The organism is Chryseobacterium sp. YR221 (assembly GCF_900176315.1).
Classification (GTDB): domain Bacteria; phylum Bacteroidota; class Bacteroidia; order Flavobacteriales; family Weeksellaceae; genus Chryseobacterium; species Chryseobacterium rhizosphaerae.
On sequence record NZ_FWXM01000004.1, the window covers coordinates 1 to 57,099 of the forward strand.

Annotated in this window: 60 protein-coding genes and 2 tRNA genes (1 of these 62 only partly in view); 37 read left to right on the forward strand and 25 right to left on the reverse strand. The window is 36.9% G+C overall.

The features are described 5' to 3' along the window. The 12 genes from B8967_RS12370 to B8967_RS12425 form a co-directional block, all read left to right on the forward strand. Positions 1–4,403, forward strand: a 4,403-nt coding sequence (locus tag B8967_RS12370) for a non-ribosomal peptide synthetase (protein WP_143330517.1), incomplete at its 5' end; no start/stop codon positions are given. A gap of 62 nt (positions 4,404–4,465) precedes the next feature. Next, positions 4,466–5,185: a thioesterase II family protein gene (locus tag B8967_RS12375; RefSeq protein WP_084086315.1), complete on the forward strand. Its 720-nt coding sequence runs from the start codon at positions 4,466–4,468 to the stop codon at positions 5,183–5,185. A 43-nt stretch (positions 5,186–5,228) separates the two neighbouring features. Next, on the forward strand, positions 5,229–6,443 hold the full coding sequence (locus tag B8967_RS12380; RefSeq protein ID WP_084086316.1) for a TCR/Tet family MFS transporter: 1,215 nt from the start codon (positions 5,229–5,231) through the stop codon (positions 6,441–6,443). Between the two features lie 45 nt (positions 6,444–6,488). Beyond that, positions 6,489–7,412, forward strand: a complete 924-nt coding sequence (locus tag B8967_RS12385; RefSeq protein WP_084086317.1) for an AraC family transcriptional regulator — start codon at positions 6,489–6,491, stop codon at positions 7,410–7,412. 91 nt (positions 7,413–7,503) lie between these two features. Next, a complete protein-coding gene (locus tag B8967_RS12390) occupies positions 7,504–9,750 on the forward strand; it encodes a TonB-dependent receptor (RefSeq protein ID WP_047485028.1) in 2,247 nt (748 codons plus the stop codon). Positions 9,751–9,798: 48 nt separating this feature from the next. Then, positions 9,799–10,458, forward strand: a complete 660-nt coding sequence (locus B8967_RS12395) for a hypothetical protein (RefSeq protein WP_047484396.1) — start codon at positions 9,799–9,801, stop codon at positions 10,456–10,458. 176 nt (positions 10,459–10,634) lie between these two features. Next, positions 10,635–11,966, forward strand: a complete 1,332-nt coding sequence (locus B8967_RS12400; protein ID WP_084086318.1) for a 2TM domain-containing protein — start codon at positions 10,635–10,637, stop codon at positions 11,964–11,966. After that, positions 11,953–12,264, forward strand: coding sequence for a 2TM domain-containing protein (locus B8967_RS12405; RefSeq protein ID WP_084086319.1), 312 nt, complete (start codon positions 11,953–11,955; stop codon positions 12,262–12,264). Before B8967_RS12400 ends, B8967_RS12405 begins: the two co-directional genes overlap by 14 nt. Positions 12,265–12,308: 44 nt before the next feature. Next, positions 12,309–12,878: a methyltransferase family protein gene (locus B8967_RS12410; protein ID WP_084086320.1), complete on the forward strand. Its 570-nt coding sequence runs from the start codon at positions 12,309–12,311 to the stop codon at positions 12,876–12,878. A 340-nt stretch (positions 12,879–13,218) separates the two neighbouring features. Then, complete coding sequence (locus B8967_RS12415; RefSeq protein WP_084086321.1) at positions 13,219–13,515, forward strand: 2TM domain-containing protein; 297 nt, start codon at positions 13,219–13,221, stop codon at positions 13,513–13,515. 24 nt (positions 13,516–13,539) lie between these two features. Then, a complete protein-coding gene (locus tag B8967_RS12420) occupies positions 13,540–13,815 on the forward strand; it encodes a 2TM domain-containing protein (protein ID WP_084086322.1) in 276 nt (91 codons plus the stop codon). Positions 13,816–13,874: 59 nt separating this feature from the next. Then, positions 13,875–14,618 carry a LytR/AlgR family response regulator transcription factor gene (locus B8967_RS12425; RefSeq protein ID WP_081988886.1) on the forward strand — a complete coding sequence of 248 codons (744 nt, stop codon included), beginning with the start codon at positions 13,875–13,877 and terminating at the stop codon, positions 14,616–14,618. A 219-nt stretch (positions 14,619–14,837) separates the two neighbouring features. Here the strand turns inward: B8967_RS12425 and B8967_RS12430 are convergent, their stop codons facing one another. Then, on the reverse strand, positions 14,838–16,064 hold the full coding sequence (locus B8967_RS12430; protein ID WP_084086323.1) for a DUF6051 family protein: 1,227 nt from the start codon (positions 16,062–16,064) through the stop codon (positions 14,838–14,840). Positions 16,065–16,237: 173 nt separating this feature from the next. After that, positions 16,238–17,134: a hypothetical protein gene (locus tag B8967_RS12435; RefSeq protein WP_084086324.1), complete on the reverse strand. Its 897-nt coding sequence runs from the start codon at positions 17,132–17,134 to the stop codon at positions 16,238–16,240. A 146-nt stretch (positions 17,135–17,280) separates the two neighbouring features. Here B8967_RS12435 and B8967_RS12440 point away from each other — a divergent pair, with 146 nt between their 5' ends. Next, the gene (locus B8967_RS12440) at positions 17,281–18,003 is read left to right on the forward strand and encodes a glycine-rich domain-containing protein (protein ID WP_084086325.1); all 723 of its coding nucleotides are present in this window, start codon (positions 17,281–17,283) and stop codon (positions 18,001–18,003) included. A 24-nt stretch (positions 18,004–18,027) separates the two neighbouring features. Then, entirely contained in the window at positions 18,028–18,378 is a 351-nt protein-coding gene (locus B8967_RS12445; protein ID WP_084086326.1) for a DUF2207 domain-containing protein, read from the forward strand. A gap of 61 nt (positions 18,379–18,439) precedes the next feature. Here the strand turns inward: B8967_RS12445 and B8967_RS12450 are convergent, their stop codons facing one another. Then, positions 18,440–18,649: a hypothetical protein gene (locus tag B8967_RS12450; RefSeq protein ID WP_084086617.1), complete on the reverse strand. Its 210-nt coding sequence runs from the start codon at positions 18,647–18,649 to the stop codon at positions 18,440–18,442. Positions 18,650–18,800: 151 nt separating this feature from the next. Continuing rightward, a complete protein-coding gene (mnmA, locus tag B8967_RS12455; protein ID WP_047484415.1) occupies positions 18,801–19,988 on the reverse strand; it encodes a tRNA 2-thiouridine(34) synthase MnmA in 1,188 nt (395 codons plus the stop codon). Positions 19,989–20,200: 212 nt separating this feature from the next. On the opposite strand from mnmA, the gene B8967_RS12460 reads away from it, so the two are divergent. Further along, positions 20,201–20,728, forward strand: coding sequence for a hypothetical protein (locus B8967_RS12460; protein ID WP_052188446.1), 528 nt, complete (start codon positions 20,201–20,203; stop codon positions 20,726–20,728). A 162-nt stretch (positions 20,729–20,890) separates the two neighbouring features. Here B8967_RS12460 and B8967_RS12465 read toward each other — a convergent pair whose 3' ends face one another. Further along, positions 20,891–23,431, reverse strand: a complete 2,541-nt coding sequence (locus B8967_RS12465; RefSeq protein ID WP_047485035.1) for an ATP-dependent Clp protease ATP-binding subunit — start codon at positions 23,429–23,431, stop codon at positions 20,891–20,893. A gap of 151 nt (positions 23,432–23,582) precedes the next feature. Between B8967_RS12465 and B8967_RS12470 the strand changes: the two genes are divergently transcribed. The 5 genes from B8967_RS12470 (at position 23,583) to B8967_RS12490 (ending at position 27,324) form a co-directional block, all read left to right on the forward strand. Beyond that, positions 23,583–23,807, forward strand: a complete 225-nt coding sequence (locus B8967_RS12470; RefSeq protein ID WP_084086327.1) for a uroporphyrinogen decarboxylase — start codon at positions 23,583–23,585, stop codon at positions 23,805–23,807. Then, positions 23,807–24,901: a glycosyltransferase gene (locus B8967_RS12475; RefSeq protein WP_084086328.1), complete on the forward strand. Its 1,095-nt coding sequence runs from the start codon at positions 23,807–23,809 to the stop codon at positions 24,899–24,901. Before B8967_RS12470 ends, B8967_RS12475 begins: the two co-directional genes overlap by 1 nt. 146 nt (positions 24,902–25,047) lie before the next feature. Further along, on the forward strand, positions 25,048–25,467 hold the full coding sequence (locus B8967_RS12480; RefSeq protein WP_047484421.1) for a SufE family protein: 420 nt from the start codon (positions 25,048–25,050) through the stop codon (positions 25,465–25,467). 2 nt (positions 25,468–25,469) lie between these two features. Continuing rightward, positions 25,470–26,435 carry a glycosyltransferase family 9 protein gene (locus B8967_RS12485; RefSeq protein ID WP_228406159.1) on the forward strand — a complete coding sequence of 322 codons (966 nt, stop codon included), beginning with the start codon at positions 25,470–25,472 and terminating at the stop codon, positions 26,433–26,435. Between the two features lie 4 nt (positions 26,436–26,439). Continuing rightward, complete coding sequence (locus B8967_RS12490) at positions 26,440–27,324, forward strand: glycosyltransferase family 2 protein (RefSeq protein ID WP_084086329.1); 885 nt, start codon at positions 26,440–26,442, stop codon at positions 27,322–27,324. Between the two features lie 50 nt (positions 27,325–27,374). On the opposite strand, the gene B8967_RS12495 is transcribed toward B8967_RS12490, so the two are convergent. The 3 genes from B8967_RS12495 to B8967_RS12505 all read right to left on the reverse strand — a co-directional run bounded on the left by B8967_RS12495 (position 27,375) and on the right by B8967_RS12505 (position 28,845). Beyond that, positions 27,375–27,449, reverse strand: a tRNA-Val gene (locus B8967_RS12495). A gap of 34 nt (positions 27,450–27,483) precedes the next feature. Further along, positions 27,484–27,558: transfer RNA gene (locus B8967_RS12500), tRNA-Val, on the reverse strand. A 42-nt stretch (positions 27,559–27,600) separates the two neighbouring features. After that, entirely contained in the window at positions 27,601–28,845 is a 1,245-nt protein-coding gene (locus B8967_RS12505) for a bifunctional folylpolyglutamate synthase/dihydrofolate synthase (protein ID WP_084086330.1), read from the reverse strand. A gap of 184 nt (positions 28,846–29,029) precedes the next feature. On the opposite strand from B8967_RS12505, the gene B8967_RS12510 reads away from it, so the two are divergent. Genes B8967_RS12510 through B8967_RS12530 form a run of 5 tightly spaced genes read left to right on the forward strand, consistent with a single transcriptional unit; the run spans position 29,030 to position 33,244 of the window. After that, entirely contained in the window at positions 29,030–30,370 is a 1,341-nt protein-coding gene (locus tag B8967_RS12510) for a TolC family protein (protein WP_084086331.1), read from the forward strand. 1 nt (position 30,371) lies between these two features. Continuing rightward, positions 30,372–30,962 (forward strand): SprT-like domain-containing protein, encoded by a 591-nt coding sequence (locus B8967_RS12515; protein WP_047484430.1) that lies wholly within the window; start codon positions 30,372–30,374, stop codon positions 30,960–30,962. 2 nt (positions 30,963–30,964) lie between these two features. Continuing rightward, on the forward strand, positions 30,965–32,047 hold the full coding sequence (locus B8967_RS12520; protein WP_047484432.1) for a mannose-1-phosphate guanylyltransferase: 1,083 nt from the start codon (positions 30,965–30,967) through the stop codon (positions 32,045–32,047). A gap of 32 nt (positions 32,048–32,079) precedes the next feature. Next, a complete protein-coding gene (locus B8967_RS12525) occupies positions 32,080–32,742 on the forward strand; it encodes a hypothetical protein (RefSeq protein WP_084086332.1) in 663 nt (220 codons plus the stop codon). Then, a complete protein-coding gene (locus B8967_RS12530; RefSeq protein ID WP_047484435.1) occupies positions 32,711–33,244 on the forward strand; it encodes a GNAT family N-acetyltransferase in 534 nt (177 codons plus the stop codon). The genes B8967_RS12525 and B8967_RS12530 overlap by 32 nt, the downstream gene beginning before the upstream one ends. A 65-nt stretch (positions 33,245–33,309) precedes the next feature. On the opposite strand, the gene bcp is transcribed toward B8967_RS12530, so the two are convergent. Next, positions 33,310–33,759: a thioredoxin-dependent thiol peroxidase gene (gene bcp, locus B8967_RS12535; protein ID WP_084086333.1), complete on the reverse strand. Its 450-nt coding sequence runs from the start codon at positions 33,757–33,759 to the stop codon at positions 33,310–33,312. A 33-nt stretch (positions 33,760–33,792) separates the two neighbouring features. Between bcp and B8967_RS12540 the strand changes: the two genes are divergently transcribed. Then, positions 33,793–34,413: an endonuclease III domain-containing protein gene (locus B8967_RS12540; RefSeq protein WP_047484439.1), complete on the forward strand. Its 621-nt coding sequence runs from the start codon at positions 33,793–33,795 to the stop codon at positions 34,411–34,413. Positions 34,414–34,578: 165 nt separating this feature from the next. Here the strand turns inward: B8967_RS12540 and B8967_RS12545 are convergent, their stop codons facing one another. Together B8967_RS12545 and B8967_RS12550 are read right to left on the reverse strand one after the other, a co-directional pair. After that, positions 34,579–35,025, reverse strand: a complete 447-nt coding sequence (locus B8967_RS12545) for a DinB family protein (protein ID WP_084086334.1) — start codon at positions 35,023–35,025, stop codon at positions 34,579–34,581. 92 nt (positions 35,026–35,117) lie between these two features. Then, positions 35,118–36,914 (reverse strand): DUF885 domain-containing protein, encoded by a 1,797-nt coding sequence (locus B8967_RS12550; protein ID WP_047484443.1) that lies wholly within the window; start codon positions 36,912–36,914, stop codon positions 35,118–35,120. A 167-nt stretch (positions 36,915–37,081) separates the two neighbouring features. On the opposite strand from B8967_RS12550, the gene B8967_RS12555 reads away from it, so the two are divergent. The 4 genes from B8967_RS12555 (at position 37,082) to B8967_RS12570 (ending at position 39,814) form a co-directional block, all read left to right on the forward strand. Further along, the gene (locus B8967_RS12555; RefSeq protein ID WP_047484445.1) at positions 37,082–37,543 is read left to right on the forward strand and encodes a hypothetical protein; all 462 of its coding nucleotides are present in this window, start codon (positions 37,082–37,084) and stop codon (positions 37,541–37,543) included. Between the two features lie 174 nt (positions 37,544–37,717). Further along, entirely contained in the window at positions 37,718–38,422 is a 705-nt protein-coding gene (locus tag B8967_RS12560; RefSeq protein WP_047484447.1) for a MotA/TolQ/ExbB proton channel family protein, read from the forward strand. A gap of 92 nt (positions 38,423–38,514) precedes the next feature. Beyond that, complete coding sequence (locus B8967_RS12565) at positions 38,515–38,913, forward strand: ExbD/TolR family protein (RefSeq protein ID WP_084086335.1); 399 nt, start codon at positions 38,515–38,517, stop codon at positions 38,911–38,913. A 16-nt stretch (positions 38,914–38,929) separates the two neighbouring features. Then, positions 38,930–39,814 carry a hypothetical protein gene (locus B8967_RS12570; RefSeq protein WP_047484451.1) on the forward strand — a complete coding sequence of 295 codons (885 nt, stop codon included), beginning with the start codon at positions 38,930–38,932 and terminating at the stop codon, positions 39,812–39,814. Between the two features lie 15 nt (positions 39,815–39,829). Here B8967_RS12570 and B8967_RS12575 read toward each other — a convergent pair whose 3' ends face one another. From B8967_RS12575 to B8967_RS12620, 9 genes are all read right to left on the reverse strand, one after another. Further along, positions 39,830–40,222, reverse strand: coding sequence for a hypothetical protein (locus B8967_RS12575; RefSeq protein WP_047484453.1), 393 nt, complete (start codon positions 40,220–40,222; stop codon positions 39,830–39,832). 122 nt (positions 40,223–40,344) lie between these two features. Beyond that, on the reverse strand, positions 40,345–41,748 hold the full coding sequence (locus B8967_RS12580; RefSeq protein ID WP_047484455.1) for a nucleoside recognition domain-containing protein: 1,404 nt from the start codon (positions 41,746–41,748) through the stop codon (positions 40,345–40,347). A gap of 340 nt (positions 41,749–42,088) precedes the next feature. Beyond that, positions 42,089–42,598: a DUF6973 domain-containing protein gene (locus B8967_RS12590; protein ID WP_084086336.1), complete on the reverse strand. Its 510-nt coding sequence runs from the start codon at positions 42,596–42,598 to the stop codon at positions 42,089–42,091. Positions 42,599–42,652: 54 nt separating this feature from the next. After that, positions 42,653–43,507: an acetyl-CoA carboxylase, carboxyltransferase subunit beta gene (gene accD / locus B8967_RS12595; protein ID WP_047484461.1), complete on the reverse strand. Its 855-nt coding sequence runs from the start codon at positions 43,505–43,507 to the stop codon at positions 42,653–42,655. Positions 43,508–43,603: 96 nt separating this feature from the next. Further along, positions 43,604–44,674, reverse strand: a complete 1,071-nt coding sequence (gene fbaA / locus B8967_RS12600; protein WP_047484463.1) for a class II fructose-bisphosphate aldolase — start codon at positions 44,672–44,674, stop codon at positions 43,604–43,606. A 71-nt stretch (positions 44,675–44,745) separates the two neighbouring features. Beyond that, a complete protein-coding gene (locus B8967_RS12605; protein ID WP_047484464.1) occupies positions 44,746–45,612 on the reverse strand; it encodes an NAD kinase in 867 nt (288 codons plus the stop codon). A 1-nt stretch (position 45,613) separates the two neighbouring features. Then, positions 45,614–46,267 (reverse strand): CBS domain-containing protein, encoded by a 654-nt coding sequence (locus B8967_RS12610; protein ID WP_047484466.1) that lies wholly within the window; start codon positions 46,265–46,267, stop codon positions 45,614–45,616. A gap of 187 nt (positions 46,268–46,454) precedes the next feature. After that, complete coding sequence (locus B8967_RS12615) at positions 46,455–46,985, reverse strand: RNA methyltransferase (RefSeq protein WP_084086337.1); 531 nt, start codon at positions 46,983–46,985, stop codon at positions 46,455–46,457. Between the two features lie 5 nt (positions 46,986–46,990). Next, positions 46,991–47,611 (reverse strand): toxin-antitoxin system YwqK family antitoxin, encoded by a 621-nt coding sequence (locus B8967_RS12620; protein ID WP_228406162.1) that lies wholly within the window; start codon positions 47,609–47,611, stop codon positions 46,991–46,993. Positions 47,612–47,666: 55 nt separating this feature from the next. On the opposite strand from B8967_RS12620, the gene B8967_RS12625 reads away from it, so the two are divergent. Further along, on the forward strand, positions 47,667–48,266 hold the full coding sequence (locus tag B8967_RS12625) for a hypothetical protein (RefSeq protein WP_084086338.1): 600 nt from the start codon (positions 47,667–47,669) through the stop codon (positions 48,264–48,266). 12 nt (positions 48,267–48,278) lie between these two features. Here the strand turns inward: B8967_RS12625 and B8967_RS12630 are convergent, their stop codons facing one another. After that, positions 48,279–49,193, reverse strand: a complete 915-nt coding sequence (locus tag B8967_RS12630) for a bestrophin family protein (RefSeq protein ID WP_241508028.1) — start codon at positions 49,191–49,193, stop codon at positions 48,279–48,281. A gap of 147 nt (positions 49,194–49,340) precedes the next feature. Here B8967_RS12630 and B8967_RS12635 point away from each other — a divergent pair, with 147 nt between their 5' ends. Further along, the gene (locus B8967_RS12635) at positions 49,341–50,219 is read left to right on the forward strand and encodes a cupin-like domain-containing protein (RefSeq protein WP_084086339.1); all 879 of its coding nucleotides are present in this window, start codon (positions 49,341–49,343) and stop codon (positions 50,217–50,219) included. 102 nt (positions 50,220–50,321) lie between these two features. Here B8967_RS12635 and B8967_RS12640 read toward each other — a convergent pair whose 3' ends face one another. Next, positions 50,322–50,852 carry a GNAT family N-acetyltransferase gene (locus B8967_RS12640; protein WP_084086340.1) on the reverse strand — a complete coding sequence of 177 codons (531 nt, stop codon included), beginning with the start codon at positions 50,850–50,852 and terminating at the stop codon, positions 50,322–50,324. 123 nt (positions 50,853–50,975) lie between these two features. Between B8967_RS12640 and mutS the strand changes: the two genes are divergently transcribed. Further along, a complete protein-coding gene (gene mutS, locus B8967_RS12645; RefSeq protein ID WP_047484477.1) occupies positions 50,976–53,564 on the forward strand; it encodes a DNA mismatch repair protein MutS in 2,589 nt (862 codons plus the stop codon). Positions 53,565–53,596: 32 nt separating this feature from the next. Here mutS and B8967_RS22500 read toward each other — a convergent pair whose 3' ends face one another. The 3 genes from B8967_RS22500 to B8967_RS12650 all read right to left on the reverse strand — a co-directional run bounded on the left by B8967_RS22500 (position 53,597) and on the right by B8967_RS12650 (position 54,937). Next, complete coding sequence (locus tag B8967_RS22500) at positions 53,597–53,755, reverse strand: hypothetical protein (protein ID WP_156125990.1); 159 nt, start codon at positions 53,753–53,755, stop codon at positions 53,597–53,599. Between the two features lie 56 nt (positions 53,756–53,811). Further along, positions 53,812–53,973: a hypothetical protein gene (locus B8967_RS22505; protein ID WP_156125992.1), complete on the reverse strand. Its 162-nt coding sequence runs from the start codon at positions 53,971–53,973 to the stop codon at positions 53,812–53,814. Positions 53,974–54,088: 115 nt separating this feature from the next. Next, entirely contained in the window at positions 54,089–54,937 is an 849-nt protein-coding gene (locus B8967_RS12650) for a hypothetical protein (RefSeq protein WP_047484479.1), read from the reverse strand. Between the two features lie 248 nt (positions 54,938–55,185). Here B8967_RS12650 and B8967_RS12655 point away from each other — a divergent pair, with 248 nt between their 5' ends. The 4 genes from B8967_RS12655 to B8967_RS12670 all read left to right on the forward strand — a co-directional run. Continuing rightward, a complete protein-coding gene (locus B8967_RS12655) occupies positions 55,186–55,458 on the forward strand; it encodes a hypothetical protein (protein ID WP_084086341.1) in 273 nt (90 codons plus the stop codon). 142 nt (positions 55,459–55,600) lie between these two features. Next, the gene (locus B8967_RS12660) at positions 55,601–56,089 is read left to right on the forward strand and encodes a TlpA family protein disulfide reductase (protein ID WP_084086342.1); all 489 of its coding nucleotides are present in this window, start codon (positions 55,601–55,603) and stop codon (positions 56,087–56,089) included. A 10-nt stretch (positions 56,090–56,099) separates the two neighbouring features. Continuing rightward, entirely contained in the window at positions 56,100–56,753 is a 654-nt protein-coding gene (locus B8967_RS12665; RefSeq protein ID WP_084086343.1) for a thioredoxin family protein, read from the forward strand. 100 nt (positions 56,754–56,853) lie between these two features. Next, positions 56,854–57,099, forward strand: the 5' portion of a protein-coding gene (locus tag B8967_RS12670) for a ribosomal maturation YjgA family protein (RefSeq protein WP_084086344.1). The gene runs 138 nt beyond the window's last position; the window shows 246 of its 384 coding nt (coding positions 1–246); the start codon lies at positions 56,854–56,856; its stop codon lies off the right edge, out of view.

Consider the following 57,099-nt stretch of genomic DNA (forward strand, 5'->3'; position numbering starts at 1 on the left):
ATCCTGAAGTAAAACAGTCTGTGGTATTGGCCAAAGAGAACAATGCGGGGATGAAATACCTTGCCGGATATTATGTATCAGCCGGAGAGCTGGATAATGAACTCCTTACTGAGTATTTATCCTCCTCTTTACCGGAATATATGGTGCCGAGTGTCTTTGTTCATCTCACCTCTTTACCATTGACCATCAATGGTAAGCTAGACAGAAAACAGCTTCCTGAACCTGATTTCAATGGAGACAGAGAATATGTAGCCGTAGAAAATGAGTTACAGAGAACACTATCCCGAATTTACGGTGAAGTGCTGGGACTTGCCCCTGAAAACATCAGTATCCATGATGACTTCTTCCGATTAGGAGGAAACAGTATCATGGCGATTAAGTTAGCTGGTAAGATCAAGCAGGAACTTGGTATACAGGTGAAAGTGGCTAAGGTACTTACTCATAAGACTATAGTTTCTCTGGCCAATGTATTAAGTGGAGAAGATCATAATGATGAACAGATAACCATAACCCCGATAGCAATATCATCGCCTGAAGAGCAGCGTTTATCTTTTGCACAGGAAAGACTTTGGTTTATAGAAGCGTATGAAGGAGGAAGCAGTGCGTATAATATTCCAATGACTGTTATTCTGAATCAGAAAACGGATGTTTCCGTTCTGTGTAAAGCTCTTGAAGCGGTAGTAATGCGTCATGAAGTGCTCCGCACATTGATCAAAACGAATGAAGATGGAATAGGGTATCAGATAGTTACAGATTTTATTCCTGAATTTAAAATAACAGAAGTAGAGACGAGAGAAGAATTGGATCAGCACATAAACAAATGTGCCAATAAAGTCTTCCGTCTGGATTCAGAAATTCCTGTAGAGATCAATATCTTCAGCTTCAAGGGGCAGCAGTATCTGTCTGTTGTGATTCATCATATTGCTTTTGACGGATGGTCTACAGAGGTCTTTTTAAAGGAACTGAGCAGTCTCTATCATACATTATCATTAGGAATAGCTTCTACACTTCCTGAATTGAAGATTCAATATAAAGATTTTGCATTATGGCAGCGTAATTATCTTTCAGGTAAACGTTTGGATAGTCAGATTGAGTATTGGAAGGTTAAATTCGATGATTATCAAAGTCTGGATTTACCAACGGATTTCCATAGACCTGCAGACATCTCTTATGAAGGAGAAACAATTAATGTTGATATATCAGGAGAAATATCCGAAGGGATCAGAGGGATCTCCAGAAACCTTGGAGTAAGTGTATACAGTGTCATGCTGAGTGGATATTATCTGATGCTTTCAGCCTATTCCGGTCAGGAAGATATTGTAGTGGGAAGCCCTATTGCCAACCGTCATTATGCCGGTCTTGAAGATATCATCGGTTTCTTTGTAAACACCCTGGCTTTGAGAGAGAAAATTGATTCAGAGCAAAAGGTAAAAGACTTTATCCTTCAGGTGGCAGGTTCGGTGACGGAAGCACAATCTCATCAGGATCTTCCATTCGAGAAGCTTGTGGAAGAATTAGGAGTAGAACAGGATACATCCAGACACCCTGTCTTCCAGGTAATGTTTGGACTGCAGAATTTTGGTGGCGGAGATTCAACTGCTAAGGAAGATGAAGTCTTATTCTATTCTTTTGATGGTGAAGTTGACTATCAGGCTGCAAAGTTTGATCTGACGACAATGGTGAATGATGGTCCGGAAGCGATACAGATGACCTTCAACTATGCAACCTCTCTGTTTAGAAAAGAAACAATTGTCCGTATGGCAGATTCTTATCAATTCCTTCTGAACCAGATGGTAAAATCAGGAACAGGGAATACAAGAATTAATGAGCTTTCTCTGATCGCGGAGAAGGAAAGCAAACAGATCGTAGACGTTTGGAATAATACCCAGAAAGGATATCAGGATAAGTTTACGATTCATCAGCTTTTTGAAAATCAGGTTGAAATGACTCCTGACACTACGGCTTTAGTCTATCAGAATATAAGATTATCCTATCGTGAACTGAATGAAAGAGCCAATCGTTTGGCCAATCACCTTATCAATGAATATCATCTTCAGCCGGATGATTTGGTACCTCTATGTCTTGAGCGTTCTGAAGATATAATTATTGCAATCCTTGCTGTGATGAAAGCAGGAGCGGCATATGTTCCTATGGATCCATCATATCCGGCAGAGCGATTTAATCATATTGTAAAAGATACTGAGGCCAGAGTGGTTCTTACCCAGAAAAATGGAGTCAATACATTAATAGAATCTTCTTTAGGAAAAGCAGAGTTGATTGTACTGGATAGCGAAAAGGTTATAGAAAAGCTTGATCAGTCAAACTCTGGCAATCCTGCTGCCAAGGTAAGCCCTGCCAATCTGGCTTATGTGATTTACACCAGTGGAACGACGGGACTTCCTAAGGCAGTAATGATTGAACATTCTGGAGTGATCAACCTTATAGAATCAATGATAAAAGTTCACCGACTTGAAGAATACCAGGAAGTGGGATGTTTTTCAAATTATGTATTCGATGCCTTTGTCTATGAAGCATTTCCGGCATTATGTAACGGGAATACCTTGTGGATGTATAGCAATGACCTTAGAACATCAGTGAACGAACTTAATGACTATATCAAAGAAAATAATATAGAAGTTTCCTTTATACCACCAGCTTTATTGAGGGAGGTTATAGATCATGGAACCAACTTGAAGCTGATTTTTGCCGGAGGGGAAAGTTTCCCTGCCCTGGATAAAAATATTGAGGATATCATCTTGGTAAATGAGTACGGGCCAACCGAAGGAACAGTCTGTACAACACTTCATTATTATAAAGAAGATCGCAATCCATTAAATATCGGGGATCCTATCAACAACATGACGGTTTATGTATTGGATGCCCATTTCCGTCCTGTTCCTGTAGGGGCAGTAGGAGAGCTTTATATAGGGGGAGCGGGTGTTGCCAGAGGTTATTTAAACCAACCTGAGCTGACAGAAGAACGCTTCCTGAACAATCCATTCCAGACGTTAGAACAAAAAGAAAAAGGAAAGAATGGACGGCTATATAAGACCGGTGACTTAGTACGCTGGCTGGCTAATGGTGAATTGGAATATATGGGCAGAAATGACTTCCAGGTGAAGATCCGCGGATATAGAATTGAGCTTGGAGAAATTGAAAACAGGTTACTTCAGTATTCTGGAGTGAAGCAGGCCGTTGTTCTGGCCAAAGAAAACAGAGGAGGAATGAAATATCTTGCCGGATACTATGTTTCTGATCCGGTAATAGACCCCCATATGATTTCTGAATTCTTATCAGAAACACTTCCGGATTACATGATTCCGAATGTGTATATACATCTGGAACGTCTTCCTCTCACTATCAACGGAAAAACAGACAGAAAACGCCTTCCTGAGCCTGAGTTTATCGGAATATCAGAATATGCCGCTCCTGAAAATGATCTGCAACGAAAACTTACCGGTATCTATGGAGAAGTATTGGATCTGGATCCGGAAGGAGTTAGTATTCACGATGATTTCTTCAAATTAGGAGGAAATAGTATCATGGCTATTAAACTGATCAACAGGATACAGCAGCAGCTGGATGTTCAGCTCAAAATTGTAGAATTGTTTAAAGAGAAAACGATAAGTAAACTTTCTAAAACGATAATGAGCTACGGGAAAGAGTATAAGCCTATCGTTGCCTTTAATCAGGAGAATAGCAATCCAAAAATGTTCCTGATACATCCTGGAAACGGAGGTTGTGAAATCTATCAGTCATTGGCAGAACAGTTAAAGGCAGAATATAACTGTTATGGAGTAGATTCCTATAACTTATACAATGAAGAGAAGATTAGTAACTTGAAAGGGCTTGCTCATTATTATCTGGATCATATTGATGACATCCGGAAAGATAATCATCAGGAAGAATATATCCTGTTAGGATGGTCTTTGGGTGGAAATATTGCACTGGAGATTGCCTCAGAGCTTGAGAACAGAGGACATCAGAAAATTACAGTTTATCTGCTGGATACTATTTTCTACGCCTCTGATCAGAAACTGGTAGAATTCCTTTCGTTTCCTACAGATGAAGAGCTGAGTGAGAAACTGAATATTCCTGTTGATGACCGTCAGTTTACAGCCACTAAAAACTTTATGTCAGCTGAGTATACGATTATTAAAGAAAATATTTCAAATAATCTTACTTCAACAAAAGTGGTTTTATTCAAGGCAATGCTTGAGGGAGAAACCTTCAATGAATCATTTAACAGCCATGTACAGGGATCAGCCTATAATAATGTAGATTCCATCATGGAAAACCGTGATTTATTATCTGTTTATCCTATTAATGCATCCCATCAAACGATGCTGGAACAGAAAGAACAGATCATTGACCTAATCCTTAAAACAGCTGCCAGTAATTAAAAAAACATGGGAGATGGTAAGAGACCTCCCATGTTCTAAACTATACACACTAAAGAAAACCTATGAACAGAACAACATCATATAAACCGCAAGTATTTTTATTGCATTACGCAGGCGGAGACAAAAATTCCTTCCGTCAGCTGATTGAAAATTTAGAACCCTTTTTTCAGGTAGTAACCCCTGAACTTCCGGGTAGAGGAGATCGTATGACAGCATCCTTTTTAAAAAATAAACAGGATGCTGTAGCAGATCTGTTGAGTCAGGTAAAAAAAGAACGGAAAAAAGAAGTTCCATATCTCATATACGGCCATAGTATGGGAGCTATTTTAGGACATGAGATTTGTCTTGCAATGGAAGAATCTATGGATGCTCCCGCCTATTTTGTTCCAACAGGATATCCTGGCCCCAAAATAAAAAATAACCCACCTATTGCGGGACTGCCAAGAACAGAGTTCTTTATGGAGGTAAGAAAATTGGGTGGGCTTTCGGATGAAATAATGGAGTTTGAAGAATTACTGGACTTTTTTGAACCCGTACTCAGAGCAGACTTCGGATTGCTGGAGAACAAGGAAAACATTCCTTTTTATGAAAAAATAAAGACTCCCGTTTTTGCTGTAATGGGAAAAAATGAACGATATGCCCTGAACATAAGAAACTGGGCTCATTATACGGAATCCGAATGTGAATGTCAGATCGTAAACGGGAACCATTTTTTTATCAATCAAAACTTCAATTACCTTGCGCAAGTCATTAAAAATCTAATGAATGCAGCGATAGCTTAATTGTAAAATATTCATACTTACTTTAAAAAAACAACCCCTACTTATGCAAAGAAAAAAAGATTACGCATTGGTTTTTATTTTTATCACCATCCTGATTGATATCATTGGAATAGGGATCGTTGCTCCCGTGCTGCCTACCCTTATTTTGAAGCTGTCAAATGGAGATTTAAGTACGACAACACAGTATATAGGGTGGTTTATATCAATATATGCCTTAATGCAGTTTATATTTGCCCCAATCCTGGGGAATCTTAGTGACCGCTTCGGACGAAGACCTGTACTCTTATGGTCTCTATTGGGACTCGGAATAGATTATCTGATTCTTGCATTTGCACCAAACCTTATGTGGTTGTTTGTGGGGCGGATAATAACAGGAATTATGGGATCCAGCATGACTACTGCTACTGCATATGTTTCAGATATCAGTACACCTGAAAAGAAAAGTCAGAATTTCGGAATGATAAGTGCCGTTGCAGGGCTTGGATTAATCATAGGACCTGTGATTGGAGGATTGCTGGGGCAGTATGGTGAACGAATCCCTTTCTATGCCGCCGCCGGGCTGAGTCTTCTTAATTTTATGTATGGCGTTTTTGTATTACCCGAATCTCTTAAAGAAAGCAACAGAAGACCTTTTTCCTGGAAAACTGCCAATCCTATAGGAGCCATCAAAAGCATTAAAAAAGAGATATTGGCCCCTTCACTGATTGTTGCTTTTGTATTCATCGCTTTGGCGGGTCATGCTATGCAGAGCACCTGGAATGTATATGGCATGGAAAAGTTTAACTGGAAGGCGGATATGATAGGATATTCATTAGGGTTTTTTGGCGTTTTAATGGTGATATCCCAGGGGTTGTTTATTGGATTATTTATCAATAAGCTGGGGCAGAAGAAATCAATCATGATTTGCATGTTTATTTACTGCGTCAGTCTGCTATTATTTGGGTTAATAACTAAGTCATGGATGGCTTTTGCCGTCATGGTTCCTTATGCATTAGGAGGGATGGCTACCCCAATACTTCAAAGTGTAATTTCTTCCAAAGTTCCCGATAACAAGCAAGGGCTCCTTCAGGGAGGATTGTCGAGTATTGGCAGCATTACTGCTGTTTTTGGACCTTTGCTAATGACCAATGTATTCGCTTACTTTACCTCTAGCCACAGCCCCGTGATTTTCAGTGGAGCTCCTTTTGTCTTAGCTTCTGTTTTGGCCTCAATTGGGAGTTTTTGTGTGTACGCTGCAATAAAAAACGAAAAATCTTAAAAACAGCAATAAAAGACAACTCCAGATTGTACCACATCAATATCTTTGCAGATCAGTACTTTTGATTTGGAAGAATATAAAAAACGGATCATAAAAGTGATCCACTATATTGACAATCATCTTGACACGGACCTCTCTTTGGAAAAAATAGCAGAGGTCAGTGCCTATTCTCCTTTCCATTTTCACAGAATATTTAAACTTATTACAGGAGAAACACTTCAGAACTATATTATCAGAAAGAAAATAGAAAAGAGTGCTTTCTACCTGGCGGTGCATAAAGAGGCTGAAATTAAAGACATTTATTTCGATCTTGGATTCTCAAGCCATTCGGTTTTTAGTAAAACATTCAAAAAATATTATGGAATTCCTCCATCTGAATTCCGTAAGTCAGCACCTGAAACATTTCACAAGATTTTACAAACACAAAGCAAGAACGGACAAGTTGATACGGTTTTCAGCCAATACATTTGCAGTATTGAAAACCTATTAAATTGGACTACAATGAACTTAAAAATCGAAGTAAAAGAAATGCCGGAAATGAATCTGGCAGCAGTGATGAGTCTTGGGTTAGCCCAGGTAGAGCCCTCTTACAATATTCTGATAGACTGGGCAAAAAAGGAAAACCTGTTTCCGGGAGAAAATGTTAAAATGATTTCTGTGTATCATGATAGCTTTAAAATTACCCCTGCGGATAAAGTCAGAATTCATGCCTGTATGTTATTGGATGAAAAACTGGATAAGGCTCAGGGAGAGATATTTTCTGAAAGTATCGATGCCGGAAAATTTGTTGTTGGAAGAGGAGAAGTAACGCTTCATGACTTTGAACAATGTTGGGTATCCTTGTTTTTATGGATGAATAAACATGGGTATTCCATGAGGAAAACATTCCCTTTTGAAATCTATCATTCCAACTTTAAAGAACATCCCGAAGGAAAAATGATTGTAGATTTCTGTATCCCTATTCACTAATTTTCCATTCAGTAACCAAACTATGCCTTTCAGTAAATTTTTTTTACAAAAAGGCATTTCTTGTAATATTTTTGACCAAGAAATTAGAACCATGAAAATACAAGGACAAAAATTACTATTCCTATTTTTCTTTTTAGCTTTTATAATGGGATATACCCAGGTAAAAGTCTCAGGAAGGGTAGCTTTTAAAAATAAGGGAATAAGTGAGGTAAACGTTACACTCAAAGATACTTATGATGGAGCTACAACGGATGGGCAGGGAAACTTTTCTTTTGAAACCTCCGAAAAAGGAAGCCATATCCTCACCTTTACACATCCAAAATACGAAACCGTTGAAAAATCCATTGTTATTGAAAATCAATCTGTTGCTGTAAATGCAGATCTGAAGGAGCAGATCAGTGAGATTGATGCGGTAGTTGTTTCTGCAGGATCTATAGAAGCAAGTGATAAGAAAAGGGCTACCGCACTGCTTACTCCTATTGATATTTATACCACAGCAGGGGCAGATGGGCAGATATCTTCAGCATTAAACTATCTTCCGGGAGTTCAGAAAGTAGGTGAATCCGGAGGCCTTTTTATCAGGGGAGGGACAGGAACAGAATCCAGGATTTTTATGGATGGAAGCCTGATCAATAATTATTTCTCTAATTCTATCCCCGGAATTGCAGGAAGAGACCAGTTCAATACCTCTCTTTTTAAAGGGAATATATTTTCAAGTGGCGGATATTCTGCTCTTTATGGCCAGGCCCTTTCCGGTGTGCTGATGTTGGAAAGTGTTGATCTTCCGGATCAGAGTTCTTATGATATTGGGATTTCTCCTATTTTTTTGAGTGCCGGATTTCAAAAATTAGGCGCTAAAAAAGACTATTCCTTTGGCGCTTCTGTAGGATATTCAATTTTAAGCCTGATGCAGAAAGCCCTTAATTTCAATACAGATTTTATTGATGCTCCGCATGGACTTAACGGTGACCTGAATTTTAGAGTTAAAACAAAATCAGGAGGCTTTTTTAAGTATTACGGAATGTACAATTCCAATACAATGGGAGTGAGGTCAGAAAGTCTTGAGCCGGAATACGACTTTGGACTGGTAAGACTCAAAGGGAAAAATACCTACCATAACCTATCGTTCAGACAGAAATTTGGAAAATACCTGCTAAATGTAGGAGGCTCGTATTCCTATAATGAATCAGATCTTAATTTTTCTACAGAAACTCAGGAAAGAGAATCAGATAGAACAAAACTGCTGACAGATGGAAATTATATCAATTTTAAAGCAGTACTCGAGAGAAAGATTAATAAGATCAGTGCGGTAAGAGGAGGTTTTGAACTGAATAACACCAATGAAAAACTCAATTTTGAAGAGGTGCAGAAGAATTATAAAGACTTAATTTCTTCAGCTTTTGTAGAAACAGACCTTGGATTCAGTAATGCATTATCTGCAAAAATAGGGGTGAGGGCTGAGCATTCTTCTTTTCTGGGAAAAAGTAATATTGCACCCCGTTTTGCATTAGCCTATCGTCTTGCAAGAGACTGGACAACCTCTTTGGCTTACGGACTTTTTTATCAGAATCCTGAAAGCAAATATATCAATGGCCCGGCAGAATTAGGTTTTCAGAACTCACAACATTTTGTTTTCCAGGTGCAAAGAAGTTCAGAAGGAAGAAGTTTACGCCTTGAAGCTTTCTATAAAAAATATGATCAGCTGATTAAAACATTTAATGTTATCCCGGGAAAAGAACAAAATCAACAGATTCAGACGGCTCTGAATAACGATGGTTACGGATATGCAAAAGGACTGGAACTGTTTTGGAGAGATAACAAAAAGACATTCAAGAATATTGATTACTGGGTTACCTATTCATTCCTGGATTCAAAAAGAGATTTCCTTAATTATCCGGTGAGTTTAAAACCAAATTTTGCAGCAGAACATACCCTTTCAGCCGTTGTTAAAAGATTTATTCCGGAGTGGAAAATGGGAGTGAACCTTTCTTATACCTATGCTAAAGGCCGTCCCTATTACGATATTGCTTCTACGTTTGATAACGGAAAAGCCATTAATTATACCAGAAATGAGGGAAGACTGAAAGATTATAATGCCCTTAATTTCAGCATCAATTACCTTCCGAATCTTGGAAAAAAAGACGCAAAAGCATTTACGGTGCTGGTATTAAGTGTTTCCAATGTTTTAGGATCAAAAAATGTATATGGGTACAATTTTTCTGTGGATGGCTCACGAAGCTCAGCGGTTGTTCCCCCTGTCAATACCTTTGTATTTGTAGGAGCATTTATCAGCTTTGGAGTCGATAAAACAGAAGATGCTATTAATAATAACCTATAAAAGTCTACCTTAGACCAACCATTTAACTAACTTTTAAAAAATAATATAATGAAAAAATACCTTTTAAGCTTTGCTTTAGCTTGTATGAGTTTAACTGCTTTTGCACAGACAGATTATGAAAAAATCATGACTGAAAAAATAGCTAAAATAGAAACCTGTAAAACACCGGAGGATTTTCAGACCCTGGCCAACGATTTTGAGAGAATAGGAAGCAAAGAAAGCTCACAGTGGCTGCCTCCTTATTATGCCGCTTTTTCCCAGATTCAAAAAGGAAGGGTGATGATGAGAAACGGGAATATGCAGGAGCTTGATGGCGTGGCATCACAGGCAGAAAAATTTCTTGGGCTGGCTCAGAGTCTTGCAGGAGCTGATAATGCTGAAATTCATCTGTTGAAGAAAATGGCTAATTCACTAAGAATGATGGTCAACCCTGCGCAACGTTTTATGACCGATGGGGCAAGAGCTTCAGAAGAACTTAATATTGCCGAAAAACTGGATGCTGCTAATCCCAGAATTGCCCTGATTAAAGCCGAAGACATTTATTTTACGCCTGAACAGTATGGCGGAAGCAAAACAAAAGGGCTGGAATTGTTTAAAGAAGCATTGGTCAAATATAATAACTACAAGCTTAAGACCGCACTGGATCCCAATTGGGGAAGATCCGAAGCAGAATACTTTATCAGCCTTCCTGTTGAGAAAACCAAATAAAAACACCAGCAGAAGAGCAGGAAAAGGATGTCTCTAAGGCTTAAAACCGATTAACTCAAAAAACCTTCATCCCATGAAGGTTTTTTTATACCATTCAGGATTAAAAACCGGCCTTTCGGTAAGAAATAATTTTTGATACCTTTAATAAAAACTAATTTTGAGCTAAGAAAACGATCATGAAGCGTAATAATTTTATAACCTTGTTTTGGGTCTCTCTGGCCGTATCCATGTTTTTCTTTTTTGCCTTTACATCAGAAAAGACCATCGAGAATTTCCTGTATACAATCCTTATTTCCATGCTGTATTCTTTCGTATTGGGAGGGGGAAACGGAATGCTTAACAGTTTTCTGAATAAAAGAATTCCCTGGGCAGAAGCAACAACGAAAAGAGCAATTTTAAGTATTGCCTCTATTCTTATCCTGAATTTTGTGCTGGTTTATTTTTGTAATTATGTCAATTTTGTACTGATCCAGAAAGCGGTGACTACAGAAACATTTTTTTCGGAAAAATATAATTTTATCAATTGGTTTACCATAAATGTAGCATTGCTTATCTCTGCCTTTCTTCATGCAAAAGGCTTTATGGAGGAGCTGAAGAAAACATCCCGGAAAGAAGTGGTGGAGCAGAAGCTTATTGCAAAGTCTGCCAATGCACAGTTTGAAAGTTTAAAGAACCAGCTTGACCCTCATTTTCTTTTTAATTCATTGAATGTTCTCAGCTCTCTGATTGATGAAAACCCACAGCAGGCCCAGAAGTTTACCGCCTCAATGTCAAAGATTTACCGCTATGTACTTGAGCAGAAAGACAAAGAACTGGTGACGGTAGAAGATGAAATTGAATTTGCAAAAACCTATTGTAACCTTTTAAAGACAAGATTTGAAGACAGTGTAGATTTTGTCTTCGATGTTGCCAAAGAAGACTATCAGAAATATGTGGTTCCGCTCTCGCTCCAGCTATTATTGGAAAACTGTATCAAACATAATTTTGCTACTTCCTCAAAACCTTTGGTCATCAGAATATTTTCAGATGGAGGAACCCTCTGTATTGAAAATAACCTTCAGGTCAGGGAGCAGATCAAAGAAAGCTCAGGGATAGGACTTTCCAATATCGTACAGCGCTATGCTCTCCTTACCAAAAGGAATGTTTTTATTGAAAAATCAGAAGATTATTTTAAAGTAAAACTTCCGATGCTTTCAGCTAAACCCAATATTGTCAGTGTAAAACCTGATGATGAAATAAAAGCATACAAAAGAGCACAAAAAAGAGTAAAAGAAATCAAAGGATTTTATACCAACCTGATTTCTTATTGCATTATTATTCCCTTTTTAATTTTTATCAATCTCTTTACGGGAAGCCGCAGTCACTGGTTTTGGTTTCCGGCACTGGGATGGGGAATTGGCCTGGCTTCCCATGCGTTTCAGGTCTTTGGTATTGGGGAGTCCTGGCAGGAAAAGAAGATTAGAGAAATTATGAATCAACAAAAAAACAGAAATAATGGAAACATTTGACGAAAATGATATTCAATACCAGCTCGCTAAAAAACAGGTAGACAGATTGAGGGGCTTTTATGGACATCTATTTGCTTATATTGCTGTAAATGTGATGATTGTTGTGTACAATTGTGCTAATCTGAAACCCGGAGAAAGTTATTTTCAGTTTAAAAACTTCTTTACAGCGACATTTTGGGGAATTGGTCTCCTGGCCCATGCGGTAACGGTTTTTATACCCAAGACCAATTTTATGAAAAGATGGGAAGACAAAAAGATCAGAGAACTGATGGAAAAACAAAACTCTAAAGAAGACTGATAAAGGAAATTGTATAAAAAATCTTCATCTTTAAAAACAAACAAATGGACGCATTACAAATCGTATTTACCGTTTCTATGGTGATTTGGTTTCTGAGTGAGTTTTTGTATAAGAACATACTGAAATCCAATAAAGAAGATAAAAAGAATAAGGATAAATCTACCTTGAACATTTTGTGGCTGGCCATTCCTTTCTCGATAGCTTCTTCCATCATGATTTCCCATAGTATCCACCTTTCGATAGCCAAAGGAAACTGGATTCTGTATGCAGGAGAACTGCTTATCCTTACCGGAATATTTTTCAGGTTCATCATCATCAGGTCCCTGGGGAAGTACTTTACCGTAGATGTAACCATAAGACAGGATCATCAGATCAAAAAAGAAGGATTTTACCAATACCTGAGACATCCGTCTTATGCCTTTTCCCTGCTGACCTCTTTGGGATTAGGGTTGTATTTAAATAACTGGATTTCACTGATTTTTGCTTTTATTCCTCCTTTTTTAGCCTTTGCTTACAGAATTAAAATTGAAGAACAGGCTCTTATAGAACAATTTGGAGAAGAATACATCGAATACAGAAAGAAAACAAAGAAACTCATCCCATTTATCTATTAATAAAGATTCCCATCACTTCCCCACGGTTTTTATTTAATCCAAATTTCAATCCTGGATCTTTCTAAAGTATAGCCATTTACAAATCAGTTTTTACACATCAGGGCTTTAGCGGTATGTCATTTTATGGCAGATAAGATCTTTGTGTCTTTACAACAGCAGAATAGGCGAAAACTCTTTGCTGGCTTGCGATTTCTGAAAACAATATATCTGTTAATTCCCGAACTTTTACCATTCGGATAGCATATTCTACCATTCAGTAATATAAAGTTGATTCAGGGCTGTTTTCCTTCATACATTTGAATCAGCAAAAACAAATTACTAACCTTAAAAACAACGTATTATGGAAATTTTATCATCAAGTAAAGAAACACTAGCCTATCAAAAAGCTTCCAAAAGAGTAAAAGAATTAAAAGAATTCTACGGGAACCTTACCTCGTTCTGCCTGGTTATTCCTTTTTTAGGAGCACTGAATCTTTTGACGGCTCCCGGATATTTATGGTTTTTATGGCCAATGCTTGGCTGGGGGATTGGAATTGCCTTCCATGCGGTTAATGTCTTCGGAATCGGAAAAAATTGGGAAGAGAAAAAGATCAGAGAATTAATGGCTGAGGAGAAAGGAAAAACAAAAACATTATAATCATTTTTAAAACAAGTAACAATCATGGATTACAATACAGCATACGAAAGAGTGAATAAGATCAAAAAGTTCTATAAAAGCCTTTTATGGTTTGGTATCATAGCAGGAATCATTCTTCTTAATGACTTTTTGAAAGATCATTTTGCAGGAATTAACATATTCAGCGGACATCTTTTTCTGATAATTTGGGCGATAATTCTTACGATAAAAGCAGTAAAACTATTTGTTTTTGATGCTGAATGGGAGAAAGAGCTGATCGAGAAAGAGCTTGGAAAAAACAAAAAGCCAATAGATTTTTAAAACTGTCTGCTTTTATTTAACTTTATTTCCTAAAAACTGAAATTAAAACGAATAACCTGATGATCAGAACTGTCATTATCGAAGACGAAAAACCAGCTTCCAGAAAACTGGAAAGAATGTTAAGCAATTTTCCTGAAATTGAGGTCGTTGCCAAAATAGAATCTGTGGATGAAGGAGTAGAATGGTTCACGGAAAATGAACATCCCCAGCTGATATTTTCAGACATTGTTTTAGGTGACGGATTGTCTTTCGATATATTTGAAAAAATACCGACCAAAGGTTTTATCATTTATACCACAGCTTTTGATCAGTATACCCTGAAAGCATTTAAATTAAACAGTATAGACTATCTTTTAAAACCTATATTGGAAGAAGACCTTTCGGGAGCTGTGGAGAAATTTAAATCATTTATTCCGGCAGACAATACAACAGGCTCTCAGGATATCAAGCAGCTGATCAAAAAGGAAAAATCTACTCTTTCCAGGGTGTTGGTAAAGATTGGATATAATCTGAAGATTGTGCAGACAGAGGAAATCAGCTGTTTTTTCAGTGAAAACAAAATCGTGTACCTTCAGACACAGGAACGCACTTATCCTTCAGATTTTACATTGGATGAACTGGAAGATATTCTGGAAGAGAAAAAGTTTTTCAGAGTAAACAGGCAGTTTATTATCAATTCTGATTTTATTAAAAACATTCATACCTCACCTTATTACAAAGTGGACCTTGCATTTCAGCCAGACGAAGAAATTACAGTAAGCAGAGATCGCGTCAAAGACTTTAAAGATTGGCTGGTAAGTTAGGATTGGGAAGCCAATGCTTTTAATGTGAGGGAAGCTTAGATTTTTAAAGTGTAATGGAATTAATTTCAAGTGATTACATGAGTTATTCTCACGTAAATATTTAACCCATTAAAACATAACCATGGACCTTATTATTCTATTTTTCAAGTTTTTTCTTGAGATCTTTTATCCTCAAAGCTGAACTCTTTTATCGGCTCCAAACTATGGATTAAGAGGAGCTTATTGCCCGTAAAAATCACTGGCTGATTTTATAAACTCATGAAAACCAGTGGTAACTTCTTTCTTATTTTTATGAGTGAGCGGGAAGGGCACCATATGAGAATACTCAAAAGGAAAATCCTTGATCTCAACTTCCACATCAATATCTCTATAACCTCCCTGCAACGTGTTCAAAGCTTCAATAGGAGGGGCAACATGATCCTGTTCCAGTACATATACCTTTATCTGTGACTGAAGCTCCCGGATTCTGTCTTCCCTTTCTTTTTGAAAATAATTATATCTGAGCATCTTTTTAAACCAGCTTTCCTGTGGATGTAACGCCTCATTTTGGTAGTGCTTTAACCGTTTGTCTGTTTTAAAATCTGAAATTAATAACTCAGTAAAGGCAGACTGGACTTTAATAGCAGACTGAGCATCCATAATATATTTTGAGATCGGAAACATCCTGTCAATCGTCATTCCTCCACAAAAACAAAAAAGCCTGGACTGTGAAAAATAGCCTCCCGGATCAGCCATTTTGATAATCATGGAAAGGAAAGAACCAATAGAATACCCAAATAGGTCTAAGCTGGCATCTGCAGAAATACTATTTATTTTATTGTTTTTAATGTCTTTGATCACTTCGATCATGTCAGAATAAGTCTGTAATCCTGACCAGAAAATTCTTTGCGGATGGGCTTCCAGTCTGGAACTTATTGCCGCATTGACAAAAGAATAATTAGTGTTTTCAGGATATCTTTCTTTCCTGAAGTTGACAATTTCTGTCATATGCTGACGATCACTCCAGATGGGATCAGCACGATTCATATGGAAGGCGATGGGAAACAGGATAATGGCCTTATGCGTTCGTTGAGCAAGCTCGTAGGCCCAGGGTAGATATTTATCCCACTTCTTTTCATTCAGTCCATGGAAAAAAATAATACTTCCTTTCGCTGTTTTCACATCAGCTCTTTTAAGAATATAATATTCAAAATTTTTGTTGCAGTCTATGTCAAAGTCCTTTGTATCTATCGAAGGCTGATCATACACCAAATACGCTTTCTCATTGATTTCCGGCTGGTGATGGTGTTTTACGCATTCTGAATTGGTAGATCCATACAATAATCCTGAGGCTTTTGATAAGAAAGGAATAGATTCTATGGTTACATTTAAATCCCTTATTTCTGTATACCCTTTTTTGGAATCAAAATGACTTTTCAAAACTTCATATAATTCATAATATTCCATAATAAGATAATTAAGGGTTTATAATTAGAACTATTAATGTATGTAATTATTACTGTAATGCACAGATTTTAAGCATTTAAATGTATTCTTGGCATAGGAGAGACGCCTTGTAGCAACTTGAATTTCCGAAGGTAGGAAGGTGGTAATTTTTAAACCTGCAATGTTTTATTCAATTACCTGTAATCTATCCTGTTAGCTTCAGTATCTTCAAGCTGTTTCAATATGGACTCCGGGATCTCATCACTGTCTATCGGAAAACTGATGGAATCCGAAATAAAATTTTTCCGGTCTGCTTTCCTGAAGATTTCAAATAAGGCTATAGGCTCCTGATTAAAACTGATACAGGTGCTGATGAAATGAAGTTCGTGCAGCTTATAGTCCGGATTTTTAAGCTTTTCTTTGATATCTTTTATCCTGGAAACAAAATGCCTCTGACGGATAAAAGTATTGCTGTTCATGATAATAAAAACATAATCCGAATAAGCGGTCACTTTCCCGAAATACTTATGATGGTCACCTCCGCTTCTTTCAATGAAGTATTCTCCCGTGGTTTCGGATTTATAGATCTCCATGGCAGAGCGCCAGATCCTGTCTTCTTTGGCCAGTAAGGGGTTTTCCGGAAGATTTCTGTTGTAAGAATACCAACAGCCTATCAATCGGTCTAAAAGAGCGGTATTCGGGGCTGCATTATTCATATCAATTTTAAGATCATTAAAATTAAAAGCTTCCGTATTGGAATTAATAAAATCTATATAATTTGAGTAACCTAAAACTCTGACAATCAAACTTATCTTTGCCAGATTGGGACGGCTTAAAACAGCGTTTTCGTTGTGGTGATATTTCTTTAATTTATTGATAATCAAGTGTTCATAAAGGTAATTCAACCCTAAGAGATCCGGATCTTTTTTTATCTCTTTTTCAGAATAATCACTGATAATGAGGTCATTAATTTCGGCACTAATGTAAGACCATTCCGTTTTGGTAACATCTTGCCAATGGTTTTTCTTTAAAAATTGCCGGCTTAAGAAGTTCATGAGCTTCTCAAGGTGTAAAATATCTTCTTTTTTCATCTGTTTATTTTCTTTTTAGGTTTCAGATGGAGTTCGAAATTCTGTAAGACTAATTTAAGATTTTTATCGATCCAAATGAGACTATTGGAAGACTTTTATATTTTAAAATCAGTAGATATTTGAGTAGAAAAATTAAAATCAAAACAATGGAAACAAAAATGGTATTACAAGACGAGTCTCTTTGGAGCAGGATCCAGGGATTTTCCTTAGACGCCCCTGATGCCGATTTTCCTTTTTCCAAAAAACTGGCAAAAGAAGAAAACTGGACGGTAGATTTTGCCCGGAAAGCAATTGAAGAATATAAAAAATTTGTATATCTCTGCTGTATACTTCCGAATGGGGCTTCCCCAAGCAAAATAGTAGATAAAGTATGGCATATGCATTTGATTTACACTCAAAATTACTGGGAAGAATTTTGTCCTGATATTTTAAAAAGAAATCTTCATCATCACCCTTCAAAAGGAGGAACAAAGGAGATTACAAAACATCGGGATTGGTTTTCAGAAACCCTGAAAAGCTACAAAGAGATTTTCCAGCTGGACGCCCCCTCCGATATCTGGCTTCAGAAAGGAGAAAAGCAAAATTGGAGGACTTGGTGGAAAAAGCTTCGTTTCATACCGTTACTGGTTATGCTTTCAACACTGTCATCCTGTCTCGGTGAGATTGTCATAACCCTGGGATCCGTGATACTTTCAATCGCTGTCATTTTTATCATCAGCCTCATTGCTACCACATTTCAGGAAAATAAAGCTAAAAACGGCAATGATTCCGGAACCGGTTGTGGAGGAAGCAGCTGTAGCGGGGGAAGCAGTTGTGGAGGAGGAGGTTGCGGAGGCGGTTGTGGTGGCTGCGGAGGATGTGGAGGGTAAGAAATACCAATTAAAACAAGAATTATGAAAAAATACATCATCCATTTAGCTCCGTTTATCATCAGTTTGATATGGCTTGTGGCAGAATGTCAGACTTTTAATCCCATTTTTCTAAAAGGCCCTGAATTTCTAACATTCTACTTAATTCTTTTACTGGGCTTTTATGCTTCCGTTTTTGGACTGAGAGTAGTTCAGGAAACAGTTTCAAAAACCACTTTTTATGGTCTGGCTTTCATTTTTGGTTTAGGGATTTTAAAACTGATCAGGGGAATAATGCTGGATAAGCCGATTGGTTTTTTAGTGATGATCCTGGTTCTTGAATGCATTGCAGGAGCAGTATTTATTCCATCTTATTTCAAGAATACACGCAAGTAATTGGCTTTATCCAAAAATAAACCCGAAACAAAATAGCTTCGGGCTTATCTATATTTAGATATTATATATCTTTCTGTTTTTCCTTTGTAGGTTTGTTGCCGTATTTTCGGACCATAATAGAAGTAAGAACCACTAAAATGAGACTTAATGCAATGTTTGAATGATCGGGATGTACAATAGCCTGGTATAGATTATAACCAAAAACGGCAGATACTAAAGCGATCAGAATATTGTTTGCATAAGCATACTGGTTTTTTGTAGTCGTTTTCATAGGAATATTTTTTATTGTTATGTACTCAGTAAGTACAACAACTTGATAAACGTTACAGAAAACTTTCAAAAAAAAATCTTTTTCAAAGAATATGACAATATAGTATACATACAGCCACTCATCTCCCTGAAATTTAGATTCCCGATCTCTGCTATGCAATTACGCCACTTCCGATAAGTTCGTCATCAATATACCAGGAGGCAAACTGTCCTTCAGCAATAGCAGACTGAGCTTCCTCAAATTCAATATAAAAAGCATCTTCAAACTGATATAAAGTAGCTTTCTGCAAAGACTGTCTGTATCTGAATCTCGACATAACCTCCATGGATTCCCCATTTTTCAGCTTCATATCTTCACGTACCCAGTGCAGTTCAGCATTATCAACTTTTAAAGCCTTTTTGTATAATCCCGGAAAATGACTTCCTTCGCCTACAAAAATGATATTGTTCTCCATATCTCTCGATACAATAAAACAGCTTTCTTTATGACCCCCTATTCCTAGACCTTTACTTTGTCCGATGGTGAAAAACTGTGCTCCCTGATGCTTCCCGATTACTTTTCCATCAGCTTTTTTATAATCAATCTTTCTCGATAAAAATATAAGCTCTTCCTCTTTGGAAGAAAATTCTGGTATTTCTTCAGAAAACAGAGGTGAATCTTTGAAGATCTCTACGATTTCCCCCTCTTTAGGTTTCAATTGTTGCTGTAAAAACTGAGGAAGACTTACTTTTCCAATAAAACATAACCCCTGAGAATCTTTTTTATCAGCTGTTACCAACCCTATTTCTTTTGCAATCTCTCTTACCTGAGGCTTTGTAAGCTCTCCAATAGGAAACAATGCTTTTGACAGCTGATCCTGACTCAGCTGACAAAGAAAATAAGACTGATCCTTATTATTGTCTTTTCCTGCTAAAAGATGGAAAATTTCTTTACCGTTTTCGTCAAAAGTGGAATTTACTCTTGCATAATGTCCTGTAGCTACTTTATCAGCACCTAAAGACATCGCTGTTTTCATAAAAACATCGAACTTTACTTCTCTGTTACACAAAACATCAGGATTCGGAGTTCTTCCTTTCTCATATTCCGCAAACATATAATCCACAATACGTTCCTTATACAGCTCGCTCATATCAATCACCTGGAAAGGAATCCCAAGCTTCTGAGCGACCATTAAGGCATCGTTGCTGTCCTCAATCCAGGGACATTCATCTTCTAACGTTACGGAAGCATCATTCCAGTTTCTCATAAATAAAGCCACTACCTCGTGACCTTGTTGTTGTAGCAAATATGCTGTAACACTAGAATCTACACCTCCGGAGAGGCCTACTACTATTTTCATTTTATTTCAATTTTACGAAACTCTTAACGGGAGTTCTTAGTTTGATGCGGCAAAAATACAACTAAAAAAATTCGTAAAAAAACCATAATTTTAAACATTGATAAAAACGATGTTAATATAGAAAACAGTATTAACGAAGTTTCAAACAGCTATATGAAGATGAAAGTGATGAAGTTGTTATAAATGACCTTAGACAAAATAAATAGATACATATGAAAAAGTTTATTATTCCATTGATGCTGATATGCTCAGGATCAGTTTTTTCCCAGATTTCAGTCGGGACACCCACTCAGGAAACCAATAGATGGACTTTCGGAGGAGGAATTGGGGTGGGTTTTGGAAGCAACAGTTCTTTTTACCTGCAGGCATCGCCAAGAGTAGGGTACAGGCTTACTGAAGATCTTGAAGGGGGAGTTGTAGGGAGTGTTTCATGGCAGACTTCAGATTATTATAAGTCTACGATGTTTGGAGTAGGCCCGTTTGTCAATTACTACTTTGCAAGATCATTTTATCTGGGCGCCAATTTTCAGCATTATTTTATTAATTATAAAGACAAATACTATGATTATAAATACAATGAAGAAGAAAATGCGCTCTATCTTGGAGGAGGATATATGCAGAGAATAGGCAATAATTCTTTTATGCAGATCGGGCTGATGTATAACGTGCTTTATAAAGAAAACTCTAGTGTATTTTCAAGCGGACTGATTCCTAATATAGGATTTGTGGTGGGGTTATAATACGGTTTGTCTGTCCATATAAGATCCATGGAATATTGGTTATTAAAATAATTTATCAATCGTACCGAAAATAATCACATCAAAAAAGGGGTAATGGACCCCCATAAAAAAATAAAAGCATCGGGAAATTCCCGATGCTTTTATTGGTATTAAATTATTTATTTAAGATTGAGGAGAAGACTTTTCAGCCGCTGATTTCTTAGGCTTTGGAGTTTTTCCTACTAATCCGTCTTTCGCTTCGTTAAGTTCAAGAACCACGGTTTCTCCTTCGTTCAATTGTTTATTCACAAGCATTTCTGCCAGTAAATCTTCAATATACTTCTGAATAGCACGCTTCAATGGTCTTGCACCGAAATCTTTATCCCATCCTTTTTCAGAAATAAAGTCTTTAGCCTCTTCAGTTAATTCTACTTTATAACCTAATTTTTCAAGTCTGCCATAAAGCTTGTTAAGCTCAATATCAATAATTTTCTTGATATCGTCCTGTACAAGAGAGTTGAAGATAACAATATCATCAATTCTGTTTAAGAATTCCGGAGCAAATGCTTTTTTAAGGGCATTTTCAATGGTACTTCTTGCTCTTGAGTCTGTATTGGTCTTTTTCGCTGAAGTTCCGAATCCTACACCGTCTCCGAAATCTTTAAGATCTCTGGTTCCGATATTGGAAGTAAGGATGATGATCGTATTTCTAAAGTCGATTTTTCGGCCCAAACTATCGGTCACGTGACCCTCATCAAGGATCTGTAACAGAATATTGAATACATCAGGGTGAGCTTTTTCAATCTCATCCAGAAGAACCACAGCATAAGGTTTTCTTCTTACCGCTTCCGTTAATTGACCACCTTCTTCGTATCCAACGTATCCCGGAGGAGCTCCAACCAATCTTGAAACGGCAAATTTTTCCATGTATTCACTCATGTCGATTCGGATCAGAGATTCATCAGATTCGAAAAGCTCTCTTGCCATTACCTTCGCAAGTTCTGTCTTACCAACCCCGGTGGTTCCAAGGAAGATAAAGGTACCAATTGGACGGTTAGGGTCTTTAAGACCAGCTCTGTTTCTTTGAATAGCCTTCACTACTTTCTTCACAGCATCTTCCTGACCGATCACTTTTCCGTTCAGTTTCTCATCCATCTGAGCTAATTTATCCAGCTCATTTTTGCCCACTTTCGTTACAGGAACACCACTCATCATAGAAACTACTTCCGCTACATTTTCTTCTGTTACGGTTTCCTTCTTCTCTTTTACATCTTTGTCCCATTTTTCCTGTGCTGCATTCAGTTCCATCTGAAGACGTTCCTCCTCATCCTTAAGCTTTCTTGCCTCAAGATAATCCTGAGCTTTTACAGCTTTCTGTTTCATTTCTTTGATATCCTCAATTTTCTTTTCAAAATCAATGATCTCAGTAGGAACTTTCATGTTCTTAATATAAACACGGGAACCGGCTTCGTCCATAGCATCAATTGCTTTGTCCGGTAAAAAACGGTCTGTAATATATCTTGATGTCAAATTGACACACGCCAAAATCGCCTCAGGAGTATAAATGACATTGTGGTGCTCTTCATACTTATCTTTGATCTGGTTTAGAATCTGAATAGTTTCATCAATAGAAGTAGGTTCCACCATTACTTTCTGGAATCTTCTCTCTAATGCTCCGTCCTTTTCAATATACTGACGGTATTCATCCAGAGTAGTCGCTCCTATGCATTGAATCTCTCCTCGTGCCAAAGCCGGTTTAAACATATTGGAGGCATCTAAACTTCCTGTAGAACTCCCTGCACCTACAATGGTGTGAAGCTCATCAATGAATAAGATGACATCTCTGTTTTTCTCCAGCTCAGTCATAATTGCCTTCATTCTTTCTTCAAACTGACCACGGTATTTTGTTCCGGCCACTAAACTTGCCAGATCCAAAGTGATCACACGTTTTCCGTAAAGAACCCTAGACACTTTTTTCTGCTGAATTCTTAAAGCCAGTCCTTCCGCAATAGCAGATTTACCAACTCCCGGCTCCCCAATAAGAAGCGGGTTGTTCTTCTTTCTTCGTGATAAGATTTGAGAAACCCTCTCAATTTCTTTTTCACGACCTATTACAGGATCTAATTTTCCATCTCTAGCCAAAGAAGTTAAGTCTCTACCAAAGTTATCCAATGTAGGCGTTTTACTTTTTGCAGAACCTAAGTTTCCTGTAGGCTTTCTCATCTGCTCAAATTCCTCTCTTTCATCATCGTCATCATAAGCACTCATCTGTGGTGACTGCCCGGAATTTTTAAGCATAGTCTGGTACTCTCTTGAAACGCCCTCATAGTCGATGTCATAAGCCCCTAGAATATTTGAAGTAGGATCCTCATATTTATAAAGAATGCCTAAAAGCAGGTGAACGGTATTAATTTCATTGCTTTTATACTGTCTGCATTCTAACTCTGCACGCTTAATGGCATGATCTGCCATCTTGGTGAAAGAAATATTGGTAACCTCCTCAGAAATAGGATTTAGACTTGCTGTATTTAGAGTTTCAATTTTTCTTCTGATTTGTGTTAAATCCGCATTAAGGTTTTGAAGGATTTCTTTTGCAGAGTTTTCCGTTTTTATAATACCTAAAAGTAGATGTTCTGTATTGAGAAATTCACTTTTCAGCCTTTTAGCTTCGCTTTTGCTTTGTTTGAACACCTGGCTCAAACCTTGTGAAAACTTATAATCCATAATATATCTCATTAGAATAAAAGCAACGTTGCTTTTTATTCATTATCTAAATTACAAATATTTTACCAAAAATCAATTAATGACTTTATGGCAGAAAAAATTTTATTATCTTATTGAAAATGATTAAGTTTGTTATTCGTAAAAAATCCCCATGAATCCTGAGATTACTACTTATATTGGCTATTCTGCTTCCGTTTTTATCGTATTGAGTTTCATACTGAAAGATGTAAGAAAAATCAGAGTCGTTAATATGATTGGCTGTATTTGCTTTGTCATTTATGGTATCTACAACGGAATGCTTTGGCCCGTAATCATTCCAAACGGACTTATTTGCTTTATTCAGGTCTATCATTTATTGCTAAGGAAGAAAAGCTGATGAGAAAAAATATCATTATATCTGCTTTCAGTAATTTATATACAGATCAGCGCATTGAAAAAGTATGCAGAACCTTGTATGAAAATGAATATCAGATAGACTTGATAGGAAATGACTGGAATGGAGCAGGGAAAATGGAACGTCCATATCCTTTCTCCAGAATCCATCTGGCTTCAAAAAGCTTAAAAACGGCTTACTTTGAATTCAACTGGAAATTGTACCATCAGCTAAAGAAAAAAGCAGATCAGAATACAATTCTTTATGCTAATGATGTTGACGCTTTACTCCCCAACTACCTTATTTCTCAGAAATTAAATATTCCATTGATTTTTGACAGTCATGAAATTTTTTCGGAAATGCCTGCCGTTCAGGGTAAAATGTCACAAAAACTATGGCGGTATTTGGAAAATACAATTATTCCAAAGCTGGAATTCATGATGACGGCAAGCGGAAGCTACGCCCAATGGTTTCAAAAGAAATATGGAATACATCCTGTAGTGCTCCAAAATGCCCCCAGGAGAATAATGTTTGATGCTGAAATTCCTGAAAATAATCCCAAAATGCTTTTGTATCAGGGAGCACTCAATCCTTTTCGGGGAATAGATAAAGTGATTCTTGCTATGCACCATCTTGACGATGTGGTATTGAGCATTGCAGGAGATGGACCAAAGAAGATGGAATATGAAAACCTTGTCGCTACAGAAAACCTTCAGCATAAAGTACAGTTTCTTGGAAAATTAATCCCTGAGGAGCTGAGAAATATTACGGTGAAAGCAGACTGCGGAATGAGTATCGAAGAAAATGGGGGAGACAGCTACCTCTATTCACTGCCCAATAAAATTCTGGATTGCATTCAGGCTCGGGTTCCTTTAATTATGTCAGATTTTCCGGAAATGCAAAATATTAAAAATCAATTTGATATAGGGGAGATGATCAAAAGCCATCATCCTGAACATATTGCCGATGCCATAAAAAAGGTTTTAAATAAAGGCAGAATCAATTACCAGCAGGAACTTGAAAGGGCTTCAGAAGCATTGTGTTGGGAAAATGAAGAAATAAAACTACTTAACGTCATCCAAAAAGCTGCTCAATAATTTTTTAAAATTATTGAATTTATCCTATTTAATTTTATATTTTTATCATATACAGCAATGATTTATTGATCAGGTGCAATGAAAATTGAATTAGAAAATTAAAAGTCTAAAATTAATTATCTTTGCACAAAGAAATTGGATTAAAAATGACCATTAAAGAAAAACAGCAGGAAATTATCGACGAATTTGCGTTTCTTGAAGATTGGGAGCAGAAATATGAGTATATCATCGACCTTGGTAAAGAATTAAAAGGGCTTTCAGAAGATAAGAAAACAGACGACAACCTTATTAAAGGCTGTCAGAGTAAAGTGTGGATTGATGCTGAGTTTAAAGAAGGAAAACTTTTCTTTAATGCAGACTCTGACGGGATATTACCCAAAGGAATTGTTTCTCTCTTAGTCAGTATTTACAGTGGCCATTCTACCCAGGAAATTTTAGATTCAGATTTTGAATTTATTTCAGAAATAGGATTACAGGAATTCCTTTCCCCGTCAAGAGCCAACGGATTGATGGCAATGACCAAACAAATCAAATTTTACGCTGTTGCTTATCAATTGAAATCATAACCGTGACCAGAATTTTAGCATATCGTTTTTCTGCATTTGGAGATGTTGCCATGACGGCACCTGTTTTCAGAGAGTTTCTGGAGCAAAATCCTGATGTGGAAATTATTATGGTTTCCAGGAAGAATTTTGAAGCTTTATTTGCGGGGATTCCGAATGTGATATTTAAAGGAATTGATCTGGATGATTATAAAGGTTTTTTTGGATTAAGAAGATTAAGCAATGAGCTGATCAAGGAATTTCATCCGGATTTTATTGCCAATCTTCATGATGTGATCAGGACTAAAGTCTTAGATAAATTTTATGCAAGGAAAGGACTGAAAGTCTTTAAAATAGATAAAGGAAAAGAGGAAAAAGAACACCTTACTGATGTTTGGAATCTCAATAAAGTACAGCTGAAAAAAACAGTGGAGCGGTATGCTGATGTATTCCGGGCAATGGGCTTTCAGGTGACACTTTCTCAAAAACTGAGACCTCTTTCCGAAAATAAATCGGGGATAGGCTTTGCTCCTTTCGCTCAGCATAAAGGGAAAATGCTTCCTTTGGAGAAATCATTTGAACTGGCTAGAATACTCGCAAAGAAAAATACTGTCTATTTTTTCGGGGGAGGGAAGAAGGAAACAGAGACCCTTGAAAACTGGGAAAACCAGATCCCCAATACAAAAAGCCTTTCCGGGAAGCTGAGCCTTACGGAAGAACTTCATAAGATCGCAGAACTGGAAGTGATGGTTTCCATGGATTCCGCCAATATGCACCTGGCAAGTCTTGTGGGGACAAGGTGTGTTTCCATATGGGGGGCAACGCATCCTTACGCCGGATTTTTAGGATTTGGACAGCGTGAAGAAGATGTGGTTCAGGTAAAAGATCTTACCTGCAGACCTTGTTCTGTTTTTGGCGACAAAGAATGCTACAGGGGAGACTGGGCATGTCTTGAAGAATTCAATATTCAAAAAGTGATAGAGAAAATCTGATGCCATGGAGCTTTCAATCTGTATTCCTATATTTAATTTTGATGTCCGTGAACTGATCGCTGGTTTAAAAAAAGAAATTGAGACCAATGGTATTGATGCGGAGATCATCTTGATTGATGATGCTTCAGATCTTTCCTTTAAACAGATGAATGCTTCTCTTCAGGATAATGTTCAACATTTGATTTTTCTGGAAGAAAATATTGGGAGATCCAAAATACGAAACCTTTTTCTGCAGTATGCCCGTGGGAAGTACCTGCTGTTTTTAGACTGTGATGTAAAGGTCGATAGCGAAAAATTTCTTCAGAACTATTTGTCCAATATAAAACAGCGGCCAGATATAGAATTAATATATGGCAATTTTAAAATTGCAACTCAGTATGCTGCTACTCTCAGAAACAGATACTCTGTAGAAAGAGAGATCTTTTCGGGAGCTCAGTCCACTGATTTTTCATTATTTAAAACCGTGAACTTTATCATCAAGAAAAATATTTTCGAGAAGTTTCCTTTTAATGAAGAGATGACAGACTATGGCTATGAAGATTTTATTTTTGCCAAACTTCTTGAGCTGAATAAAGTAAAGTTTCTGGCAATTAACAACCCTGTCATTCATTTTGATGATACCACTAATGGAGTTTTTCTGAGAAAAACAGAAATAGGCATGAATTCTTTATTCAAGCTTTCAGAAAGCGGTCAAAATAATGTTTTTATAAAAGATATCAAGGTATATAAGGTCGCAATGAAATTAAGGCAATTAAAGCTGTCTTCTCTGTTTCTCTTTGCCTATGGAATTTTTGAAGATAGCATAAAAAAGAACCTTCTTTCGGAACACCCACATATGAAGTGTTTTGATTTTTATAAGCTGGATGTTCTGATCAGGAAAATGAAATAATTTTTTTACGCTATAAAACAAAAAAACTCTCAATTTCTTGAGAGTTTTTGTGGGCCCTGAGGGATTCGAACCCCCGACCCTCTGGGTGTAAACCAGATGCTCTGAACCAACTGAGCTAAGAGCCCTGAAATTTTTTGAAAGGCTTCAGTATCCTTTGTGTGGGCCCTGAGGGATTCGAACCCCCGACCCTCTGGGTGTAAACCAGATGCTCTGAACCAACTGAGCTAAGAGCCCCTATAACTTGTTTCCTCGTTTAGAGTGGTGCAAATATACGACTTATTTAGAAATCTCCAAATTTTTTTCTAAAAATTCTCCAACAACAAAGTTACTTCCGCCGATAAAAATCATATCTTCATTTGTACATCGCTCTTTTGCAGAAAGATAGGCTTCCTGTACAGAATTAAAAATTTTATAAAAAATTTTTGCCTCACGAAGTAGATTTTCATAATCTTCGGGATGTCTTCCCCTATTGACAGATGGTTTTGCAAAATAAAACTCAGAATTTTCAGGAAGTAAATCCATCACTTCATCTATTTTTTTATCGTTCACAAACCCCAAAATAACATGCTTATGCCTGTCTATAGAATTCAATTGTGAAAAAACATACTCCAAACCTGCCTGATTATGTCCCGTATCACAAATAGTAAGCGGATTTTTTGAAAATTCAAACCAACGGCCAATGAACCCTGTATTTTGATGGACATTCAGTAACCCTTTTTCAATGGCTTTGTCAGAAATCTCAATACTTAATTTTTTTAATTCTTCAATCATAGCTAATACCACCCGGATATTCTTCTGTTGGTAGTTCCCTTTTAAGTCTGAGGTAAGGGTAGTATGAAATAATGTTGAATCTATAAAAGGAGCATTTTCTTGGGCTGCCTTTTTGCTGATGATATTTTTTACCACTTCATTTTCGTCACCGGAAATAATGGGGGTATTAGGCTTGATAATCCCTGCTTTTTCTCCCGCTATCTCTTCAATAGTATCTCCCAGTATATTTTGATGGTCCAGCTGAACATTCGTTATAGCTGAAATCAATGGACGGATAATATTGGTTGAATCCAGTCTTCCTCCTAATCCTACTTCAATAATGGCAAAATCCACCTGTTGCTGGGCAAAATATTCAAATGCCATAATGGTCGTAAACTCAAAAAATGAGGGGCGGATATCTTCAGGTAAATTTTTAAGCTTTTGTATAAAATCAAAAACAAATTCCTTATCACAGTTTTTCCCATTGATCTTGATACGTTCTGTGAAGTCGATAAGGTGAGGAGAATTGTATAATCCGATGGTATATCCTGCCTCCTGCAGTACAGAAGCCAGCATATTGCTTGAAGAGCCCTTGCCGTTTGTCCCTCCGATATGGATGCATTTTATCTTCTCCTGAGGGTTTCCAAAAAAGGCACAAAGTTTAATAATATTATCCAGTCCTGGTTTATAAGCTTTCTGCCCGTCTGTCTGATAGTTGGGCATCTGTACGAAAAGCCAGTCTATAGCTTCCTGGTATTGTTCATGTGTCATGGTACAAAATTCTCAAAAGTTTTATTAAAATGAAACAATAATTTTTTCAATTTGTAACTTTTTTATATTTAGTTCGTCTAATAGGGAAAAATCTTAATATGAAATCGTTGTGATTTACAAATTACAGTTCTGATGAAGATGACACGATTCCATATGACCATTAAGAACAAATAAACATATACATATGAAAAAAGTTTGGATTATCGTTTTTGGATTAGGCTGTTTGGGATTGAACGCTCAAAAGAAATGGTCCTTAAAAGAATGTGTAAGCTATGCAGTGGAGCATAATCTTCAGGTTATCCAAAATCAATATAACAAACAATCACAGGATGCCAATCTTAAAATTGCCAAAAATGGATATTTACCATCCGTTTCAGGAAGTTTTGGAAATACCGTCAGTTTTGGACAAACATCTTTTGGTACCGGGAGTTTAAGGAATGACAGGTTCAGTAATAATGCTAGTATTGGAGCTGATATTTTGGTATACAATAATGGGAGACTGGAAAAGACTGTCAGAAAAAGCCAGTTTGATGTAGAGGCAAGCCTTTATGATGTAGAGGCTATAAAAAATGATATTTCTTTACAGATAGCACAGCAATATTTAACGACATTGCTGAATAAAGAAATTGTAAAAATTTCTGAAAGTGCTGTAATTAATGCTCAAAAACAATTCGACAGAGCAAAAATAACGACGACTGTAGGAACAACAGCACAAACCGTTCTGGCAGAAGCAGAAGCTGCGTTGGCCAGAGAAAAACAAAATTTAAAAACAGCACAGGTAAATGTAGGACGGAGCTTATTCGCTTTAGTTCAGCTTTTACAGCTGTCTGAGTATAAAGACTTTGATGTTGAAGATGTCACTGTTCCGGATCAGTTGGCCCCTGAACTAAAATCTGTAGATGAAGTTTTATCTATAGCTTATGAGTCTCAGCCTCTTATAAAAGCAGCGGAAAGCAGGGTAAATTCTGCAGAGGCTCAAACAGAGGTTTCCAAGACTGCTTTTTGGCCTACTGTAACAGCAAACGTTGGAATAGGAACTTTCTATAATAACCTTTTGAATACGGATAATGTAGGAAACGAACTTGTTTATATTAAGGAAAAAGGATTTTTTCAGCAGTATAAAGATAACTTTGGACAACAGGGAGGAGTTTCTGTAAATATTCCTATTTTTAATAAAGGAATAACAAAACTACAGGTGCAGCAGTCTAAAATAAATGAGAGTATTGCTAAAAATACACTGGAGCAGCAAAAACAAACGATAAGACAGAATATACAGAAAGCACAGTTTGATACCGATGCCAATTACGAAAACTATCTGGCAGCGGTAGAGGCAGAGAAAAGTTCAAAGCTGGCTCTGGATTTTGCGGATAAGAGCTATGCTGCAGGTAGATCAACCATTTATGACGTAAATGTTGCAAGAAATAATTATGCAAATGCACAGGGATCAGTAGCGCAGGCGAAATATAATTATCTTTTCAGCCTTAAACTGTTGAATTTCTATGCAGGAATTCCATTAAGTTTATAAAATGCCAATTAAATCATTAGAAAAATATTTACCACCAAACACACTTCAGTATTTAAAAATCTGGTTTTCAGATTATTTTATTCATATAAAAGTTACTAGGAACAGGAATTCCAAACTGGGAGATTATAGAAAGCTTCCGGACGATTCCCATGAAATTACAGTAAATTCTACTCTTACTCCGCAGCTTTTTTTCTTTGTTCTGACCCATGAGCTGGCTCACTTAATTGCCTTCGAGAAATATGGAAGAAGAATCTCCCCTCATGGCAACGAATGGAAAGAAACATTTAGAAAAATGCTTATTGAAAGTCTTGAAATTTACGATGAGGATCTAAAACCCATCATCGTTAAGTTTTCCAAAGCACCTAAAGCAAATTTTATGGCAAGCCCCGATCTTGTAAGATATTTTCATACTGAAAAACAGGATGATAGCCTACAATTTATTGAGGAGCTCCAAAAGGGAGAATTTTTTATATATCGCAACGAAAAGTATTTATTAGAAGGTCTGGTTAAAAAAAACTATCTTTGTAAGAACCTGGCTACTGGAAGGAAGTATTCTTTCAAACCTTTAGCAAGGGTAGAAAAATGTAGCTAAGAATGTTAAAATCAGATAGATACTGTGTGATAATGGCAGGTGGAATCGGTAGCCGGTTCTGGCCGATGAGTACACAGAAATTTCCAAAACAGTTTCAGGATATTTTAGGAGTTGGGCGTACTATGATTCAACAGACTTATGACAGAATCAGTAAGCTTATTCCTAAAGAACACATATTCGTGATTACGAATAAAGAATATGTTGCGCTTTCTCAGCAGCAGCTACCTGAGATTCCTGAAGAGAACATTGTAGGTGAGCCTCTGATGAAGAATACAGCGGCTTGTAACCTGTATATGGCTAATAAGATCGCTGAAATTAACCCTGATGCTACTATGATTGTCCTTCCGGCGGATCATTTGATTCTTAAAGAGGATGTATTTTTGGAAAAAGTGGAGCTTGCTTTTGACCTTGCTTCAAAACATGATTACCTGGTAACCCTAGGTATTACTCCTACGAGACCTGATACAGGATATGGATATATTCAGTTTGTAGAGAAAAAAGGCTCAGAATACTTCAAAGTAAAAACATTTACGGAAAAACCCATTCTTGAAATTGCCCAAAATTTTCTGGAAAGTGGAGACTTCCTTTGGAATGCCGGAATATTCATCTGGAATATAAAAAGTATCCATCATGCTTTTGAAATGTACCTTCCTGAGATGATGCAGCATTTTATGGCTTGTGAGTATAATTCAGAAAATGAAAACAGCTGTATTGAAACCATTTACCCTAAGGTACAGAAAATTTCTATAGACAACGGTATTTTGGAAAAAGCAAAAAATGTATATGTAATTCCGGCCAATTTAGGCTGGAGTGACCTGGGTACATGGACATCAGTATACGAAAATACGGATAAGGATGAAAACGGTAATGCTGTAAAACTAAAGCATTTGCTAACCTACAATTCCAGAGGGAATATTATCCGTCTTAAAAACAATAATAAAGCGGTCATCATTGATGGCCTTGAAAATTATATTGTTGTGGATACCGATAAGGCTCTTCTTATCTGCCCACGCGATAATGATCAGCTGATCAAGGATTACGTTCTCGATTTAAAAAGCTTCAAGAAAGGAGATAAGTTTATGTAAAAAATTGGTATATTTCTGCTGATTTTTAAATTATGATAAAAATTACCACCCAATTCACAATTCTTGTATTTGTACTTTTAGGATTCCTGGGACATGCTCAGGAAAAGAAGAAGTTTTCAAACATTCCAAATATTCTCCAACGTATAGAACCCGATGATAAAATAGATTCATGGGTGCTGGTATACAATAGCTATGGCAAAGGTCAGGAGCTAAAAACGTCCGGAGGAAAGATAAGCTATACCCCTCAGTTTTCAGGTTTTAACCTGTTCCCAAGTGAAGACAGCTTTTATTATATAGCTTATTCTTCAGGAAGTAAGATCAGCTATATTTTGGATGTGGAAGGGCTGAAAAAATTTGTAGGTAAGATAGATAATGCTGAAGAGGCGGCTATTGTTTTAGCTGCTGACGGATATCTGGTTGACGAAGAATTTAAAGATCTTGCAGGCAACTATCATGAAGACCGGACCCATTATTATTTGGATCTTGGTAAACTGACTTCAAAAGAATGCCCGTATCAGAAAACTCATTATACATTGACTGTAAGTAAATCTACAGGAGACATAATCCAGGTGAAAGATAATGGAACCTATATTGAGCTTTATAATAAAAAATGTGCTAATAACCCCCGTCTTTTAAAGATCGAGAAAAAACAAGAACCAAAAGATGAGCCTAAAAAAACAACCCAACGAAAATAAATTTTACGAAACGGAACGATTGATTCTCCGTCCAATGTCTTTGGAAGATAAGGAGCTTATTTTTGAACTTTACAACAGACCCAAGTTTATCCAGTATATTGGTGACCGTAATATTAAAACACTTGAGGATGCTGAAGACTATATCAGAAACAGATTTATTCCGCAGATTGAAAGATTAGGGTATGGAAATTATCTTGTCATGACCAAAGAAGGCAATAACAAAATTGGTGGAGTAGGGATCTTTGAGAGAGAAGGCCTTGATGTAGTAGATATAGGATATTCTCTATTGGAAGAGTTTGAAGGTAAAGGATATGCTTATGAAGCTGCTCAAAAGGTTAAATCCATTGGGATGGAAGAATTTGGACTGTCAAAAATATCTGCTATCATTTCAAAAGATAATGTGTCTTCTCAAAAACTGATAGAGAAACTGGGGCTGAAATTTCAAAAACATGTTACCTTACCCGGTGAGGATGAAGAATTAAACTATTACGAAACAGAGTAATAATTATAAATAAAAATACAAATAGATTCACAAATATCTGTTGCGAATCTATTTGTATTACAAGACTATCCCTCCAAAATTTGCTCGGCAGCTGTTTTTGAAGTTACTTTTTCAATCACTCGTGTACAGATTCCGTTTTCATCAAAAATAAAGGTCGTTCTTACTATTCCCATATAGGTTTTTCCAAACGTTTTTTTCTCTTGCCAAACTCCGAATTTATCAATGATATTCCGGGTTTCATCCGCAATAAGGTCATAAGGGAATGCAAATTTGCTGTGAAAATTTTTCTGTTTCTTTACAGAATCTCCACTTACTCCCAATAATTGAAACCCTTCTTTTTCAAGTTTGGAATAATTATCACTCAGATTACAGGCTTCTACAGTACATGTTGGGGTACTGGCTTGTGGATAAAAGAAAACAACCAGCTTTTTTCCAATCAACTTTGAAGAGGATACTGTTTCTCCATCCTGATTTATTACTTCAAATTCAGGTAATTTGTCTCCAACTTTCAGCATAATGATTTAATTTTGTTCAAATTTAAGGGTTACATGACAAAAAAGCAAAGAGCTGAGCTCGTTCAGATAGAACTGGATAAATTATATCCCACTACACCTATTCCATTGGATCATACCGATCCATATACACTAATGGTTGCTGTTGCACTTTCTGCGCAAACTACTGATAAAAAAGTAAATCAGGTTACTCCTGATCTTTTTGCCGTAGCAGGAACGCCACAAAGAATGGCGAAACTGGAAGAGTATCAGATCAAAGAATTGATTAAAGAAATAGGACTGTCCAATACCAAGGCCAAAAATCTGAAAAGAATGGCAGAGCTTTTATTAGAAAGACATCAAGGAATAGTTCCTCAAACATATGAAGAACTGGAAGCACTTCCCGGAGTGGGGCATAAAACGGCTTCCGTAGTAATGAGCCAGGGATTCGGATTCGCGGCATTTCCGGTAGATACTCATATTCATCGTTTAATGACACAGTGGAAGCTGACTTCAGGAAAAAATGTTGTGGAAACTGAACGCGATGCAAAGAATTTATTTCCGGAAGAGGTGTGGAATAAGCTTCATCTTCAGATTATTTTCTATGGCAGAGAATATTCACCGGCCCGAGGAAAAGGGGAGAAAGATTTTATCACTAAAATGTTGTTTGAAAAGTAATGATTGCATTTTTAATGCAATGCTCACAAAGATTTTATAACAAATCGCATTGAAATGGCTCGCAAGGGCACTTCGTTGAGCAGTACAACCGTCTCTTTGCTGAATGAAATGCCTTTGAAAACCTAAAAATGGGAATATAACGACCCTGTGATGCTGTATGGAAGCCTAAATGTCTAATAGTCTTCTATGATAATTAATCTGCCCCAAATGATAATCCAGATGAGTGACCAGATGGATCAGGAAATAGTCTGTGGTCATTTTATCTTCAAAAACCACAAGAGGGTATTCTTTACCGAGATCCTCTTCAGATAGCTGGCTGAGAACAGTGTCTACCATAGATAGGGTTGCCTGAACTTTTTCAATTAGCTCAGCTTTGGGAATGTCTTTCAAGGAAAACTCAAGGTCACGATGTCTTATATACCCGGTTTTTCCCAGTTCTGTTCCGATAAAATGGTTAAGATTGCCTACCAGATGGAGGCAGAGATTACCTCCGGAATTGGCGATGTTTTTATCGGTTCTCCATAGATTTTCCTCATTTTGATAGGCTTCAATTTCTGTTTTTAATTTATTTAAATCTCTACTGTAAAGAGATCTCAGACTCGCTATGATCATATCTTAATTTTAATTTTAAAATTATTGAAATTTATTGAACGAAAAAAGGTGCTGTTTAATTCAGCACCTTTTAAATTATCTAGATCAAGAAACTATTTTTGTTTTTTAGCCCAAAGCTCCATTTTTCTGTTCAGAACCTCCAGAGGAAGGCATCCCTGGCTTAATACTTCATCGTGGAAGCTGGCCAGATTAAACTTGTTTCCAAGTTCTTTTTGATACTTCTCTCTCAATTCCCGGATTCTTAGTGATCCTATTTTATAGCCCAGAGCCTGGCCAGGCATAGCCATATATCTTTCCACTTCTGCGGTAGCAGACCCTTCATCATAAGAAATATTACTTAAGAAATATTTAATGGCTTCTTCTCTGGTCATTTTTCCGGTGTGTATACCTGTGTCCACGACCAGTCTTACTGCTCTCAGCATCTGGTCACTCAGGTATCCCATTTTCTGATATGGATCTGTATATAATCCGAATTCAGGGCCCAGGGTTTCGCAATAATGTGCCCATCCTTCTCCGTAGGCTCCAAACCATCCAAATCTCATGAATTTTGGAAGGTTTGTATTCTCCTGTTGAAGAGAAACCTGATAATGATGTCCTGGGATGGCTTCATGAAGGAAAAGGGACTCCATTCCTGAAGTAACATTGAATTTTGAAGGATCGGGAAGAGGAACATAAAAAATACCTGCTCTTTTCCCGTCCGGAGTTCCGGGAATGTATTCAGCACTGGCGCTGGCCTCTCTGAATTTTTCCGTTTGTCTGATCTCAAATTTGGTTTTTGGCGTGACATTAAACATCGTTTTCAGCTTCGGGGTAATCTTGGCTAAAATACTGTTAAAGCCATTTAAAACTTCTTTAGAGGTTTTATAAGGCATTGCTTTTGGATCGGTTTTAACAAAAGTGATGAATTCTTCCAGTGTTCCTGTAAAACCAACCTGTTTTTTCACCTTTTCCATCTCTGCACGAAGCATGGCTACCTGCTGCTGTCCGATTTTGTTGATCTCTTCCGGTGATTTTTTAGTAGTAGTCCAGCTTTTTACATAATAGCCGTAAATTTCATTTCCATTGGGAAGGCTGTTGTAGCCGTCATTATCTCTTGCTTTTGGAAGGTATTCTTTTTCCAGGAAATTACCCATTTTAGTATAAGCAGGAATGATTTTTTTGGTAATGGCATCTTTATAAAGTTCTGAAAATTTATCTTTCTGAGCCTGGGTGAAACTTTTCGGGAAGTTTTTAATAGGACCGTAGAAAATATTTTTTTCCATGTCAGGGGTGATAATTTCCTGAGAGGTCATTTGGGGAATCATTTTGACAACCAGTTTTTTGGGAAGAACAACTTTATTGTTGATCCCTTCACGGAAGTTTTCTGCTGCTGCATCCATCCATGCCGGAAATTTTTCCATTCTTTTCAGCCAGTCGCTGTAATCTTTTTCCGTTTTAAAAGGCTGGCTTCCCTCTCCACTTCCGTACAGCGGGAAATTTAAAGGAAGACCTCCAAACTGAGTAAAAGGAATATATTCAGGATGATAGGCATAGGCCTCAATTTTATCTTTTAAAGTATAATCCAGCACATCATAAACGACTTTGTTTTCGTCGGAAAGGCTCTTGTAATCTACATTATCCAATTGTTTTTGTACCGAATTGTAGAAAGCCACTTCTCCTGAAATAAAATCTTTATCAATATTAATAGGAAGCTGGTCATTGTATCTTGTATCTCCCTGGGCTGTAGCATCCAAAGGATATAGTTTAAGATACTGTTCATAATAATTGGAGGCAATGGAATCCAGATTGGTAGGAGTAACTTTGGTAAGGGGAGAATCGGTCTTTTTGCAGGATGCAAGACTTATCATCAATCCCAATCCCAAAATACTTTTCGATAAAACATTTTTCATTTTCAGAATCTTTATGAAACAAAAGTAAGTATTATTGGGTGATTCAGACCCATCATTAAACTTGAATTAAAAAATTATTTTCAAAATCCTTTTAACTTTGAATCAATTTTTTATCTTTGTCTAAAGCATTTAACAATCATATTATTACAGTTCTTTTTTAAGAAAAAATGAAAGGGATTTTAAAAATTTACCATCCGGACGAAACATTAAAGTACAATATCAGAAATACTTATTGTAAAGCAGTCTACAGCAACCAGCAACATTTTTTAGAGGTTGAAATTATAACGGATGACAGTTTGGATCACGTAGATGATGATTCATTACAGTACAACTTTCCACAGCTTTCACTCGAAGTTTTCGATTTTCCGATTGAAACATCAGAACTGGAAGGCAAAACGATAACAATCAGTGACTCTGATGAGGAAACTTATACAGAAGTAGACCTATTCGATGACGAAGATGCCTACATCTATGATAATGAGCTTCTTTTTGAGAAAAACGAAGAAGGCGAGCTTCAGGTCATCTGGAAAGGAACCATTGATGATTTCTACACGGGATCTGATACACCGATTCCTTTTAGGTTAAAGTGCGAATTCAGCCAGGATGATATTGAGGTAGACGAAGACTAAACGTCGCTACTCCTAATTTTTTATATCAAATATCTTTTCAAAATTTCTTTTGGAAAGATATTTGCTGTTTGTCATTTGATAACAAACTTTAAGTTGTTTTTAAGCAATTTTTAAGATATCAATTCATAATATTCCACTACATTTGTTGTTAAAACTTTTATAAAATTCACATTAATGCTGTTAACGGAACTTACTCAGATTTTATTTGCGCAAATTGCTACACCCGTAGTTGCTACAGACAATTTAGAATTTTCATTTTGGAAGATCATGTTCCACGGAGGAGCTTTCGCTAAAATAGTGATGGCTATTGTACTGTTGTTGGGAGTGTTTTCTTTGTATCTGTTTTTTGAAAGATTCTTCTTTATTAAAAGATTAACGTCAAAAACGGATTCCAACTTCATGAATAATATTGAAGACTTCGTGAAAGCAGGAAAGATTGAAGCGGCTGCAGATTATTGCAAAACGCAAAACTCTCCGGAGGGAAGAATTTTAGAAAAGGGAATTTCAAGATTAGGACGTCCTGTTTCTGATATTGTGAGTGCAATGGAGGCTCAGGCTCAGGTAGAAGTGGCCAATATGGAGAAAAACCTTAACCTTTTGGCGGTGGTTCCAAGTATTGCTCCGATGTTGGGACTTTTAGGAACGGTGATCGGGATGATTATTGCATTCTTTAATTTATCACATGCAACAGGATCTTTCTCCCCAAAAACACTTTCAGAAGGTATTTATACCGCTTTAGGGCAAACAGCTGTAGGTTTGGCAGTTGCTATTCCTGCCAATTTTTGCTACAATATTCTTTTAACAAGAATTGACAAGTTTGTATTGAAAGCTCAGAATATGTCTGGAGAATTTTTAGATCTTATCAACAAACCTTTATAAATCTTTCTTATGAAATCGCTACCCCAAAAACCTTTTCAGGAAATTATTAAGTGAGCGATTCCATCTGACCATTAACCTATTAGAAGAAACAGATGAAAATTCAAAGAAGAAATAAAGCGAATCCGGAATTCAGTTTAGCAGCGATGACAGATGTTATCCTGTTGATGCTGATCTTCTTTATGATAACCTCCTCTGCAGCTAACCAAAGTGCAATAGAGGTGAATCTTCCAAAAGCCGGAGCGACTGAGGATAATATTCCTAATCCTTTAACGGTAAGCATTAAACCTGATGGTTCATTTTTTGTAGATGATAATCCGGTGAATAAAGGAGAGCTGGAGCAAATTATTGTTACTAAGCTAGCCAATCAGACCAATAAGTCTTTTACCATCAGAGCAGATGAAAATACACTGCATAAGGATGTGGTTTTTGTGATGGAAATCGCTGAGAAAAACAAACTTAATATTGCTATTGCAACCGTTAAAGATAAATAAGTAAGAATCATTGAAGATGAGAAGCTATACTGCAAACAAAAACGAAGAAAATAAAGATAGGGTAAAGAGTGCTTTGCTTACTGTCCTTATTTGGTCCGCCGTTTTGCTTTTTGTTTTTTTATATAAATTAAAACCCGAACTGGATAAAGATCCGGAGGTCATCACAACGATGCTTGTTAATTTCGGTGACAATAGAAATGGAAAGGGAATTGAAGAACCGGCCGAGCAACCGGGCAGTTTAGCGGCTGCTACGGAGGAGGTTACTCCCGAGCCGGCGGAAACACCCGTTCCTGAAACAAAGACGGTTGTAAAGCCCGAGCCTGCACCGGAACCCAAGAAAGCTGACGTGAAGGAAAAAGTGATCACAGGAAATAATTCGAAAACAACGGTTCCCAAAAAAGAGGAGGCAAAAAAAGCTGAGAAAAAAGAAGCTACCAGTACCAGTGCTTCTAAAAATACTAAAAAAGCAGGGGCTGCCACTGCTAATTCCAAAACCGGAAATGGGGATGGAAAAGGGAATGCAGCTATCGGAAACCTAATCAAAGGAAGAGGAACAAAAGCGGGAAGCCAGGGGACCGGAGATGGTATTGGAAACGCCGGAGATCCTTTAGGAGGAGATGGAAATGGAGACAGTAAGGTAGGGATAGACAGAAAGCTTGTTGGCTATATTCCGGGAACAATGGGTCGAGGAGGAGCTCAGCCTGCTCATAGTTGTACCGCAAGCGGATCTATTACCATTGCTTATACCGTAGATAAAGCAGGAAATGTGGTTTCTGCAAAAAGATCAGGAGGCGTTTCAGACCCTTGTGTATCTTCTACATCCGTTTCATGGGTCAAGAAGTATGTAAAAGCAGAAAGAGCCAATACATCCTCCACAGGAAGTTACAAAATAACATTTTAAACATACAAAAGCACTTTATTCAAGTGCTTTTTTTATTTCATTAATTCTGTTGATGACGGGAAGGGCAAAAATTCCGCTGGTCTGAAGATACAGCTCATAAAATGTTTTTGCTTTATCCAGAAAATCATTGTTTTGACCTTGTTTCCCTGTGAAATAGAAAAGATTACCCAGCATTTCGTAATAGTCTTTATGATCCCTTTCCTGTCTTTCGTTGACCATGTCTATCAGTTCTTGTTTAGGCTTTGAAGAGATTTCTGTAAAACTCATCTTGAAAATATCCCTCATCAATGTATCAAAATCCAGTTCTTTCTGCATTAAGCTTTCTTCCGGTTTATCTAAAATAAGCTTTTCCAATGCCTGGGTCAATTGACGGATGAGGCGTAGCGTAAATTCTTTATCTGTAATCATAATGTTTGTTTTGTTGCTAGTTATTGAGTTATGTTCGCCAGCTTAGCAGGACGTATTTTATAAAGTTGTTGAATTGTATTATTCGGCTTTTCTTTAAACCTGTACTGACAGGCAGTAACTGGTTATGCGAAAAATAAGTACGCCAGAGCGATAGACGTAATAATACCCACCAGATCGGCGAGAAGCATGGCAATTACCGTGTATCTCGTGTTCTTTACAGCTACGGCGCCAAAATAAACGGCGATCACGTAGAACGTGGTATCTGAGCTTCCCTGCAGAACAGCAGCAAGCTGTCCCTGGAAGCTGTCCGGACCAAAAGTACTCATAGTATCTACCATCATTCCTCTTGCTCCCGAACCGGATAGAGGTTTGATCAGTGCTGTGGGAAGCCCGTCAACAAATCGGGGGTCCAGGCTGGCAACATGGGCAACCCATTTCATTCCGTCAATGATTACATCAAAAACACCGGAAGTTCTTAATAACGAGATGGCAATTAACATTCCCACTAAATAAGGGATGATCTTTACACAGGTGGTAAAACCTTCCTTTGCTCCTTCGATAAAAGCATCAAAAACATTGATCTTTTTATAGACGGCACCTAATACGATTGCTAGAAATATAAAGAGAATCAGTCCGTTACTTAATACTTTACTGAAATCATCCAGTTCATCCTTGCTTAGCTGTACCAGATAAACGACCAGTAAAGCGATCACTGCAGAAATTCCTCCTACATAAGCAATAACTACCGGCCGAAGCAGATTGATCTTCTGATATAAAGAAACAATAATCATTGCAGCTAATGTGGCTGCAAAAGTGGCAATCATACAAGGAAGGAAGATATCAGTAGGCGTTTTTGAGCCCATTGATGCCCTGATAGCAATAATGGATACGGGAATCAGGGTCATTCCTCCGGCGTGAAGGCAGAGGAACATGATCTGAGAATTGCTGGCGGTATCTTTATTGGGGTTTAAGCTCTGTAAACTTTCCATGGCTTTTAACCCAAAGGGTGTTGCCGCATTATCAAGTCCCAGAAGGTTGGCGCTGAAATTCATCAGCATATGCCCGAAAGCGGGATGGTTTTTAGGGATGTCGGGGAAAAGCTTTGAGAAAAAAGGCTGAATAAAACGGCTCAGAAGATTGATTCCTCCAGCTTTCTCAGCAATACTCATAAATCCCATGAAAAGGGTCATGATCCCGATAAGACCTATACATATTTTTACAGCTGTTTCCGAAGTTCCAATGACACCATCGGCCTCCTGAACACGGTAAACTTTTACATTCTGCTTTAAAGAGTCTGTTTTATAGTGAATTCTGCTGTCTGCAAAATCATTTTTCTTCATCAGGCTGTCTCTGAAGATGGGAGTGAGGGTGCTCATCTGCTGTGATGCAATCTGAACCGTATCTCCACCTTTCCCTACCACCATATCATTGAAAATGGTTTTGTAGTGACTTGATGAAATGTATTTTATACTTGCAATGGCAATGGCAATGATAATAAAAGCCGACCAAATTCTGCTGAGAACCATCCGATGTAATTAATTGTTTAAACTTATCAAAAATACTTTAAACCACAAAGGGGACAAAATAATTAAACACTTAAGTTTCTGTAAAGTAAATATCATGCAGCTGAGAAGAGCCCTTAAGGTTTTGAAAATCTTTGATTTCTGTCCTGTAAATGTTTTATACAGGTTTATTATAACACAGAGCCTGCAAAGTTTCCTAATGAGGAATTTTACACTCGCAGAGGCGTGGTACTTAGCCGTGGCCCTTCAACTGGAAGATATGGCTGAATGAAATGCCTTTGCGAACAAAAATATCCGGAAGGTTATATCCTCTGTGGGTTCTTTGTCGGTAGAATAGAAGAATTTACTCTTCCAGATAGACCAGGTGACCCGAAAAATCATCATCCAGATTTTTCAGGACTTTGGCATTGTCCATTTTCTTTACCAACCCATCAATGAAGAAGCTCTTTTCAAAAAACTGACGGTGAATACCCGGCAGAAGTTCCATGAAATAATCCATTCCTATTTTGTTATTATGAAGGTCCATCTTTGTTTCCAGGGGTTTATTGGGAAACAGTTCTTCATGCATATCCGTTATTCTTTTGCAAAAATCCAGTGCCTTTTTAGGGGAGGAAACCTTACAGCAGTATGAGGTGATAAAACAACACCATAATGCATGTCTGAAAGCATTTCCTATACCATTATTGGAAGCTGTTGCCGGGAATTTCTTCTGTGCAATGGTGAAAGCCTGAACCGTGGCATGAAAGCTTAATATGGCAAAAAGAGGATGGGGGAGAACGAGCGATAAAAGACGTATAATCTTTTTAAAACTCATACTCCGGATGGTATCAAAAATTATTTTAAAAGTCCTCATAAATAAAAATCTCTCCCCAATTAGAGAGAGATTGTATTGTTTAGGTTAAAGATACTACGCTTTTACCGCTAAAAAATTAACCGTTTTAGCTACAGTATCCTGAATTTCAGTTCTTTTTACAATAAAGTCTACAAATCCTTTCTCCTGTAAGAATTCTGATGTCTGGAATCCTTCCGGTAAGTCTCTTCCGATCGTTTCACGGATAACTCTTGGTCCCGCGAATCCGATAAGAGCTCCCGGTTCAGCCATGATGATATCAGCAGTCATAGCGAAAGAAGCTGTAATTCCTCCAAAAGTAGGGTCACAAAGGTAGGCGATGTATAAAAGCCCTGCTTCTGAAAGCTGAGCAAGCTTAGCCTGAACTTTAGCCAGCTGCATCAAAGAATAAGTAGCCTCCTGCATTCTTGCTCCTCCAGACTGACAGATGATCATATAAGGAAGTTTGTGCTGAATACAGTAATCTACTGCTCTTCTGATCTTTTCACCCATTACAGAACCTAAAGATCCTCCGATAAAAGCAAAATCCATACAAGAAACCACCATTTCAGTTCCTTTTACAGTACCTACAGCATTTCTGATGGAATCTGTAAGTTTTGTTTTCGCTCTTACTTCTTTTAAACGGTCTTTATAAGGCTTTGTATCTTTGAAGTTTAAGATATCAATACTTTCAACATTAGCATCCAGTTCGGTAAATTTACCTTCGTCAAAAAGGATGTCAAAAAATTCTGCACTTCCTATTCTCACATGAAATCCGTCTTCAGGAGAAACATAGTTATTTCTCTTTAGTTCATCGTGTTCCACAACTTTTCCAGATGGAGTCTGATGCCAAAGGCCTTTTGGAACATCCTTTTTTTCATCAGTAGAAGTGGTAATGTTTTTTGCTTTTCTTTTAAACCAGTCGAATGCCATTTTTTATTTGTATTAATGTACGATGTATAATGTAAAATGTATAAAAACAGAGTGTTAGAATTGCCCTGTATTTTATACATTTTACTTTTTACAAATTTATTTTAAAGTATTTACGTTATTTAAATCTTCAAATGCTTTCACCAATCTTGTAGAGAATGTATCCTCACCTTTTCTTACCCAAACTCTTGGGTCATAGAATTTTTTGTTAGGTTTTTCCTCTCCTTCAGGGTTTCCGATTTGGGCTCTTAAATAATCAATATTGTTTACCATATAATCTCTTACTCCTTCTGTATAAGCAAACTGAAGGTCAGTATCGATATTCATTTTGATTACTCCATAGTCGATCGCTTCTCTGATCTCTTCTAAAGTAGATCCTGAACCTCCGTGGAATACAAAGTTGATCGGCTTGGCAGCAGTTCCGAATTTTTCCTGAACATATTTCTGAGAATTGTCAAGAATTTTTGGTGTAAGAACTACGTTTCCAGGCTTGTAAACTCCGTGTACGTTACCAAATGCCGCAGCAATTGTAAAGTTGTCAGAAATAGCTTTTAGTTTTTCATACGTATAGGCTACATCTTCCGGCTGAGTATATAATTTAGAGTTATCAACGTCTGAATTGTCAACACCGTCTTCTTCTCCTCCTGTCACTCCGATTTCTACCTCAAGAGTCATCTGAAGTTTAGCCATTCTTTCGAAATATTCAGCTGAGATGTGAAGGTTTTCTTCTAAAGATTCTTCAGAAAGATCCAGCATGTGAGAAGAGTAAAGAGATTTTCCTGTCTGCTTGAAGAATTCTTCGTTAGCATCCATTAATCCGTCGATCCAAGGAAGTAATTTCTTTGCACAGTGGTCTGTGTGTAAAATTACTGTTGCTCCGTAAGCTTCTGCAAGAGTATGAATATGTTTTGCTCCTGCGATAGCTCCTAAGACTGCAGACTTTTGTCCGTCATTGTTTAATCCTTTTCCTGCATTGAAAGCAGCTCCGCCATTTGAAAACTGGATAATTACAGGAGCATTTAATTTTGCTGCTGTTTCCATAGTAGCGTTTACGTTGCTTGATCCAATTACATTGACTGCAGGTAATGCAAATTTGTTTTCTTTAGCATACTGAAAAATATCAGTAACTAACTGACCTGTGGCAACTCCTGCCGGAAAAATTCTGCTCATGTTTTACTTTTTATTATAAATTTATTAGGTGTTTTTTTATTCCTGTAAAGGTAATCATTTTTAGGAAATGACTAATTTCTTTTGTCTCTTCCCCAAAGTAGCTTCTGGCGAATGGTTTCGTAGAAACTTAAATTATTCGGCTGTACCAGAAGAAGCTGAAAACTTGCCTTCCTGATGATGATTTCCTTATCTGTTTCAATATGTATTAACCTGGAATCTAAGGAAAGAGAATATTGGGGTACGCGGCTTTCTACTTTGAATTTTATTTCTACTTTATCATTAACCACTAACGGCCTCACATTCAGGTTGTGAGGAGCGATGGGAGTGATGACGAAGTTTTCGTTGTTGGGAGAAATAATAGGTCCGCCACAGCTTAGTGAATAGGCCGTAGAGCCGGTGGGTGTTGAAATAATCACGCCATCTCCCCAAAATACATTCAGAAATTCATTGTTGATGAATGAATCTACAGTAATCATTGATGTTGTTTCTTTCCTGGAAACGGTAACATCATTGAGTGCATAAGGAAAAGAGCCTTCCAGCTTTGGAGAAACCACTTCTATCACAGAACGGCGGCTTGTTTTTACGTCTCCTTTTAAGATAGAATCTAATTCTTTGAATGCTTCTTCTTTGGTGAAAAAAGCTAAAAATCCTAGTCTTCCGGTATTGACACCTACGACAGGGATCTCAAGATCTTCAATAAAGGTTAAAGAATTAACAATGGTCCCATCTCCACCAAAAGTGAAGAAAAGATCCACTTCTTTATCCACAAGATCCTGCTTATTGTTAAAAGTCTCGAAAATTTTCGAAAATTGAAGCGCTTCAGCCATTTCATCATACAGAACGGATTTTACACCCCTGCTTTCAAGCTCAGAGATAAACTTGCTTAAGTATAAAAAAGTATCAAGATCTTTTTTCTGAGAATATATAGCTGCCTTCATGTTATATTTCTATGAATTTTTGAAAAAAACCAAATCGGTCTTTAAACAGATCGGATTTCTCATCAGAATAATATTTTTCAACAATTCTGTAATCATACCGGTCAAAAGTTGAATCTATCGAGGCCAGGTTTTCATTACTAATCTTTATGGTGATGTGAATAACTTCATCAGACATAAAACTTATAAATCCCCCATAAAATTTTGAATTATTGCTTTCAATAATATTGGCGATCTCGGTCATCGAATATTTTCTGGCAGGAGTTTCTATGGTAAGAATAGCCCCTGTTTCTGAAAATAAAGGATATCGGGAAAGATCCTGAAAAACATCTTCACAGGTAATATACCCTAAATATTTTTCATTCTTATTGATTACCGGGATCACGTTAGAACTGAAAGTATAAAACAGACGGATGCTGTCCATGACATTGCTGTCTTCCAGAATGGCAAACCGCTCAAGCTGGTGTTCCAGATCCTTCAGTGTACCTCCATCTTCCTCATAAAGGAAGTCTTTGGCAATGGCCCCATAAAAATGGTGGGATTTTTTAATGAAAATATGGGTATATCCAAAATCTTCTAACATATTCCTTGCTGACTCTATTGAGTCAGATAAGCTAAAACATGGGAAGTCTTTTGAGATATAGTCCTTGATAAACATTGTGCTAATTTATAAAAAATTAAATGAAACTTTTTCTGAAAACGCGACTTTTTTTGAGATCAAACAAAAAAAATGACCTCAAAATTTGTTCGTACCGAAAAAAAAAGTACCTTTGTCGCCTTTCATTTTTACTTTTTATTAGATTTATTTCAAACTGCACTGTCTATTAATGACATATGCAGTTTTTTTATTTTAGGGCTTTCGCAAATTCCCACATGACAATTCCGCCACATACACTTACATTCAGAGAATGTTTTGTTCCAAGCTGTGGAATTTCCAGAAATACATCAATATTGGGTAATGCTTCATCACTGATTCCCTCTACTTCATTTCCTAAAATCAGGGCGTATTTTTTTGATCTGTCAATCGTGAAATCTGTAATGATCTGACTGTTGGTGGTCTGTTCAATCCCTATAATTTCGTAATCTTTGCTTTTCAAATCAGCAATAGCTGTATTGATATCTTTTTCATGCGCCCAGTCTACACTTTCCGTAGCACCTAGCGCTGCTTTATGAATCTCACGATGAGGCGGTTGCGGAGTGATTCCACAAAGAATAATTTTTTCAATTAAAAAAGCATCTGCCGTTCTGAATGTTGCCCCTACATTGTGCATGCTTCTAAGATTATCTAGAATGATGACTAATGGAATCTTCTCTACTCTTTTAAATGTTTCAACATCTATTCTTTTAAGTTCTTCCAGCTTTAGTTTCTGTACCAATTGTATTATTTTGTTGAGATTAATTTTCCGTCTTTGTAGACCTCTGTTTTTTCAATACTTCCGTCTTCACGGTAATAAATTCTGTTGCCATTACGTTTATCGTTGGCTAATTCTGTTTCTCGCTCTAATTTTCCGGACGGATAGAATGTTTTCCATTTTCCGGTAGCAAGACCATTGTCATAATATCCGATTTGCTTTATGGATTTTCCATCTTCATGAAACACCTTGGTTTCTCCATGCAACTTTGCAAATTTATAATGGGAGATTTCTTCTACTTTTCCTGAGGGATAGTAAAAAGTACCTGTAAAGCTGTTGTCATATATATTTTTGTCTCCGTTGGTAAAAACTTCCTGAGAGGTCAGAATACCATCTTTACCATAATAAGACCATTCTTTTACCTTGAAGCCTTTTTTATATTGTCCTTTGGTTTGTATTTTTCCATTGTCATAGTAAAAAACAGCATCCCCTTCCATTTTTCCTTTTTTCCATTCCACCACATTTTTTACCTGTCCGTTCTCATAGAATTCCTTACAGCTTCCTTCCTGTAATCCGTCTTTATATCCGCAGGGTTTCTGAGCCAAAACAGCAACGGACGTGGAGAAAAATAATATAAAAAAGTATTTCATAGCTATTTTTATTTCAAAAATAGTAAAATAGTTATATTTGATTCAAAAATTAACAATGAAAAAATTACTCACTTTATTCACACTGATGCTTGCCTTCATGTATTCAAAAGCTCAGAACACATATTATCCGCAGGCTTTTTTTGACAAAAAGATGGCCAGGGAGATGCTTTCTTTTGGGAATTCTACTATTGAAGGAGTCGCATCTACGAAACAAAAAAACAACTGGGGAATCAAGCCGCTGCTTGGCCAGAAGCATTATGCCCCCAAAGGAACTGTTGTAATGCTTTTTCCGGTAACTCCTTATTTTGAAGAGTTTTATAATATGAGAAAAAAGTATGAGAATAAAAAAACTACCGTTTATATGTCCGAAGATGCCTTTAAATATAAGCTTGAAGCTTTAATTGATGACTACGGACGTTTTAAATTCGAAAAATTAAAGCCCGGGAAATATTATCTGGAAACGATTGTTAATTTTACCGCAACAGCAAGTTACCAGCAGCAAACCGGAACTTCGGATGCTTATAACGGATATGGAGGCTATTTATATTCTACACCTATTTATCAGACTTTCTTTTATGGCTATTCAGCCGGGAACAGGGAAAGTAAATTTGTAGAAATCAAACAAGACGGAGAACTTAAAGAAATCAGCCTTTAAAAGGTTGATTTCTTATTTTTTACCCATAATCTGATGAACATTTTTTTCAATATTCTGGGCTAACATTTCCATAGGAATGTCATTTTCATCATTATTAAAAGGATCTTCAATTTCTTCTGCGATAAGCTCTAAACTCATCAGTACATAATATACAAAGACCGTAAGCGGAATCATAAACAACCCGATAGTAATGACGTACGCAATAGGCAGAGCAAAGACATACAGAATAATAAACTTCTTAATAAAAGAGGAATAAGAATAGGGGATAGGGGTATTTTTAATTCTCTCGCAACCTCCGCATACATCCAGAAAACCAGATAGCTGAGTGTCCAGATACAGCATTTCAACCTCTGAAACTTTACCTTCTTTTTTTAATTGATTCAGCTTATGGCTTAAAAGAATAACAATTTCGCTTGGCCCATGGTTTTTTAGTGATTGTTCAATCTCAGAATAATCCTCATCCAAAGCCAGCCTTGTAGATTCTTTGGAAAGGTGTTTGGCCAAAAAGTGAGGGAAGTATTTTAAATACCTCGCAATTTGCTCGGCATCCTGACGGTTATCAGCAAGAATTGTATTTATTTTTATGGCAAAATTTCTGGAATCATTGACGAGCTTTCCCCATAATTTTCTTCCTTCCCACCATCTGTCATAGGCTGTATTTGTCCTGAATACCAATAAGAGCGATAATACAAACCCCAGTAAAGAATGGATCATCCCTACATTACTGATCCCTGATTTTGAAGTCAGGTGAAAATATTCCACCTCTAAATATTGAATTCCCCAGGAATATAATCCTATAAGAATCATACTTGGGAAAAGTATTTTTAAAGTATCACTTTTGTGTAAACTGAAAAGGATTTTAAGGAAATGTTTGGTATTATAGGCTCTCATAAATTCGCTTGTACTACAAATATAATTTTTTTTCATTTAGTGTTCATATACGGGGACCTGTAAAGTATAAGTTAGCGTTTTTGATCTTTCCGCTCTTTTGTCCTTTGCCTTCTTTTCTTTGCTGTGATATTTCCGCAGTTTTCAAAAAATCACTATTTTTATTTCGCACAAAATACCAAAATAATGATCCTCGAAAACGTAGATGTAGTGAACGATATCAGCAAAGAAGATTTTCAAAAGAATTATTTTAAAAAACAAAAGCCTCTTTTGATTAAAAATTTTGCCAGCCGATGGGACGCTTTTGATCTGTGGAATCTGAGCTATATCCGTGAAAAGGCGGGTGAGCAGGAAGTTCCGTTATATGATAATAAGCCGGCTGATGCAGCAAAGAATTCAGATGCACCGGTGGCGAGGATGAAAATGAAGGATTATATTGACACCATAAAAAGTAAACCCTCAGATCTGCGTATCTTTTTTTATATTATTACAGATAGGCTTCCGGAGCTGCTTAAGAATTTCACTTATCCGGATTTAGGGATAAAATTTTTTAAAAGACTTCCTACATTGTTTTTTGGAGGGAGTGAGGCACATGTTTTAATGCACTATGATGTGGATTTGGGAGACTTTATGCACATTCATTTTGAAGGGAAAAAGAGAATTTTATTATTTGATCAGCAGCAGTCTGCCTTTTTGTATAAAGTACCATTGTCTGTTCATACCATCTATGATCTGGACTATGAGAATCCGGATTATGAAAAATTTCCGGCACTAAAATATGCCAAAGGCTATGAAATTTTCATGGAACATGGTGATGCCCTTTTTATTCCGGGAGCATTCTGGCACTTCAACAGATACCTGGAGCCCGGCTTCTCATTGTCCCTAAGAGCCCTTCCCAATAAACCGAAAGTTTTTGCCAATATGCTGTATCACGTTTTCATTATGAGATATACGGATAAACTTATGCGTAAATTTTTTAAAGGTAAATGGGTAAATTACAAACAGGAATGGGCCTATAAGAAGAGTTCTGAAGCCTTGGAAAGACATCTGAAAACTGAAAAGTAACGCGTCGAAGCTTAGAATATTCAATTTTTAGTGCTAAGCTCGCAGGATTTTTGAACTATTAATTGATAAAAGTTCGCAAAGGCGTTACATTTTAAATTCACGCTATTTATTAATCAATCCAAAAAGTTTCGCATCCACGAACTTTCCTTTTTCAAAGAAATAATCTTTTAAAGTCCCTTCTTCATTAAAGTTTAAAGAAGATAACAGCTTTTCGGAAGAAATATTAGCAGGATCAATAAAAGCATCTACACGGTGTAACTGCATAGTTTCCAACCCGAATGTTAAAATGGGAAGAATAGCTTCTTTCATATAAGATTGTCTCCAGAACAAAGGATTCAGTTCATAACCAATCTCTGCCCTGTAATGTTCCGGATACCAGTTATGATAGCCACAAGTTCCAATTACTTTATTTTCAGATTTTAATTCCAGTGCCCATCGGAATCCTTTTCCTTTTTCAAACTCAGTGTTGAAGTGGTGGATGATGTTTTCAGCATCTTCTTCTGTTTTGAATGCTTCCAGATCATAATATTTCATTACTTCCTCCAAAGAAAAATACTCAAAAAGGTCTTTTGAGTCTTCGGAGGTAAGTTGGCGTAGCAGAAGTCTTTCAGTTTCTAAAACAGGAAATTCCATAGACCGTATTTTATGGTGAAAATACAATTAATTCCTGATAGGGAAAAGTGTATCAAAGATTAACCGATAAACAATTCTGTAACCATGGATTTATTTTTTTAAATTTGGGGCTCATTTTTTACTATGGCAAAATTGAAGAAGGAAACTCCGTTAATGACTCAATATAATACCATCAAGGCTAAATACCCTGATGCGCTTTTACTTTTCAGAGTAGGGGATTTTTATGAAACTTTTGGGCAGGATGCCGTGAGAACGTCTCAGATTCTGGGAATTGTCCTTACCAAAAGAGCTAACGGGGACGGAAGTATAGAATTGGCGGGATTTCCCCATCATTCAGTAGACTCTTATTTGCCAAAACTGGTAAGGGCAGGGATGAGAGTGGCCATATGTGACCAGCTGGAGGACCCTAAAATGGTAAAAGGAATTGTAAAAAGAGGAGTGACGGAATTGGTGACTCCCGGAGTTACATTCAATGATCAGGTATTAAATTCAAAAAAGAACAATTTCCTGCTTTCTTTACACAAAGAGAAAGAGAAATACGGAATAGCACTGGTAGATATTTCTACAGGAGAATTTTTAGTGAGCGAAGGAAACCTGGAGAAGCTTTTACACATTGTCAGTACCTTTGATCCCAGTGAAATCATATACCAGAGAAGTGTCCAGATTCCTGAACAGTTTAAAAACAAAAATGCTTTTAAACTTGAAGACTGGGCTTTCCAGTATAATTTTGCCTATGAGAAATTAACCAATCATTTTAAAACATCTTCTTTAAAGGGGTTTGGTGTAGAGAACCTGCCCTTAGCCATTACCGCAGCAGGGGCTATTTTTGCCTATCTGGTAGAAGATACCCATCATAATCTGCTTGCTCATATTACCAAACTTCAGGTTATTCCACAGGAAGATTATCTGATGATGGATAATTTTACTTTAAGAAATCTGGAGATTGTATATCCCAGCAACCCACAGGGAAAATCACTTTTAGATATTATAGATAAAACGTCTACTCCAATGGGAGGAAGGCTGTTGAGAAGGAGAATTATCCTTCCTTTAAAATCTGTGGATGAGATTATGAGAAGGCTTTCTCTGATCGACTTCTTGAATGAAAATGATAGCCTGAAATATGAGATCTGCCAGCTGTTAAAATCAATTTCTGACCTCGACAGATTAATGGGAAAACTGGCAGCGGAGAAAATCTCTCCGAAAGAGCTTGGATACCTTCGTCAAAGTTTAATCAATATTCATACAATAAAAGGACTCCTGCATCCACATGCCGATGTATTGGCCTGGCTGGAACCTCTGTATGACCTGGAAGAACTGATTAAGTTTTTACAGAATAATCTTAATGAAGAACTTCCGGTAAGTATTGCCAAAGGAAATGTCATTAAAAATGATGTTTCTGAAGAACTTGACAGATTGAGAGGGCTTCAAAACAAAGGCCGGGGATTCCTTGATGAAATGTGCCAGCGTGAAATAGAAAGAACAGGAATTACAAGCCTTAAAATTGATTTTAACAATGTTTTCGGATATTATATTGAAGTCAGAAATACCCATAAAGATAAAGTTCCCAATGACTGGTTAAGAAAACAAACCCTTGTGAATGCGGAGCGGTATATTACGGAAGAATTAAAAGAATATGAAAGCCAGATTCTGGGTGCTGAAGAGAAAATAAGTGTCCTGGAGAATGAGCTTTACAGAAATGTTTGTGCTGAAACAATGGTTTATATTGACCAGATTCAGGAGAATTCCAATATCATTGCTCAGCTTGATGTAGCTTCCGGATTATCGGAACTGGCTGTTTCTGAAAGTTATACAAAACCTGTTTTGAATGACGGATATGCTATTGACCTGCAGGAAGCTAGGCATCCGATTATTGAAAATGCACTTCCTTTAGGGGAAAAATATATTCCAAATGATATTTTCTTAGATAAAGATTCACAGCAGATTATCATGGTTACAGGGCCTAACATGGCCGGTAAATCGGCAATACTGCGTCAGACAGCCATTGTCTGTCTTTTGGCACAGATCGGAAGCTTTGTTCCTGCGAAACATGCTGAAATCGGACTATTGGATAAAATTTTCACCAGGGTAGGAGCTACAGATAATATTTCTGCCGGAGAGTCTACTTTCATGGTAGAGATGAATGAAGCGGCAAATATCCTGAACAATATTTCCGAACGAAGCCTGATTCTTTTGGATGAAATAGGACGCGGAACATCTACTTATGATGGGGTTTCTATTGCCTGGGCTATAGCAGAGTATCTTCATCAGCATCCTACACAGGCTAAAACCTTGTTTGCAACCCATTATCATGAGCTGAATGAAATGACCGTGAATTTTGAAAGGGTGAAAAACTTCCACGTTTCCATTCAGGAAAATAAAGGAAATATTATTTTCTTAAGAAAACTAATTCCGGGTGGAAGTGAACATAGTTTTGGTATCCATGTCGCAAAACTGGCCGGAATGCCTGCAAAAGTGGTCAACAGAGCCAATGAAATACTAAAAACCCTTGAAGCCAGCAGAACGCAGGGTGGAGGAACATCTGAGAACATTAAAAGAGTAACAGAAGAAAACATGCAGCTTTCTTTCTTCCAGCTGGATGATCCTGTTTTGGAGAATATCCGTGAAGAACTGACAAAAATAGATATCAATACACTGACACCTATTGAAGCTTTAATGAAACTGAATTCTATAAAAAAAATGATTGGAGGGTAATCCAATCATTTTTTTATAATTTTTTATTGTTGTTAGCAGCAGTATCCATCGTTGCCTCTAGGGCCAATAATCAAAAAATGGCTTACTCCTCTCAGTTTACATAAACCTTCTGCACAGGCAGCAGCACCGCCATTGATGTCTTTCAACTCATTCTTCGTAAGCTTTCTCTTTTGAATGTCTGAATTTTTCATAATGATTGAGATTAGATTTACAGATTTGAATATCTTATTTTTTGATGCTGAGACAATTAGCAGCAAGGTCCGTCCTGAATACCATAGACTCCGGACATTTCCTGTCCTGTATTCGGGTCAAAACAGCTCAATACCAATGGGCAATGAGGTCTTGCTCCACTGATTTCTTTCATTTCTTTTTTTGTAAGTTTTCTTTTTTGAAGGGTTGACTTTTTCATAATAATTTTAATTTGGTTGTATGCTAATATACAATTTTATTAATTAATTCAACTGATAGTGAGTGAAATAGCCGTTATTTTTGTAATAAAAAAGAGAGCTTAAAGCTCTCCTGTATTATAAATGATTGTATTCGTAGGTGGTGATTTCCGTATTGGTAACAGAGCTGCCTGTCTTATCATAATATTTTCGGGTATCTTTTATAGGATAGCCACTTGCATTGTATACATAAATGGAGTTAAATATAGTCCATTCGGTTCCTCCGGAAATAGAGTACTGAACCACATTTTTGTAGTCTGTGACATTATGCGTTGATCCGTTTTCATTTTCCTGATCCATCAGTTTCAGATATCCTGTTACATTTTTGAACGGAGCATTTTTTGTATCATAAACGATAGGCTGTAAGGTACCGTTTCCTGTATCAAATCCTCCTGATGGGTTAGGACTTGCCACCGTTTCAGTCCAGTTTTTTAGTGAACCATCTGCATTTAATACTGCGTTTCGGGTATACGTTTTTATCATACTGGAGCCTCCTGTAGATAAAGTAACCACCATTTTTACATTATTGGGTGCCGGATAGGTATATGTGATTTCTGTAGTGGATGAGGGGTTAGAAGACGTATGTACAGTTGTGCTTTTACTTAATCTGCTGCTGCTGTCATAAGTATAGGTCGTGGTGGAGGTAGAATTGGATCCGGTAGTAACCGACTTGGTAATCAGGTCTCCTGTATAGGTAAAGGTGGTAACAGTTCCATCCGTAAGGTTTTTAGATTCAGATAATTTGGTTCCGTTATAGGTATAGGTAGATACATCTCCATCTGCTACCATCTTGGTTACAAGAACAGGCGTGTTATTATTGTTGTTGTTATTATTATTCCCGTTATTGATTGCAGCTTCAATATCATCATTACTGCTTGAGCAGGAAGCCAAAAAGAAAATTGGCAGAAGTAAATAAGTTTTTTTCATGATCTTTATTTAATGGGTGTAAAAATATCAAAAAAATCGGGTGTGAATAAAAATAATTAATGAAAAATAGAGTTTCTCATTGATTTATGGCTTTTGTGCTGCAAATAACCACTAAGACTATTATAAAAAGAGGAGAAGGTATTACCCATAATGACAATAATCAGATGCTGGTAAAGGCCTTATTATTGTAATAGCCTTCATTGAATTTAAATATAAATTGTAGATTGTGACCTGAAAAAAACATAGCTATGAATAAAATATTTTTAGGAGTCTCATTAATTGCTTTATTCTCATGTAACAAAGAAGCAAAAGAACGAGCTGAACAAAGAATTCATGATTCTGTAGCAGTGGTATATAAAGCGTATGTGGACTCAGCGACCATTGCCCGTAGAGGTTCTGATTCCATTATAAAAGCTGAGAAAAAATCTTTTCAGCAACACCCGGGAATAATGTCTTGCGAAAATGGAACAATGAGTTATACGGGTACCAGGCCTAGATCTAAAAATAAGAGCAAGCAATAATTAGCTGCTTTTTAGTAAACTTCCTTATCTGATAGGGATTGAAATACAAAACTCTAATATTCCCTGTTAATGAAAACAATCTATTCCTGAAGTGAATGATTTGAACAGGTTTCTGGTTTACAATTATTTATTAAATTTGAATATGAAGAATTTATTAACAATCCTGATCATCTTTCTATTCGGTACCTTTTGTAAAGCTCAGCAGACGGAAGTTTCTGTTTTGAAATATGAAGATCTGGAAAAGAAAATTCAACTGGAAAAAGATAAGCTTCTGGTAGTGAATTTTTGGGCAACTACCTGTGCTCCATGCGTAAAAGAGCTGCCTCATTTTATGGAAGTGAATCATCAGTATGCAGGCAATCCGAAATTTAAGATGATTCTTGTTTCATTAGACAGACTGGTAGATAAAGAGCGGGTTTTAAAATTTATTAAAACCAAAAACCTTAGTGCTGAGGTTGTTTTGCTTGATGATATTAAAAGAATGAATACGTGGATTCCGAAATTTGAAAAAAACTGGGATGGAAATATTCCGGTTACCCTTTTTTATAAAAACGGTGAGAAAGTATATTTCAATGATGGAGAAATGAGCAAAGAAGAACTTGAAAAAATAATTACAGAAAATTTACAATAAATAATTGAGTATGAAGAATTTGAAGATTTTATTAGCAATATTCGTTATGGGTCTGGGACTTTTAAGTTTTACCACAATGAATGATGACAAGCACGCATCTCAGCATGAAAAGATCAACTCAAAAGGGTATGAGGTAGGAGACGAAGCCGCAGATTTTAAGCTGAAAAATATTGATGGGAAAATGGTCTCGTTAAGTGATTTTAAAAGCGCTAAAGGTTTTATTGTAGTTTTTACCTGCAACCATTGTCCTTATGCAAAGAAGTATGAAGACCGGATTGTAGAATTGGATAAAAAGTTTAAAAACCAAGGGTATCCGGTAGTTGCCATTAATCCCAATGATCCTAACGTACAGCCTGAGGATGGTTATCAGCAGATGATTGAAAGAGCCAAACTGAAAGGGTTTACCTTTCCTTATTTAGTGGATGAGGGTCAGAAAATTTATCCTCAGTATGGAGCAACAAAAACACCTCATGTTTTTCTCCTAAAGAAAGAAAACGGGAAAAACATTGTAAAATATATTGGGGCCATCGACAATAATTATGATAATCCGAATGATGTATCAGAATATTATGTCCAGGATGCTGTCAACGCTTTACTCAAAGGAGAGCCGGTGAAAATGTCAAAAACTGTTGCTATCGGATGTACGATCAAAGTAAAGAAATAATATATTTGCCTAGAATTATAATCGGCATTCAAAGAATGCCGATTTTTTATGTCCAATATTTTATCATAATAAAGGGCTGGATCCAGTATACATAATCAATATGAAATTTAAATTAAGCCTGAAATATCTGCTTCTCAGTATTTTCATTTTCCTGATAGAGGTATTAATTGCTACTGAACTGAAGAATGTCTTTTTTATTAGGGCCTATCTTGGTGATGTTATTGTAGTACTACTTCTTTATACCCTCGTAAAGAGTTTTGTAAAGGTAAGCAATAACCGGAAGCTTATTCTCGGCATCCTTGCGTTTTCCTTTGTGATAGAGTTTGCTCAATACTTTAATATTGCA

Excerpts from the sequence above, each read along its gene's own strand:
- B8967_RS12575 (WP_047484453.1), bottom strand. The coding sequence starts at position 40,222 with ATGATTACAGATAAAGAATTTACGCTACGCCTCATCCGTCAATTGACC.
- B8967_RS12660 (WP_084086342.1), top strand. The coding sequence starts at position 55,601 with ATGAAGAATTTATTAACAATCCTGATCATCTTTCTATTCGGTACCTTT.
- B8967_RS12375 (WP_084086315.1), top strand. The coding sequence starts at position 4,466 with ATGAACAGAACAACATCATATAAACCGCAAGTATTTTTATTGCATTAC.
- B8967_RS12640 (WP_084086340.1), bottom strand. The coding sequence starts at position 50,852 with ATGGAATTTCCTGTTTTAGAAACTGAAAGACTTCTGCTACGCCAACTT.
- B8967_RS12555 (WP_047484445.1), top strand. The coding sequence starts at position 37,082 with ATGAAAGGGATTTTAAAAATTTACCATCCGGACGAAACATTAAAGTAC.
- B8967_RS12425 (WP_081988886.1), top strand. The coding sequence starts at position 13,875 with ATGATCAGAACTGTCATTATCGAAGACGAAAAACCAGCTTCCAGAAAA.
- B8967_RS12560 (WP_047484447.1), top strand. The coding sequence starts at position 37,718 with ATGCTGTTAACGGAACTTACTCAGATTTTATTTGCGCAAATTGCTACA.
- B8967_RS12450 (WP_084086617.1), bottom strand. The coding sequence starts at position 18,649 with ATGAAAACGACTACAAAAAACCAGTATGCTTATGCAAACAATATTCTG.
- B8967_RS12605 (WP_047484464.1), bottom strand. The coding sequence starts at position 45,612 with ATGAAGGCAGCTATATATTCTCAGAAAAAAGATCTTGATACTTTTTTA.
- B8967_RS12490 (WP_084086329.1), top strand. The coding sequence starts at position 26,440 with ATGGAGCTTTCAATCTGTATTCCTATATTTAATTTTGATGTCCGTGAA.
- B8967_RS12415 (WP_084086321.1), top strand. The coding sequence starts at position 13,219 with ATGGAAATTTTATCATCAAGTAAAGAAACACTAGCCTATCAAAAAGCT.
- B8967_RS12620 (WP_228406162.1), bottom strand. The coding sequence starts at position 47,611 with ATGAAATACTTTTTTATATTATTTTTCTCCACGTCCGTTGCTGTTTTG.
- bcp (WP_084086333.1), bottom strand. The coding sequence starts at position 33,759 with ATGCTGAAAGTTGGAGACAAATTACCTGAATTTGAAGTAATAAATCAG.
- B8967_RS12520 (WP_047484432.1), top strand. The coding sequence starts at position 30,965 with ATGTTAAAATCAGATAGATACTGTGTGATAATGGCAGGTGGAATCGGT.
- B8967_RS12435 (WP_084086324.1), bottom strand. The coding sequence starts at position 17,134 with ATGAAAAAAGAAGATATTTTACACCTTGAGAAGCTCATGAACTTCTTA.
- B8967_RS12470 (WP_084086327.1), top strand. The coding sequence starts at position 23,583 with ATGAATCCTGAGATTACTACTTATATTGGCTATTCTGCTTCCGTTTTT.
- B8967_RS12530 (WP_047484435.1), top strand. The coding sequence starts at position 32,711 with ATGAGCCTAAAAAAACAACCCAACGAAAATAAATTTTACGAAACGGAA.
- fbaA (WP_047484463.1), bottom strand. The coding sequence starts at position 44,674 with ATGAGCAGAATTTTTCCGGCAGGAGTTGCCACAGGTCAGTTAGTTACT.
- B8967_RS12570 (WP_047484451.1), top strand. The coding sequence starts at position 38,930 with ATGAGAAGCTATACTGCAAACAAAAACGAAGAAAATAAAGATAGGGTA.
- B8967_RS12390 (WP_047485028.1), top strand. The coding sequence starts at position 7,504 with ATGAAAATACAAGGACAAAAATTACTATTCCTATTTTTCTTTTTAGCT.
- mutS (WP_047484477.1), top strand. The coding sequence starts at position 50,976 with ATGGCAAAATTGAAGAAGGAAACTCCGTTAATGACTCAATATAATACC.
- B8967_RS12405 (WP_084086319.1), top strand. The coding sequence starts at position 11,953 with ATGGAAACATTTGACGAAAATGATATTCAATACCAGCTCGCTAAAAAA.
- B8967_RS12565 (WP_084086335.1), top strand. The coding sequence starts at position 38,515 with ATGAAAATTCAAAGAAGAAATAAAGCGAATCCGGAATTCAGTTTAGCA.
- B8967_RS12440 (WP_084086325.1), top strand. The coding sequence starts at position 17,281 with ATGGAAACAAAAATGGTATTACAAGACGAGTCTCTTTGGAGCAGGATC.
- B8967_RS12580 (WP_047484455.1), bottom strand. The coding sequence starts at position 41,748 with ATGGTTCTCAGCAGAATTTGGTCGGCTTTTATTATCATTGCCATTGCC.
- B8967_RS12655 (WP_084086341.1), top strand. The coding sequence starts at position 55,186 with ATGAATAAAATATTTTTAGGAGTCTCATTAATTGCTTTATTCTCATGT.
- B8967_RS12650 (WP_047484479.1), bottom strand. The coding sequence starts at position 54,937 with ATGAAAAAAACTTATTTACTTCTGCCAATTTTCTTTTTGGCTTCCTGC.
- B8967_RS12410 (WP_084086320.1), top strand. The coding sequence starts at position 12,309 with ATGGACGCATTACAAATCGTATTTACCGTTTCTATGGTGATTTGGTTT.
- B8967_RS12480 (WP_047484421.1), top strand. The coding sequence starts at position 25,048 with ATGACCATTAAAGAAAAACAGCAGGAAATTATCGACGAATTTGCGTTT.
- B8967_RS12625 (WP_084086338.1), top strand. The coding sequence starts at position 47,667 with ATGAAAAAATTACTCACTTTATTCACACTGATGCTTGCCTTCATGTAT.
- B8967_RS12505 (WP_084086330.1), bottom strand. The coding sequence starts at position 28,845 with ATGACACATGAACAATACCAGGAAGCTATAGACTGGCTTTTCGTACAG.
- B8967_RS12550 (WP_047484443.1), bottom strand. The coding sequence starts at position 36,914 with ATGAAAAATGTTTTATCGAAAAGTATTTTGGGATTGGGATTGATGATA.
- accD (WP_047484461.1), bottom strand. The coding sequence starts at position 43,507 with ATGGCATTCGACTGGTTTAAAAGAAAAGCAAAAAACATTACCACTTCT.
- B8967_RS12510 (WP_084086331.1), top strand. The coding sequence starts at position 29,030 with ATGAAAAAAGTTTGGATTATCGTTTTTGGATTAGGCTGTTTGGGATTG.
- B8967_RS12590 (WP_084086336.1), bottom strand. The coding sequence starts at position 42,598 with ATGAGGACTTTTAAAATAATTTTTGATACCATCCGGAGTATGAGTTTT.
- B8967_RS12545 (WP_084086334.1), bottom strand. The coding sequence starts at position 35,025 with ATGATCATAGCGAGTCTGAGATCTCTTTACAGTAGAGATTTAAATAAA.
- B8967_RS12475 (WP_084086328.1), top strand. The coding sequence starts at position 23,807 with ATGAGAAAAAATATCATTATATCTGCTTTCAGTAATTTATATACAGAT.
- B8967_RS12630 (WP_241508028.1), bottom strand. The coding sequence starts at position 49,193 with ATGAAAAAAAATTATATTTGTAGTACAAGCGAATTTATGAGAGCCTAT.
- B8967_RS12665 (WP_084086343.1), top strand. The coding sequence starts at position 56,100 with ATGAAGAATTTGAAGATTTTATTAGCAATATTCGTTATGGGTCTGGGA.
- B8967_RS12420 (WP_084086322.1), top strand. The coding sequence starts at position 13,540 with ATGGATTACAATACAGCATACGAAAGAGTGAATAAGATCAAAAAGTTC.
- B8967_RS12445 (WP_084086326.1), top strand. The coding sequence starts at position 18,028 with ATGAAAAAATACATCATCCATTTAGCTCCGTTTATCATCAGTTTGATA.
- mnmA (WP_047484415.1), bottom strand. The coding sequence starts at position 19,988 with ATGAAAATAGTAGTAGGCCTCTCCGGAGGTGTAGATTCTAGTGTTACA.
- B8967_RS12540 (WP_047484439.1), top strand. The coding sequence starts at position 33,793 with ATGACAAAAAAGCAAAGAGCTGAGCTCGTTCAGATAGAACTGGATAAA.
- B8967_RS12635 (WP_084086339.1), top strand. The coding sequence starts at position 49,341 with ATGATCCTCGAAAACGTAGATGTAGTGAACGATATCAGCAAAGAAGAT.
- B8967_RS22505 (WP_156125992.1), bottom strand. The coding sequence starts at position 53,973 with ATGAAAAAGTCAACCCTTCAAAAAAGAAAACTTACAAAAAAAGAAATG.
- B8967_RS12515 (WP_047484430.1), top strand. The coding sequence starts at position 30,372 with ATGCCAATTAAATCATTAGAAAAATATTTACCACCAAACACACTTCAG.
- B8967_RS12380 (WP_084086316.1), top strand. The coding sequence starts at position 5,229 with ATGCAAAGAAAAAAAGATTACGCATTGGTTTTTATTTTTATCACCATC.
- B8967_RS12430 (WP_084086323.1), bottom strand. The coding sequence starts at position 16,064 with ATGGAATATTATGAATTATATGAAGTTTTGAAAAGTCATTTTGATTCC.
- B8967_RS12610 (WP_047484466.1), bottom strand. The coding sequence starts at position 46,267 with ATGTTTATCAAGGACTATATCTCAAAAGACTTCCCATGTTTTAGCTTA.
- B8967_RS12460 (WP_052188446.1), top strand. The coding sequence starts at position 20,201 with ATGAAAAAGTTTATTATTCCATTGATGCTGATATGCTCAGGATCAGTT.
- B8967_RS12465 (WP_047485035.1), bottom strand. The coding sequence starts at position 23,431 with ATGGATTATAAGTTTTCACAAGGTTTGAGCCAGGTGTTCAAACAAAGC.
- B8967_RS12395 (WP_047484396.1), top strand. The coding sequence starts at position 9,799 with ATGAAAAAATACCTTTTAAGCTTTGCTTTAGCTTGTATGAGTTTAACT.
- B8967_RS12400 (WP_084086318.1), top strand. The coding sequence starts at position 10,635 with ATGAAGCGTAATAATTTTATAACCTTGTTTTGGGTCTCTCTGGCCGTA.
- B8967_RS22500 (WP_156125990.1), bottom strand. The coding sequence starts at position 53,755 with ATGAAAAATTCAGACATTCAAAAGAGAAAGCTTACGAAGAATGAGTTG.
- B8967_RS12525 (WP_084086332.1), top strand. The coding sequence starts at position 32,080 with ATGATAAAAATTACCACCCAATTCACAATTCTTGTATTTGTACTTTTA.